The following is a 57671-nucleotide window of genomic DNA, read 5'->3' on the forward strand; positions in this document are numbered from 1 at the left end:
CGAGCGCACAAACGACTCCCCCGATTGAGCCCTCCACTGTCTTGTTCGGACTGATTTCAGGCCAGAGCTTTCTCTTGCCCATCGCTTTGCCGATAAAATAGGCGCCTGAATCGGTAGCCCACATAATGAACAATGAATAGAAAACCCAAACGAGTCCGCCGAGATCCCTTGTTTCCATAAAAAAATAAAAACCCGCCCCTACATAGATAACCGCCATCGCCATAAATGACGCATCATCAAATGTAAAGCGGTTTTTGGACGCAACAGTATAAGCCAGGATCAGGAGGACACCCAAAATAGCAATTTCCTGTTTTCCCATGTTCAAAAAGTCCAGAATTTGATCAAACCGGCCCGGCAAAAGCAGAACCCATAAAACGAATAAGGATAGTATCCCCGGAAAGGAAACAAGATTTATTTTTTTCATTTTGGCCAGCTCATATAGCCCGATGCTAGCCAGCAGGTATACCAATATGGTTAACGGCAGACCACCGATAATAACAATTGGCAAGAATAGCCCCGCAGCTATGACTGCTGTTATAATCCTTTGCTTCATGAAATATGCAGGCAGGCGCCACCCCATTCTGGATTATTTACCAAACAGGTGGAGGTACTGCCTTTCCTCCTTTAGAGATAAAATAGGTTTTAATAAAATGTTTTTCTAAAAACAATTCCCGATTATTTCTGACCATTAATTCCGCCGAATCTTCTTTGTCGGCTTTGGAATGCTTCAATAGCATCTAGGAATTGCTCCTCCCCGAAATCTGGCCAAAGGACATCCGTAAACCAAAATTCGGTATAAGCCAACTGCCAAAGCATAAAATTACTTAGCCGGATCTCCCCGCTTGTCCTAATGAGCAAATCTGGATCATCAAAATCCGAGGTCATTAAATAGGAAGAGAAAACCTCTTCGTTTAGACCGTTTTCACTCATTATACCACTCTGACAGTCTTTTATGACCTGCTTGACTGCATCAAGGATCTCAGCCCGGCTTCCATAGTTAAGAGCAAAGTTCAGAATGATGCCAGTATTATCTTTCGTATCGTCTATCGCTTTGTCAATGGCCCTCAAGGTGTGAGAAGGCAAACCCTCTCTAGTTCCTATCATTTTAACACGAACATTATGTTCAATGAGTTCGGGGAGAAATGTACCGAGGAACTCTTCAGGCAGCTGCATGAGGTAATCAACCTCTTTTTTGGGCCTTTTCCAATTTTCAGTAGAAAAAGCATAAAGCGTTAATGCTCCAATATTAAGCTCATTCGCCAATCGGGTTATTTTTCTTACAACCTTCATTCCTTCATGATGCCCTGCAACTCGGGGCATCGCCCTCTTTTTTGCCCAGCGCCCATTCCCATCCATGATGATCGCTACATGGGATGGAACCCCACTTTTTTTTACATGGTCAATCCGGTCTCGGAGAGAGGAAGGCGCATTCGTTGATTTCCAAAGTTTGATTTTATTTAGCATAATTTGCTCCTCCAGTTCAATGGTTCTTCCCTCCGATAAAGGGAACAGCGATTATTTTATCAGATTTCATCTATGTAAGGTATTGCTTAACTGTATTCCAATCGCACTTTATGTAGCAGGATCTTTTTCACATAGAAGGGGGCTAAGCAAGCCTTTAACAGCCTTGGCCAGGAACGAGCAGTTGTATTCCCTTTTATGTATATTTTGAGCATGCTTCTATCATACCAAAAACGCATCAAGATATCCCGTATTAAAAAACAGAAGATATATTCTGTTTTAATAAATTGGTGAACAAAAGCGCTTGCACCTTCGTGACATGCAAAATTCGACTGTCTTTGCGATGGTTATTCTCAGAAGCTCCCCTTGTGCTATCGCTCTTTCTTCGTTCAAAGCCCGAAGCTTTCCTTATGTAGCTCGAAGTAAACATTTTCATAAAAATCTATACATGTCTTGAAAAGTTTATAGTTTCTTATAATGAAAGCGAAAAAACCCCTGTGAGGGGTTTTCCCAGGAAGCTATACTTCCATGATTTCCTTTTCCTTGTCCTTGGTGATTTGATCGATTTTGCTTATATGATCATCTGTCAGTTTTTGAATATCATCTGCATAACCGCGTAATGCATCCTCAGTGATATCGCCATTCTTTTCAAGCTTCTTCAAATCATCGTTGGCGTCACGGCGGATATTTCTGACAGCAACCTTGGCATCTTCAGACTCTTTTTTTACAACCTTAACGAGTTCTTTCCTGCGTTCCTCGGTCAGTTGTGGAATGGCAATCCGGATCAATGAACCATCATTGGTCGGATTTAGGCCGAGATCTGATTTAAGTATTGCTTTCTCAATATCACCTAAAATCGTTTTGTCGTACGGCTGGATTACAAGGAGCCTTGCTTCAGGAGTGCTGATTCCTGCAAGCTGATTTACCGGTGTTGGAGCTCCGTAATAATCAACAGTGATTCTATCCAGCAAAGATGCGCTCGCACGGCCAGCCCTGATACTGGCAAGTTCACGTGTATAAGCCTGGATAGCCTTTGTCATTTTTTCCTTTGCATTGCTAAGAACTTGTTTCGGCATGATTATTTCCCCCTAACGATTGTTCCAATTTTTTCACCCATAACGGCACGCTTGATATTGCCTTTTTCCATAATCGAAAAAACAATTAATGGAATGTTATTATCCATGCATAAAGAAGAGGCTGTTGAGTCCATTACAGCAAGTCCTTCTTTAATTACATCAAGATAAGTCAACTGCTCATACTTTGTTGCATTCTGGTCAACTCTAGGATCAGCTGAATAAACTCCATCAACATTATTCTTCGCCATCAGAATGACATCTGCTTCTATCTCTGCTGCACGAAGGGCCGCAGTAGTATCTGTTGAAAAATATGGATTCCCTGTACCAGCAGCAAAAATGACAACCCGGGTTTTCTCCAAGTGGCGGATCGCACGGCGGCGGATGTAAGGCTCTGCTACCTGGCGCATTTCAATCGATGTTTGGACACGGGTTTCAATGCCCTGCTGCTCAAGGCTATCCTGGAGGGCAAGTGAATTCATGACCGTCGCAAGCATTCCCATATAATCTGCGGTAGCTCGGTCCATACCCATTTCCTCACCGATTTTCCCTCTCCAGATGTTTCCTCCGCCAACTACAACAGCAACCTCCACATCAAGCTCTGCTACCTCTTTAACCTGTTCAGCTATGGATTTAATAACAGCAGGGTTAATTCCAAATCCCGCCTCACCAGCAAGGGCTTCTCCACTCAATTTCAAAACGACACGCTTATATTTGGGATTACTCATAAAAACCTCCTATGTAGGAATGCAGCCAACCAATCTTTTTATACTGGCTCTAACAGGCCATCATTCATGATGGTACATTTTCTCTTCAAAAATAGGGAACACTGTGTGTTCCCTATTTTCCTGAGCAAAATAAATACTCCGTCCAATCCGCAGTTTCGCCGGCTGGGCTCGTATCAAGGTTGCTTATTTTTTATTAACTTGGCTCATGACTTCTTCAGCGAAATTATCCTCACGCTTTTCGATGCCTTCGCCTACTTCGTAACGTACGAATTCACGGACAGTGGCACCCTTGGACTCTGCAAATTGGCGAACCTTTTGATCCGGGTTTTTAACAAAAGTCTGATCTAGGAGGCAAACATCCTCGAAGTATTTGCCAAGGCGGCCTTCAACCATCTTTGCAACAATGTTCTCAGGCTTTCCTTCGTTAAGAGCCTGCTGAGTGAGAACTTCACGCTCACGCTGAACTTCCTCTTCGGAAACCTGGTCACGGGAAACATATTTAGGGTTTAGAGCAGCAATGTGCATAGACACGTCTTTTGCAGCAGATTCATCTGTTGTGCCTTCCAATACGGAAAGAACAGAGATGCGTCCACCCATGTGGAGATATGCACCAAAAGCGTCTGCATCAGTTTTTGTAACAATCTGGAAACGGCGAAGGGATAGTTTTTCACCAATTTTCGCAATAGAAGCATTAATGTATTCCTCTACAGATGTACCGTTGTCCATTTTTTGGCCAACAGCCTCTTCAACAGATGCAGGCTTGTTCTTGAGGATATGAGCAGCGAGCTCTTCTACAAGGCCTTGGAATGCTACGTTCTTGGCAACGAAGTCTGTTTCAGAGTTCACTTCAAGAATGACAGCCTCGTTTCCTTCAACCTTAATGGAAGTTAGGCCTTCTGCCGCAATACGGTCGCCTTTCTTCGCGGCTTTAGCAATACCCTTTTCACGAAGATAGTCAATCGCCTTTTCCATGTCACCGCCAGTTTCTGTCAGTGCTTTTTTGCAGTCCATCATGCCTGCACCAGTTTTTTCACGCAATTCTTTAACCATTTGAGCTGTTACTGCCATTGGTTTTTTCCTCCTTTAATCTATGTACACAAAATTTCATTCTAATTCTGCGGTTCATACAGTTTTCTACTGTATTATCATAGCCAGACTGAGACATTGTAAACCTTTTTGGGTTACAATATGTGGATATTTATCCTCCATCAATAACCGGCTACTTGCGCTTTCACCTATCTAGCTCCAGTAGCCAGCGTCTAGTGTCCTTCGGTCCCCTCACTACGATAAGTCAACATTGAATCGCTTCCGCTCTTCGTGTTTCCTTTATCTCATGTCGAGGCCCTCCAGGCCTAATATGCTCCTGCGCCATAGCTTTTCGAAGAAGCGACTGTTCAGCTCGTCGCAAAGCGCATGATGCAAATTCTAAGACGTTTCTCATGCAGATATTTCTCCGTAGTAGCTTCGCCGCTAACCGGCTACTTACGCTTTTACTTTAAAAAAAGGTGATAAAGGGTGTTCCCTCTTATCACCTTTTTATTTAATCATGGATGTTTAAGCTTAAGCTTGCTCTGCAGGAACTGCTGTTTCTTCACCTTGTTTTGCTTCAAGGATTGCATCAGCCATTTTGCCAGTCAAAAGCTTAACAGCACGAATCGCATCGTCGTTCGCAGGGATAACAACATCGATTTCGTCTGGATCACAGTTTGTATCAACAATACCAACGATCGGGATGTTCAATTTGCGAGCTTCCGCAACAGCGATACGCTCTTTGCGAGGGTCGATGATGAACAATGCATCTGGAAGGGTCTTCATGTCCTTGATACCGCCAAGGAACTTTTCAAGACGCTCTTGCTCTTTCTTCAATTGAACGACTTCTTTCTTTGGAAGAACATCGAAAGTGCCGTCTTCAGCCATTCTTTCAATATCTTTAAGGCGCGCAATACGCTTTTGGATTGTTTCGAAGTTTGTAAGAGTTCCACCCAACCAGCGCTGGTTGACAAAGTACATTCCAGAACGGATTGCTTCTTCTCTAACAGAATCTTGAGCTTGTTTCTTTGTACCAACGAACAGCATAGTGCCGCCTTGTCCAGCAAGCTCCTTAACAAAGTTGTAAGCTTCCTCTACCTTCTTAACTGTCTTTTGAAGGTCGATGATGTAGATGCCGTTCCTTTCAGTGAAGATATATTTCTTCATCTTAGGGTTCCAACGGCGAGTCTGGTGACCGAAGTGTACACCAGCTTCAAGCAGTTGTTTCATAGAAATTACTGACATGTGTGTTTCCTCCTAATGGTTTGTTTTCCTCCGCCCATATCATTTTCGCGCGGGAACTGGCTTACCAGCACCATCCGCGTGAATCAACAGGCGTGTGTGATTAACACCATGTATCAATATAGCATAATCATTTTATACAATCAAGAAATAACTTAGAAAAAGAGAAAATGAATAATGATTAATCCTATATAGGTAAAATCCTTTATGATTTCCACTCCAGGCGCTTCGCTTTCCGTGGGCGGTCCGGGAGCCTCCTCGGCGCTTTTAGCGCCTCCGGGGTCTCCCCCTGTCCCTTTCCTCCCACAGGAGTCTTCGCGCCTTCCGCTTCAATCCGACTATTTTTTCTTTTCTACAACTTATTTTTTATTAAATATACAGAATAAAAAACCTGTCCGCCACCCGGCAGACAGGCATAAATTGTTCGATTAGTTAGAGCGAAGTTTATCCAATTCAACAAGGAATTTGTCGTTTAGAACCTTAATGTAAGTTCCTTTCATTCCAAGTGAGCGGGATTCAATAACTCCGGCACTCTCAAGCTTCCTCAATGCGTTAACAATGACAGAGCGTGTGATTCCAACACGGTCAGCAATTTTAGAAGCGACAAGAAGGCCTTCATTACCGTTTAACTCTTCAAAAATATGCTCAATCGCTTCTAGCTCACTGTAGGATAGAGAGCTGATTGCCATCTGGACAACCGCCTTGCTCCGGGCTTCCTCTTCGATTTCTTCTGTTTTTTCACGAAGGATTTCCATACCGACAACGGTAGCACCATACTCTGCGAGGATTAGGTCATCATCATGGAATTTTTCATGAAGCCTTCCAAGGAGCAATGTGCCAAGGCGTTCGCCTCCTCCAATAATTGGGACAATCGTTGTGAGCCCCTCACGGAAAAGATCTTTGTTCTCAACAGGGAAAACTGTGTACTCACTTTCAACATCCAGGTTTGGAGATGTTTCTTTAACATTGAACAGTCCCTGTGTATATTCTTCAGGGAACTGGCGATCCTCAAGCATCTTTTTCATGCGCTCATTCTCGATTTGCTGGTTTATTGCAAAACCAAGGAGCTTGCCGCGGCGGCTGACTACGAAAACGTTCGCTTCAATAATATCGCTCAATGTTTCCGACATTTCCTTAAAATTTACTGGCTTGCCTGCTGCTTTTTGAAGCAGTGCATTAATTTTTCTCGTTTTTCCTAATAAGTTCATTCTTATTCCTCCTATTAACTGCGTCCATTGTAATGAATTAGCTATGATTATTCCTTTAGAATTACTCTACAACTATTGCCTCTAAGGCAAAATGTCTAGAGGATGAATTGGCTTAAATCCTTGTTTCGTGAAATGGCCCCTAACTTTTCTTCAACATACTGAGGCGTTATCACAATCTTTTCCAGATTAATATCCGGCGCTTCGAAGGACAAATCCTCCAACAGCTTTTCCAAGATCGTGTGAAGTCTCCTCGCTCCGATGTTGTCAGTATTTTGATTTACCTCAAAAGCGACTTCAGCAACCTTGCGAATAGCATCGTCAGAAAATTCAATTTCTATACCTTCTGTTTGCAATAATGCATTATATTGTTTAATCAGGGCATTATCGGGCTCAACAAGGATTCTGTAGAAGTCCTCGACTGTCAATTTTGTCAGTTCCACACGAATCGGGAATCGTCCTTGAAGCTCTGGAATCAAATCGGATGGTTTCGCCATGTGAAAAGCGCCTGCAGCTATAAATAGCACATGGTCAGTTTTGACAGGGCCATATTTGGTGACGATTGTTGAGCCTTCGACGATTGGAAGAATATCGCGTTGCACACCCTCACGTGAGACATCGGCTGTTGAACCACCATTGCTCTTGCTCGCAATTTTGTCTATTTCGTCAATAAAGATAATCCCATTTTGCTCAGCGCGTCTTACCGCATCCTGTGTCACATCATCCATATCGATAAGCTTCGCTGCTTCTTCGTTTGTCAGGACTACTCGTGCTTCCCTTACAGTCAGTTTCCGCTTTTTACGCTTCTTTGGCATGAGGTTTGAAAGGGCATCCTGCATGTTCATGCCCATTTGTTCCATTCCCGAACCTTGAAGCATATCAAACATGGAAGGGATTTGCTCTTCTACTTCGACTGTGACATATTCCTGTTCAAGCTCTCCCTTTGCAAGCTTTTCACGAATCGCTGATCTGCGTTCCTGTAAGGAATAGTCCTCTGAAGAAGCTGTATCTTGTTCCTGTTGGGTATTCGCCCCTCCGAATAACATCTCAAGAGGGTTTTTGTAATTAGCCTGTTTTTTGGCAGACGGTACGAGCAGTTCGACAAGGCGGCGATTTGCGTTTTCCTCGGCTCTCGGCTTGACCTTAAGAATTTTTTCTTCCTTAACAACCCTTACGGCCGTTTCAACCAAATCCCGTACCATTGATTCAACATCGCGGCCCACATAGCCTACTTCTGTGAACTTTGTGGCTTCCACTTTAATGAAAGGCGCTCCGGTAAGTTTGGCGATTCTCCGGGCAATTTCTGTCTTTCCAACCCCGGTAGGGCCGATCATTAATATATTCTTGGGGATAACCTCATCACGGATGTTTTCATCTAGAAGTTCTCTTCGATATCTGTTTCTCAAGGCAACAGCAACAGCCTTTTTAGCATCCTTTTGGCCGATTATGTACTGGTCCAGCCTCTCAACCATTTGTCTGGGCGTTAAACTCGGTGCCTTTGGCATTTTGCATTCTCCTTCCTGTTACAGCTCTTCAACTATGATATTTGTATTGGTATATACACAGATTTCAGCAGCAACATCCAGGGCCGCCTTAGCGATTTCCTTAGCTTCCATATGGTCCCCGGCAAATTTTTTCAGTGAACGCCCTGCAGCGAGCGCGTAATTCCCTCCGGAACCAATTGCGAGGATTCCATCGTCCGGTTCAATCACTTCACCTGTACCGCTAACCAGAAGTAAATGGTCTTCGTTCATGACGATCAGCATTGCTTCCAGCCTCCGAAGGACTTTATCACTTCTCCAAAGCTTAGCCAGTTCGACCGCGGCTCTTTGGAGATTTCCGTTATATTCCTCAAGCTTTCCTTCGAACAGTTCAAAGAGAGTAAACGCATCTGCTACAGATCCTGCAAATCCCGCAATTACTCTACCATTAAATATCCTTCTAACTTTTTTTGCTGTGTGTTTCATCACAACCGCATTTCCGAAAGTAACCTGGCCATCACCGGCCATAGCGGCTTTGCCATTGTGCTTGATTGCAAATATAGTCGTTGCATGGAATTGTGACAAGATGATACCTCCTACATTCCGAGCCTATGCTCTGGGATGGTGTGACATATAAATCTTTTTCAACTTTTCGCTGGTAACATGAGTATAGATCTGGGTTGAAGATAAGAATGAATGGCCCAATAATTCCTGGACTGTTCGCATATCAGCACCATTATTTAAAAGATGTGTCGCGAAAGAATGCCGCAATTTATGGGGGTGGATTTTACCAGTAAGGGACGACTTCTCAATCATGCCATCAAGAATGGTCCGGACACCCCTAGCTGTAAGCGGACCACCTCTGTGGTTGATAAAAAGTACTTCCTGGTTTGGTTTTCCATTCAGAAGTTTCTTTCTTCCATCCTCAAGATAGAGTTTCAGTGCCTCTGAAGCTTTTGAGCCAAAGGGAACATATCTCTCCTTGCTGCCTTTTCCCTTTACCAAAATCGTTGACAGGAAGAAATCAATATCCTTCAAGGTAATACTGCAGCACTCACTTACCCGTATACCCGTCGCATACAAAAGTTCAAGAAGAGCCGCATTTCTTTGCCCAAGAGGAGTGTCAGTTTTGCATTCCTGGAAAAGGATCTCCAGTTCATTTTCATAAAAAAATTCCGGCAGCCTCTTTTCGCCCTTTGGCAATATAACAAGGGTAAACGGATTTTCCTCAACAATCTTTTCCCTTACAAGAAATTTGTAAAAGCTTCTTAGGCAGGAAATTTTCTTTGCAATTGTTTTGCGGGACTGTTTTTTATCGAAAAGTCTTGTCAGGAAAAGCCGGGCATCATGGTAACGGACGTCCGCCACTTCCTTTATTCCCTGCTCGGCCATCATATCAAAAAATTCCATGACTATATCCTGATAATCGCCAATTGTATATTGTGAGTAATTTTTTTCAATTTGTAAATATTCAAGGAATAACTTTAAACAAACATTCACATTTCCCAAAAAAGACCACCTCGCACAGCCTTTTAAATCTTATCATACCGAAATGTCGGTTGCAAGAAACTTTACAAATTTTTCACAAATTTCTGAATTGTTTCCAAATCTTGCATTTTAGGAACCATTTCTGTTTACGTTTTACCCTATTTCTTACGGATTACACGAAATGAAGTTTCCAAGTAGTGGATAAGCATATTGTGCTTAAGTATATGGTCCTGCTACATCGTACCGCATCCGCCCATCTTCAGAAAGACTAAATAATCCAATTAAATCAATAGATTGTGTCTTAAAACTGACAATATTTGCTGCGACAAGAATCACCCAGGAGAAAGTATATGTGCCAGATCGAACCATCGATGTAACTTTTAACAATCCCGTTCTTTCACCATACCTACCAGTATCTCAGGATAAAACAGGGTCTGCATTTATTGATTGGCAGAGTCATTACCTATTTATCCCTTTTTTACAGACTATAATACCTGAATAAGAATAACATTTACACACGCGTAAACTAAAACAATCTGCCTATTACAGAGTACTTCTTAACCCCATAGACATTATAACAATACGTAAAAACAAGTAAAAAGTTTCACATTCTAATATTTCCAGGTAACCTTTGCCTTTATTTCAACAGAATAAAGGAGCGGACATAAGCCCGCTCCTAACTTTGCTGCTCCTCCTTATAATCACAGGAAGAACATTGAACCTGGACACCTTTTTTCAGTTTTTTCTCGATTAGGATACTATCGCATTTAGGGCAATTTCTTGGAAGTGGCTTATCCCATGAAAGGAAATCACATTCAGGGAATCTGTCACAGCCATAAAAGATTCGGCGTTTCTTGCTCTTTCGTTCGATAACATGGCCTTCTTTGCAATTGGGACATGTAACACCAATATCCTTTACGATTGCCTTTGTATTACGGCACTCAGGAAAATTGCTGCAGGCCATAAATTTACCGAAGCGGCCCATTTTAAATACCATTGGGCTGCCGCAATTTTCGCAGTCTTCACCTGCAGGTTCATCCTTGATTTCTACCTCTTGCATTTCCTTTTCTGCAACTTCGAGGCTCTTCTCGAAATCCTTATAGAATTCACTAATGACACTGACCCAAGCCGCTTTACCATCCTCGACATCATCTAAATCTTGTTCCATTTTGGCTGTGAATTCAACATTGAGTATTTCCGGGAAGAATTCAGCCATAAGCTCATGGACAATCTCTCCTAGCTCGGTCGGAACAAACCGCTTGTTATCCAGTGCCACATAACCTCGCTTCTGAATTGTGTCCAATGTAGGAGCGTAAGTGGATGGACGGCCAATCCCAAGTTCCTCCATGGTTCGTACCAGTCTTGCTTCAGTATAGCGAGGCGGAGGCTGTGTGAAGTGCTGCTTCGGCTCGATTTCAGTTTTACTGACTTCGTCTCCCTCTTTAAGGTCAGGAAGGAACCTGTCCGTTTCCTCGGCTTGGTCATCCGTTCCCTCTACATATAGCTTCATAAAGCCCGGGAATTTAATTTTTGAGCCTGTGGCCCGGAAATACACATCTCCGTTTACAAGGTCGACACTCATAGTATCCATGACCGCTGGCGCCATTTGGCTGGCCAGGAAACGATCCCAGATAAGTTTATAAAGCCTTAGCTGGTCTCTTGATAAAAATTCCTTTAAGGATGCCGGGTTCCTGAATGTGCTTGTTGGGCGGACAGCCTCATGTGCATCCTGTGCATTCGATTGTTTTTTCTCTTTATTCGCTCCATCTTTGAGGAACTTTTCTCCATATTCGGAGGTAATATAATTTTTTGCCTCTGTCTGTGCAACCTCGGATATGCGTGTTGAATCAGTCCTCATATACGTAATCAGACCGACCGTTCCTTCCTTGCCAAGGTCAATGCCCTCATAAAGCTGTTGAGCAATCATCATTGTTTTTTTGGCGCGGAAATTCAACTTTCTTGCTGCTTCCTGCTGCAGGGACGATGTTGTAAATGGAGGTGCAGGATTTCGTTTCCTCTCTTTTTTCGTGACTGAAGTAACTTTAAAGGTATCACCGCTGATTCCAGAAATAGCAGCCTTTACTTCCTCCTCAGAGCGAAGTTCCCTCTTTTCGCCATTGATACCGTAGAAAGATGCATCAAATGCTTCCTTTCCTTTCTGGAATTTTCCATCAATCGTCCAATACTCTTCTGGTTCAAACGCTTTGATTTCTTTTTCACGGTCGATAATCAGGCGAACTGCAACGGATTGTACCCTTCCGGCCGACAGCCCTTTTTTTACTTTTTTCCACAGCAGCGGGCTTATGTTATAGCCAACAAGCCGATCAAGAATTCGCCTAGCCTGTTGTGCATCCACAAGGTTCATTTTAATCGGCCTTGGGTGTTTAAAAGATTCCTTGATTGCATCTTTGGTGATTTCGTTAAAAACAACCCGGCAATCTGAATTCACATCAACATCCAGGCTATGTGCTAAATGCCATGCAATTGCTTCCCCTTCTCTGTCGGGGTCAGCTGCCAAATATACTTTCTTTGCCTTTTTGGCGGCTGATTTCAATTCTTTCATTACAGGGCCTTTGCCTCTTATCGTAATATACTTGGGATCAAAGTTATTAGCTATATCAACGCCCATTTGGCTTTTTGGCAAATCACGCACATGGCCCATGGATGCTCTCACTTTGTATTTTTTTCCAAGATAACGCTCTATTGTCTTCGCCTTTGCCGGCGATTCTACGATGACTAGAAAATCTGCCATTCAATCATCCTCCCAGCGAGGTGTTTTTTTCTAACACCTGTTGCAAAATGTATACTAGTTTCCGGAGAATTTCAACCTTTTTAATTAAATTGGCCTTAAAAATTTCCAAATTCCCGTTCTACTACCAATATTTACATCTATTTTTCTTCATATTAACCGAAGTTCTTCTATTATATCCTCAGCTGTTGTAACTAGCTTTGCCCCTTGCTGAATCAATTCATTGGCACCACCTGATAAAGGATTAAATATGCTGCCAGGCAGGGAAAATACCTCTCTTCCTTCATTTACCGCATAATTTGCGGTAATAAGTGAGCCGCTTTTTCTTTTTGCTTCTATTATAATAGTTCCCCTTGAGAGTCCGCTAATAATCCTGTTGCGCATCGGAAACTGCCATCGGGATGGTTTCGTATCAGGTGGATACTCGGATAGGACAAGTTGGCTTTTGAACATTTGATTCGCTAGCTTTCTGTTTTCTTCAGGATATATATGATATAACCCGCCGGCTATTACTGCAATTGTTCTGCCTGCATTCCGTATCGCGCATTCATGGGCACAAGCATCGATTCCCTTTGCAAGGCCGCTAACAATGACTATTCCTCTTTCTAGTAAACCCGGAAACAAAAGCCTGATAGCGTTTTTACCATATTGCGTAGCTTCACGGGATCCAACTACTGCAAGTTTGGGCTCATTCGCCAAAATGGATACATCACCTTTTGCAAAAAGTGCCCATGGTGGCTGATAAATTTGTTTTAATATCTCTGGGTACTCAGGATCTAGGATGGTTATAATGGAAATTTTATTAACTTTATACTCGTGAAGGCGTTCAGAAAGGATGTCTTTTTGGAGAGAATGGGAAATTGGGTTTTTATCTGCTTGTCCTTTTGAAAATAGAGGGAAGTCCGCCAACCGGGGAATCGTCTCAATCAAATCTGAAGGCAGTTCATTTTTTATTAAACGCCCTATTTGTAACCAGCTGGTTTCCGGGTAATGAAGCAATCCAATTAACTTCTTCCTTACCTCATTCATTAAAATCCTCCTTTACTATATGTTTGGAAAAAGCCCTTCATTTCTGAAGGGCTAGTATTCCAGGATAATAGATTAATGTGTCTTGCATTTTTCGTAAAGCCCTTTTTCTTTCAGGACTTCGATGAGTGTTTCGCCCATGACGGCAGGAGTGTCTGCAACCTTGATTCCGCATTCGTTCATAACCCGGATTTTTTCATCGGCTGTTCCTTTGCCGCCAGAAATAATTGCCCCGGCGTGCCCCATCCTTTTACCAGGAGGTGCAGTACGCCCGCCGATAAAGCCAACAACAGGCTTCGTCATATTCGCCTTCACCCACTCTGCAGCTTCTTCTTCTGCAGTACCGCCAATTTCACCAATCATGATGACAGCGTATGTTTCAGGATCTTCGTTAAATGCTTTTAAACAATCAATAAAGTTTGTACCGTTGACAGGGTCTCCGCCAATGCCGACTGCTGTTGTCTGTCCGATTCCAGCCTGGGTCAGCTGATGTACAGCTTCATAGGTAAGAGTTCCAGAACGGGACACAACGCCAACGTGGCCTTTTTTATGGATGTAACCAGGCATAATGCCAATCTTGCACTCATCAGCTGTGATGACACCCGGGCAGTTAGGACCAACAAGGCGTGTCTTCTTGCCTTCCATATAGCGTTTTACCTTAACCATATCCAATACTGGGATATGCTCAGTAATACAAATTGCGAGGTCAAGGTCTGCATCGACCGCTTCAATTATGGCATCGGCAGCAAATGGGGCAGGCACATAAATGACAGATGCATTCGCACCGGTTGCCTCAACTGCTTCACGGACTGTATTGAAAACAGGAACTCCTTCGACTTCCTGACCGCCTTTGCCAGGGGAAGTCCCGCCGACAATTTTTGTACCGTATTCAAGCATTTGTTTTGTATGGAAAAGCGCAGTCGAGCCAGTAATTCCCTGGACGATCACTTTTGTATCTTTATTAATAAATACACTCACAACAGCTACCCCCTTCTATTTCACCAATGAGACGATTTTCTGGGCCCCATCCGCCATTGATTCGGCAGCAACGATATTAAGGCCAGAATCCCTCAGGATTTGTTTGCCAATTTCTACATTTGTACCCTCCAGCCGGACAACAAGTGGAACTTCAAGCCCGATTTGCTTGGCTGCCTCGACAACGCCTGTAGCGATGACATCACACTTCATGATGCCTCCGAAAATATTGACAAAAATCCCTTTCACTTTAGGGTCGGACAGGATAATCTTGAATGCTTCGGTAACTTTTTCAGCAGTCGCACCGCCGCCAACATCAAGGAAGTTGGCAGGCTCGCCGCCATAATGCTTGACGATGTCCATTGTAGCCATTGCAAGGCCAGCTCCATTAACCATGCAGCCGATATTTCCATCAAGCGCGATATAGCTTAGGTCATATTTGGATGCTTCAATTTCCTTTGGATCCTCTTCTTCGAGGTCCCGCATTTCCAGGACATCCTTCTGGCGGTAAAGGGCATTTGAATCAAAGTTAAGCTTTGCATCAAGTGCCATTACTTTCCCGTCTCCCGTAACAACGAGCGGATTGATTTCGGCAATTGAACAATCCTTTTCGATATAAGCCTGGTAAAGGCTTGTCATGAACTTAACAGCCTGGTTTACTGATTCCTTAGGGATATTGATATTGAAAGCAATACGGCGCGCCTGGAACGGCTGCAGACCAATCACCGGGTCAATTTCCTCTTTGAAAATCTTTTCTGGTGTTTTTTCGGCGACTTCCTCAATTTCAGTTCCGCCTTCCTCGGAAGCCATCAGGACAACCCGGGAAGTGGCGCGGTCAAGGACAAGGCCGACATAATATTCTTTTTTGATGTCGCAGCCTTCTTCAATGAAAAGACGCTTTACTTCTTTTCCTTCAGGTCCTGTCTGGTGCGTGACGAGTGTTTTTCCCAGAATTTCAGATGCATATGTACGAACTTCTTCCAGATTTTTGGCCACTTTGACACCGCCGGCTTTTCCCCTTCCACCAGCGTGGATTTGTGCTTTAACAACACAAACCTGTGAACCAAGCTCACGCGCTGCTTCAACAGCTTCTTCAACCGTGAACGCCACTTTTCCATTAGGGACAGCTACCCCATATTCCCTGAGGATCTCTTTCCCTTGATACTCGTGGATATTCATTTCCCATCCTCCTAACAACCTATCGAAAATTGCACTGCGCTTTCATTTTATATTAAGAATTCAAGTATTGTCCACACTTAAGCCTAAAGATTGTTATTGCTCTAAAAGTTCCGAAAACTTTATTTTGCTATGCAAAAATAGCCCAGCCTTTTATAATGGCCGGGCGAAAAACACAAACTAGAACTTAGTTGATTTTGGAAAATAATTATTTCTCGCCTAAAGATGAGAAGATGAATAGTCTAAAATAGTCCTAATACTCTCCCTCCCACTCAGCGAATGAAGACGAAGGATTACTTCTTTATTGGCGCAAATGTCTTTCTATGGACTGGTGTAACTCCATACATTTCAATTGCTGCCATATGCTCTTTTGTCGCATATCCGGCATTTCGGTCAAACCCATAAACCGGATACTTCTTCGCCAATTCTTCCATGAATCTGTCGCGGGCGTTTTTGGCGAGGATGGACGCAGCTGCAATGGTTACACTTTTCGAATCGCCTTTAATCACTGCTTCAGAGGGATATGGCATCTCTAGCTTGACTGCATCAATAAGCAAATAATCAGGCTGAGGGCTTAGCGCCGCTGCAGCATGTTTCATTGCCTTAATCGAAGCCTGGAGGATGTTGATTTCATCAATTTCCTGGGCACTTATAAAACAGATATTGTAGGATATTGCTTCCCGTTTAATTATTTCTTCGTACTCTTCACGTTTTTTTCGGGTTAACTTTTTCGAATCATCCAGGCCAGGAAGGAAAAAATCTTCAGGAAGGATAACTGCCGCTGCAGTTACAGGGCCTGCAAGAGGACCGCGCCCTACCTCATCCGTACCCGCAACAAGCCTAAATCCCTCTTTGCGTGCTTTCCGTTCATAGGCTGTCATTTCGAAAAACTTGTCCTTTAGACTAAGCTCCTCTGCTTTAGCCTTTTTCCATTTTCGAATCAGTTCCTGCACCCCTTTTCGAGTATCCCTGGCTGCTTCCAGGAATAAAGGATCCTGTTCATCTTTTGCCTCGGCAAGAATTGCCCCAATTTCTCGGATTGTTCGTTTCTCCATTTGTCTAACCTCTTCTGTATGTAGTCAAAAACCCGGTTTATAGCGAATTATTCCTTTTGGGTTCCAAGTCTTTATCAATGATATTTCGATATCTTTTCAGCCCAATCTGCTTTATGAATGATAATTCGGCTTACTCCAAATCCTGCTTTGTCATTCTTCCATTTTATGGACGACATTTGGCAGTCGCTGCGGCACGGTTTATTCATTGTAAAAACCCTGGGCATTAGAAAGGCTGACCACTTTTAGGTCAGCCTTTCTACGCCTGTTCAGAATCCGATTTTTCAAAAAGCTCCTCAGGCCTTTCAAAGGTTAATGGCCCGAATTTTTCCATGCGTATATCTCTGACAACCATCTCGGCAACTTTATCATAATCGACAATTCCGCCCCCGCCGAGTGCGCCCCTGAGCTTTCCGATATGGTCAAAAAGCTCCACGGCACCTTCTGGTACAGTTTCAAACTGATATCGCTCTTCAAGACGGCCTGGATAACGCTTCTCAAGAAACCTAATGCCGTAGAGCGCCAGATCTTGAAGGTTAAGAATGGTGTCTTTAATTGCTCCGGTTAGCGCAAGCTTCTTGCCTACTTCCTGGTCTTCAAACTTCGGCCAGAGTATTCCTGGTGTGTCAAGAAGCTCAAGCTCTTTGCCGACCTTGATCCATTGCTGTGCTTTGGTCACACCAGGTGTGTTTCCGGTTTTTGCAATATTCTTCTTGGCAAGCCTATTAATAAGCGTTGACTTTCCCGCATTTGGAATGCCCACTATCATCGCTCTTATCGCCCGTGGTTTGACACCTTTTGCCTTTAGGCGATCGAACTTCTCCTTTAAAATTTCATTGGATGCAGCGACAATTTCCTTCATTCCTTGTCCAGCCTGGGCATTGATTGCAAGAGCCTTGATTCCCCTGTCAGCAAAATAGCGTATCCACTCCCTGGTCGCTTCCTTATCGGCCATATCTGCCTTGTTCAGCAGGACTAGGCGGGGTTTATGCTGGATGATTTCATCAATCATAGGGTTCCGTGATGAATAGGGGATCCTGGCATCAATAAGCTCAAAAATAATATCAACTAGCTTTAATTTTTCCGTTACTTCTCTGCGTGCTTTTGCCATGTGGCCAGGAAACCATTGAATGGTCAAAGCGGCCACCTCCTAAGTCATATTCAGTCTGTGTGTCCTTTTTTATCAGCCGTTATTCCTCGTCAGGTTTAACGATACGCATATCTTCTACTGGCCAATAGACGACGCTGGTCTTGCCTAGCACCTTTTCCATTGGGATTGTACCAATATGGCGGCTATCCTTTGAATACCTGCGGTTATCGCCCATAACAAACAGCTCCCCTTCAGGAACCGTCTTTCGGCCAATCTTTTCCTCAAGAGTAAATGGATCGGTGAGAGGGCCATCAACGACCATTTTCTTATATTCTTCCAAGTACGGTTCTTCATATGCTTTTCCATTCACATAAAGAGTATCATCCTTATACTCAATAGTGTCCCCTGGAAGCCCAATCACTCTTTTAATATAATCCTTGTTTTCGGGAGCATGGAAGACGATAATGTCGAAGCGCTCTGGTTCTCCTATTTGGTAGCTGAATTTATTGACAATCATTCGGTCTGCGTGTTTCAATGTCGGCATCATCGATTGCCCGTCAACAACAATCGGAGCAAACAAGAAGTAGCGGATGACTGCAGCCAATGCCACTGCCACAAGGAGCGCCTTTGTCCATTCCCAAACCTCATTTTTCTTTTTGGCCATAGTTTCCCACCCATTTCTAAATAGGAAATACATATCCGCAATGTGAATGTATTTCCTGTAACATGTAATATTAGTTCCTCATACATCTATTTTACATAACTAAGCATGCCTAAACACAAGTAAATTTTGAAATATGTGGTTACAGCCCAATCTATGAAAAGTTTTGCCAATTCTTAATATGGAAAAGGGGACTTGTATTCCAAGCCCCCAAATACAAAAAGCGCCATTCCCGGCACCAGCCGTAAGTGGCAATGGAACCTGGCAATGGCGCTTCCTTGTGTTCTTGTCCAGCTCAAGCGCAGAGCACTTTTGCTTTTTATTAGCGAATTTCTTTGATACGGGCTTTTTTGCCACGTAGCTTGCGCAGGTAGTAAAGCTTCGCACGGCGGACTTTACCGCGGCGGAGTACTTCCAATTTCGCAATTTTTGGTGTGTGGACAGGGAAAGTACGCTCAACGCCTACTCCATAAGAAATTTTACGAACTGTAAAAGTTTCGCTGATTCCACCACCACGACGCTTGATCACAACACCTTCAAACAACTGAATACGCTCACGAGTACCCTCGACAACCTTTACGTGTACACGTACAGTGTCACCAGGACGGAACGCAGGAAGATCAGTGCGAAGCTGTTCTTTTGTGATATCATTAATTAATTGTTGCATCGTATTCAACTCCTCCCACAGATGCTCTTGCAATCCATTATCCTGTGCAGCGGAACATCGTTTTAAGACCGCGCCGGTTTTCGGCTCAAGTCACAAGTAGTATCTTATCATAAACAGCGCCTGTACGCAATGACTATCGGGTTTCTTTTTTTATTTCTTCCAGCCATTTTTGGTGTTTCGGCTCGAGTTCAATTTGTTCAAAAAGGTCTGGCCTCCGCTCCCATGTCCTTCTAAGCGATTCCTTGATTCGCCACTCCTCGATATGCTTGTGATTGCCTGACATAAGGACTTCCGGAACCTTTAAACCTCGGAAATCTGCTGGCCTTGTATAATGCGGGTGTTCGAGCAAGCCGGTACTGAATGAATCCTGTAAATGCGATTCTTCTCTTCCCAGCACCTCCGGGAGAAGGCGGACGACACTATCAATGACAACCATTGCGCCAAGCTCCCCGCCTGTTAATATAAAATCGCCAATCGAGATTTCATCGGTGACAATTTCCCTGATTCGTTCATCATAACCTTCATAATGCCCGCAAATGAAAATCAAATGCTCCTCTTTTGAGAGCTGTTCTGCTTTCTTTTGTGAATGGCGCTCTCCCTGTGGGCAAAGAAGAATCACCTTTGGCTTTTTTGGCGAATCCTGACCTAGCGCTTCGACTGCGTCAAAAATCGGCTGTGGTTTCAGGACCATACCCGCCCCACCGCCATATGGATAATCATCTACGGTCTTATGCTTGTTATCCGAGTATTCCCGGAAGTTTACGATGTTGTAATTGACCGCTCCTTTTTCCGCAGCCCGTTTGAGGATCGAACTTCCAAACACACCCTCAAACATTTCGGGAAATAGAGTCAGCACATCTATTTTCATCATGATAGCAAACCTTCAAGCGGATCGATAACGACCGTTTTTTCCTTCGTGTCTACCTTCAGAACTACATGCTCAATATAAGGAATGTAATATTCCTTGCCTTTGCTGCCTTTTACAACCCATACATCATTGGCTCCAGGTGTAAGGATTTCAGTAATGCTGCCGACCTCTTCCCCCTCCACAGTGAAAACGGTACAGCCGATGATTTCGTGGAAATAATATTCGTTCTCCTCAAGTTCGTCCAGCTGGGATTCCCTAACTTTAAGAATCCCGTCCCTAAGCTTCTCTACCTGGTTAATATCCTCATATCCTTCGAATGTCAGGAGGTCAAAATTTTTATGCTGCCGATGGGCTTTCACTACAAGTTCGAGCGGCTCTTTTTCTTTTGGAAGGAACAAATGAAGTGTGCTGCCTTTTTTATATCGTTTTTCAGGGAAGTCCGTCCTCGAAATGACTCTTACCTCGCCTTTTATGCCATGGGTATTAACGATTTTGCCCACGTTGAACCATTTTTCCATTCGTATCACCTCTATCGTATTTCATCTATAATTCCGTCGCGTATAATTATTTCATGCTTATGCAGCCCGTCTCCCCACGTATCACCTGGCTGAATTTCAACAACAGCCTGAACTTCCGTTTCCTTTAATTCACTTCCTAATGGTAGCATATCCAGCTGCTCAAGTTGAAACACGAGCTCATTGATTTTGTCTTCGCGCTGCCTGATTTCTTTTTCAAATTGGTTTTTGACAACAGAGGGCGGATACTTCCCGGTTTTCTCCAACTTTTTCTTTTCGAATTGCAGGTGGGCACATTCTTTTTCAAGCTGGAGCTTCTTTTGAAGGGACTGTTCCCGAAGTTTTCTACGGCTTGTTTCTGTCAGGATTTGTTTAACCGTAACCGTTTGGAGAATTTTCATAAGAACCTCCTTGTATGTATGCTAAATGGGTCGTTACTTTTGAGGATGATTACTATAGTAAAGGAACTTAATTAATGACTGTCGATTTTTTCGTGGCACACAGAGAACTTCATTGAAAAATCATTGCAGGGACATAAAGGAAAGCTCCTCGGATTCGCGGGGCGCCTTTGGCCTGTCACGAAACACTTCGCTTGTGGGGCGGGCGGTGAGCCTGTCCGACTGCAAAAAATTTATCGCTTGGTTTTACAACTTTATCCCGCATTAAGGTTCAGTAAGCCTCTTTCAGAGGCAACTGTCCCTAAATGCCCGATTGGTTCAACTAACCATCAGCAGAAGTATACTGCTGATGGAAGTTTCACTTTATCGCCCTGAACGAACTTTTTTTATCCCATAATCAAAATTATATCACCCTTAACGAACCATATATCGCCCTTATTCACAATTTAGATACAAATGACTGCACTTTAACACTACCATGGACTTGCAATCAACATTCCTGCAATTGAACAGCAAAAAAGGAGGGATTGCTCCCTCCTTCCTGCTCCAGAAATACCCTAAAGGGATACTTCTTATGTCTAGCTGCTGCGGCCAGGGGCTCGAGGTCGCTTCACGCCTTCAGGTGAAGTCAAAGAGCGACTTCATCTTCAGGCCCTCCAGCGCTTGTCGCCCCTATGCAGGCCGCCTCCGCTTTTCGTTTTGTCTAGCTGCGGCGGCCAGGGGCTCGAGGTCGCTTCACGCCTTCAGGTGAAGTCAAAGAGCGACTTCATCTTCAGGCCCTCCAGCGCTTGTCGCCCCTATTCAGGCCGCCTCCGCTTTTCTTATTCGCCAATCTCTAAAAACAGTTTCTTGTGTTCCGATGCACCGGCTGCATAGACAACGGTGCGGATCGCTTTCGCAACGCGCCCTTGCTTTCCAATTACTTTTCCCATGTCGCTCTTGTTGACGGAAAGATGATAGGTTACGCGCTGATCCTCTTCGACCACATTCACACGAACATCGTCTGGGTAATCAACAAGGGGCTTTACAATCGTTTCAATCAACTGTTTCATAAAGGTCCGCCTTATTACTTGCCAAGCTTGGCATTGTGGAATTTCTCCATGATGCCTTGCTCAGAGAATAGGTTACGGACAGTATCGGATGGCTTCGCGCCATCTTTCAGCCACTTAAGAGCCAATTCTTCATTGATGTCAACAATTGCAGGCGCTACAACTGGGTTGTATGTGCCTACTGTTTCAATGAAACGTCCATCACGTGGTGAACGAGAATCTGCTACAACGATACGATAGAAAGGAGATTTTTTAGCTCCCATACGCTTTAAACGAATTTTTACTGCCATTTTAACTTGCACCTCCGAATAGTTTCACACAAGAAATTATATTACCAATTCTTAAATGGTTTGTAAAGTCTTTTTTCTTAACACCTAAAATAAGGAAAAATCATTAGAAAGGCTTGAACGGAAGCTTGAAGCCGCCTTTTTTCTTGCCCTTCTGCTGCATGCCTGTCATCTGCTTCATCATTTTCTTCATATCCTCGAACTGCTTCAGAAGCCTGTTCACTTCCGGAACGGTCCTTCCACTGCCCTTGGCTATCCGCCGTTTGCGGCTGGAATTGATGATTTCAGGATGTTCCTTTTCCTTGGTTGTCATCGACTGGATAATCGCCTCGACATGGCCGATTTGTTTTTCATCTATCGAGAGGTTATCCAAGCCTTTGATTTTGTTCGCACCCGGAAGCATCTTCAGAATATCCTCAAGAGGCCCCATTTTCCTGACTTGTCCAAGCTGGTCGAGGAAATCATCAAGGGTGAATGTAGCCGTGCGCATTTTCTGCTCCAGCTCTTTCGCTTTTTCCTCATCGACATTCGCCTGAGCCTTTTCAATCAGCGTCATGACGTCGCCCATTCCGAGAATCCTGGAAGCCATCCTTTCAGGGTGGAACGCTTCAAGTGCATCCATCTTCTCGCCCAGACCAATAAATTTAATCGGCGTATTGGTTACCGACCTGATCGAAAGCGCCGCACCGCCTCTTGTATCGCCATCGAGCTTTGTCAAAACAACTCCAGTCAGACCGAGCTGCTCATTGAAGCTTTGGGCCACATTGACGGCATCCTGCCCTGTCATTGCATCAACAACAAGGAAAATTTCATTCGGCTTGGCGAGCTCCTTTATGTCCTTCAGTTCATCCATCAGCGCTTCATCAACATGGAGGCGCCCAGCTGTATCGATCAGGACATAGTCATTGTGGTCTTCTTTCGCCTTTGCAAGCGCCTGTTTCGCAATCTCGACAGGACTGACCTGGTCACCCAGGGAAAAGACCGGCATATCAAGCTGTTTGCCTAGCGTCTGAAGCTGTTTGATGGCTGCTGGACGGTAAATATCTGCAGCTACAAGCAAAGGTTTCCGGTTGTACTTTTTGCGGAGCAGGAGAGCAAGCTTTCCGGTGGTTGTCGTTTTACCAGCACCTTGCAGGCCGACCATCATGATGACGGTTGGAGGCCTGTTTGACACAGCGATTTTACTTTGTTCGCCGCCCATCAGGTCGGTTAATTCCTCTTTAACGACCTTGATGACCTGCTGGCCAGGAGTCAGGCTCTTCATGACTTCCTGGCCGACAGCCCGTTCGCTTACTTTTTTTACAAACTCCTTGACTACCTTAAAGTTAACGTCCGCTTCAAGCAAGGCCAGACGGACTTCCCTCATCATTTCCTTTACATCCGCTTCATTGACCTTGCCTTTGCCGCGGATTCTTTGCATTGTATTCTGCAGTCGGTCGGCCAATCCTTCAAATGCCATAGTGCCGCCTCCTAATCAAGTTTCTCGATTTCTGCGATTTTCCCAAGCAATTCCTGTTTCGGAACCTGGCCGGAATTGAGCAGATCTTTCATTTGCCCCAGCAGGGCGGTTCTTTCCTGGAATTTCTGCAATAGCAGTAGCTTTTCTTCATATTCTTCGAGCATTGCTTCCGTGCGTTTAATATTATCATAAACTGCCTGGCGGCTGACATCATACTCTTCCGCAATTTCCCCGAGCGAATAATCATCCAGGTAATAGAGAGACATATAGCTTTGCTGTTTTTCAGTTAACAACGATTGGTAAAAATCATACAGATAATTGATTCTCGTTGTTTTCTCAAGCATGCCAATCCCTCCTTGTTAAGTGAAAAACCTTTACATCGTTAGTTTACAAGCAGGGCTCCATGGTGTCAAGATGGGCCGGCTTTTTAACTATAAGAAAATGCCTGCCACCCATGATTTTCGAACAAGTTCCCCGGGTTGGGCAGGCATTTGCCTATTTGCTTCTTTTCTTGGCTTCAAGCAGCCGGTTCATTCGTTCCTGTTTCTGTTCCGGCGATAGTTCTTGTTTGGTATTCGCTGGCTTGGCTTGTGATTTTGGTTTCACTTGCGTTTGCTGCTCACCATGTGGTTGAACTTCCTTTAAAGGCTTTTCAGGCTTGCCAGGTGCAGGAACAATTGCCTTGGCTGGCCTTTTGCGCGAAGCTTTTTCCTTCGCGCCTGTAAGCCTGCCAATAACCGCCCCACCTGCAACATCTGAATCCTCTAACTTTACTCGTTTCGGTATCAGTTTTGAGAATACCCGGACACCGAACCTTCTGATGAAAATTTCCAGCACAAGCAGCAAGAACGCGGCCAGAAGCAAGTATTCACTGATTGGCTGCCTTTCTTTCGGAGAGTTAGCCAGAGCTCTGAATGCATCCTTCGGTACGGTCAGTTCCTTTCCGCCGCTAATTAAAGCCAGTTCCTTTAATAAACCCCTATTTGTTCCTTCAAGCAGAAATTCATCCGAGTAAGGAACAGAAAATCCAGTTCGGTATAGCTGAGCCTCTCCATTTTTCCCAGTCTGTTGAAGTGACAGGTAATACATTCCTGGTTTCGACGGGAAAACAAGCTCGTATTCCCCAGGCCGAACAAGCTTCATGTTAGCATCGACTTTTTGCCCATTTTCCGCTAAAAGTGATGCCTCGACAGGAAGAGGTTCCTTGCTTGCGCTTTTCAATGCCGCGATCGTATCACCGCCCTCTTTCCCGACTGAAACTGAGAACGGCTCACTATTATATTGCGGCAGCGAAGCAGATACTAGCTGGTTCAGGAACCCAGGCCAGCCATCCCAGCGCGCCCAATCACCGGACCACTTCCCGCTTACATCGGATGTAAAGGCCAGCGCCTTGCCAAGACCATATTGCCATTCTGCAAGGACCGGGTCTTCCTTTTCACTCAAGATTGGGACTGTTGCCCTTGTTTTTGGTGTAGTGGCAATATATGCATTCATTTGCGGAACCCCAGCCGAAAAACGGACTGCCCACTCAGGGTACGATTCAATCAATGGATAAAAGGGATTGTCCTCGATATACGTCCTGGTAGTCATAACCGTTTCACGGGAGAGGACGCTAGGAATTACAGAGGCGTCTGAGACATCATAAAAACGGCCGCTTCCCATTTCTGCCAAATCCTCAAGCAGCAGCCTGTCTGCATCGGCACCCAGCGCTACTGTCGACAAGGTAATGTTTTTGTCCTTTCCTTCTCCAATAAGGGCTGCATAATCGCCGCCTGCCGCCGACTGTCCGTCAGTCAGCAAAATAATATGCTTTCGTTGAAGTTTTAGATCCCGAAGTTCCTCATATGCTTTTGCGAGGGCAGGATAAATATTTGTACCTCCACCGACAGGAATGGACCTGATTTTATTAACTGCCTTCTTTTTATCCTTTAAAGGGGCAGTTTCAACAATCGTCCATGGTTGGTCATCGAAGGCGATGAAGCCGAGCGTATCTTCTTCGCGCAGCAATTCAACGGACCGGGCTGCTGCCTCTTTTGCAAGCGACAGCTTATTCCCGCTCATACTGCCAGACCGGTCTATCACAATCACCAGACCCAGTGACGGCATTTCCTTTTTTCCCTTAATATCCATATCAACAGGCAGCACTTTTTCTATCGGTGTTTTAAAATAGCCGCCAAGGCCAAAGCTTCCTTCACCGCCTGTCATTACAAAGCCGGTTCCGAATTCCCTGACTGCTTTTTCAATCAAATCCATCTGGTTTTGAGTCACCCGGTGGCCGGGGACATTTTCAAAAATGATTGATTGATAATGCAGGTAACCGCCAAGTGCCGTCGGCAATTTTTCAGGGACTGTTTTTTCAACTAAAAGGTCAGAGCTTTCGAGAATGGCAGGAAGGGGTCCACCGGGTTTTCCCTCAACAACGAGTACCCTCGGTGTTCCTCTTACAGTGGAGACCGCATGAAGGGAATTGTTTTCAATATAAGCATCCTGCTTATTAACAAGCTCGGCCTTATAGACGGCAAGACCCGGTTCTTCAGCCTTATGCGTAAACGTATATGCGTTTTCCCCTTCTTTGATCTGGACATTCTGCTGAAGGATTGCCTTGTTATTCACAGATAGCCGAATTGCGGCCGTTGTCGCTATATTGCTTGTCAATGTTACAGTAACCGTCGTTTCTTCCCCTTCGAAAAGCGAAGGGGGAACATCAAGTCCCGAAACCGCTGTATCTAGTTTGGCATCTTGCTCGAGGACAACATAATCGAGTTCAATGCCCTTGTTTTTTAGGAGGCGGGCAGCTTCTCCTGCTTTTCCTACCGTATCATTGCCGTCAGTCAGCAGGACAATTCTTCCCCCTTCCGTGCTAGGCAGCAGTGAGGAAGCGAACTGGAGTCCTGAGCTTATATGGGTTTCACCTTTATCAAGCTCTGCATGAAACGCTTCCGGGACTGTTGTCCCCCCGGACATTGTCGCTTCAGACTGTGCACCATTCGCAAATGAAGCAATTGCAAATTGCTTGCCTTCACCCTTTGAGGAAACTGCTTTATCAATCCAGTCAAGTACTTTCCCTTCCTTTGAAGCAACACTGCTTGAGCGGTCGGCAAGAAAGACAATCGACTCAGTTTTCGCAGGGAGAATAACTTCAGGTACTGCGAGGGCAAAAATGAGCAAAAACAGGACAATGCTCCTGAGAACTCCAACAACCTTTCGATCAAGTGATACTGCCTGCCTGAAAAACAGGAACATCAAGAAAAACGCCGGTAATGAAAATAAGAGCATAAACGGATAATTCATTTCAAAGCCCACGCCTGAACACCTCCCATTCAACAAGCAGAATCAAGAGGGCTAATGACCCCAGCCATAGCCATGCTGTACCATTTTCTTGTGTCTCTGCTTTTCTCAGCTTGGAATCGCCGGACTCGTTCAATGAAAATGAATTCTCGTAAACTGGCTTTTTTTCACGGTCATCAAGCAGGACCGAAAAATACTGGACCCTCTCCCCGGCAACTGCCTGGTAAATTCCTGGTTCATAAGGGGCTTTAAAGTTTTCGTTTTGCAAATTGAAACTTCCTAGGTTCCGGCCTTTCTCGTCAAATAATTCCAGCGGTCCTTCTGCTGTATCGATACTCAGCCATCTTTCCTCACCAGGCTGGAAGTTTCCAAGAAATCCATTTTGGCTCGAGAGCCACTGATAGCTGTTATAAAGGAATATTGGAAATCCCGGCTGAAGCGGCCAGTCGCTTTGTTCAATTGCAAAATTCACGATAATCGCAGGCTGTCCTTTCATCCGCCCTGATTGAATCAACGGATGGCCACCGCTTTCAGCAATCGTATCAAATTGGCCTTGCAGGACTTGGGAAGCCTTTTGGATATACGTTTTTTCAAAAGCAGCATATTCCAGGAGCGGTGAATCCGAAACCTTTGGCTGCTCCTTCATTTCAATCCGGTCTTCCTTGTTATTATTGATTAGCAAAATGGGCCCTTCAGGAAGGGTTGCCGGCATCTCGCCTTCTACTAGGAATATCGCACCATCCTCAACAGTTCCAAGGCTTTTTTCATCAAGCTGTACGCTTGTAATTCCAATTGAATTCAGGCCCTTCAGCAGAAACGGGTTCACATCCCCAATCGCATAAACTGGTGGATTTACTGGGGAAAGGACTGTCGCTGCACTGTTATCTGCAAGATACTTGTCTGATGCCGCTATTTCGGCGCGATAATAGTGGCTGTCAGGAAGGTTTGGGATATCGATGATTTCCTGGCTATTTGCTTTCAGTTCAACTCTTTTTTCAAATACAGTCTCTTCATTGCCAACTATCCGAAAATCCGCACTGATGTCCTTGTTTCCCTGGTTTTCAGCCACTGCAACCGCCGTGACCGTTTCACCGGAACGTGCCGCACCAAAGGATAGGAGAGCGAGATTGTCGAGTTCCTCGCCAACGTTATGTACAATAATATGCTGATTCCCTGCAATTGGCTGTATCAATTCTTTTGTTACACCATCCGAAAAAATATGGACTGCCCCGCTTGACCCGGATGACAGTGATGCCGCAAGCCGGACAGAATCGCTTATATTTTCGTGCTCATATGTCAGCTGAAGCGAATCGATTGCAGCCTTAATTGCTGCGTTTTTTCCTTCCCTGTTTATAATAATCTCAGGCTCCTCTCCGGCGAGGATAATGGTTACCTGCTGGCGGTCAAGCCTTTGGGCAATATCAAGCATTTCGTTTTTTGCCCTTGTGAATCGTGACTCTCCACCAGATTCTGCCGACATGGATGAGGATGGGTCCACAACGAAAACAAGATGCTCACCTGCCAACCCGGAACCTCCCAAAACTGGTTTGACAAGGGCAATCATTAACAGGGCAAGTGCCGCAAGCTGCAGCCAGAATAATAGATTGTGCTGCAGCTTTTTCAGCCACGGCGAAGCCTGCCATTCATTCATTGCCTCAATCCATAAAAGATTCGAAGGATTGATAACAGAATGATATTGTTTACGGAAAAAATAGAGCAGGATGACGCCCGCTATCAGGATTCCCAGAAGAAAATAGAATGGATTGGCAAAGTGCATTATTTTTCACCTCATTCCAGCACTTTTTTTGCTGTGCATTTATGGAACAGGAAGTCCTGAAGATCATGTATGTCTGAAACAGGGACATATGTAAAACCATATTTCCGGCATAGGCCTTCAAGAGTATCGTTATGGTTTGTAAGCCGGTTCTGATACAGCCTGATAACATTTTCCTGCATAGTCACATTCACGAAAGTGCCTGTTTCACTATCAACCAACTTTACATCTCCGGAAAGCTTCGGTTCTAATTCGTCATGTGAAAGGACTTGAATGAATTTTACTTCAACCTTGGCTGCGGCAAACTTCCGGAACATCGCTTCAAATTCGACAGGTGATTCAAGCCCGTCTGAAATTAGGATGGCTGCCTGCAAAGTTTTTAGACTCTCTTTGGTAATTAGTTCAGTAAAGCCGCCGGTACGTGCGGACCCATTCATTGCGAGGACACTTGAATACATGTTTCTTGCATAAACGGTCCCCTTCCTGGCAATTTTCCCGAAAGATTCGGCAGCCACCGGGAAGAAAGTCAGCCTGTCTTCACCGTTCAAAATAATAAAACTCATAGCTGCAGCAATTTCGCGGGCACGCTGCCACTTCGTTTCGATAGCCTGCATGGAAGGAGTTGCATCCAGGAAAACAGCTGCATGGATTTCCTGTTCATCAAGGAATCTTTTAATATAGTGCTTGCCTGTCCGCCCGTAAATATTCCAATCAATCATCCGGATATCATCACCAGGCTGATAGGAACGGAAATCCGAGAATTCTAGAGAAGTTCCGGCCTTTCCAGCCCTTCTTGCCCCTTTATGGACACTTCGCCTTCTCGTTTTGACAAAAAGGCGTTTTTGCTGGAGCCGCCCCAGTACTGCTTTGCCCGATCCGCTCATTTGGCCGGAATACCTTTCACTGCAGAATCGACGATATCCGCTATAATGGTATCCGCTTCCAAACCGCTCGCTTCCCCTTCAAAATTCATAAACAGCCGGTGGCGCAATGCAGGGGCAGCGACCTGCTTCAGATCACCTGTGGAAACATGATATCGCCCGCCCATTAGTGCCCGAGCTTTTGCGAGCTGGATGATACTCTGCAATCCGCGGGGGCCGCTTCCATATTGAATGTACTTTTCTACGGATTCAGGTGCCCCCTCCTTGCCTGGATGGGTCATGGAAACAATTGAAACCGCTAAATCCAGCATCTCATCTGAGATAAGGATTTCCCTTGCAAGCCGCTGCACGAGGACAACATCTCCCGTTCCAAGTAATTTCTGAAGAGAAGGTGTTTCAGTACCGGTCGTCCGCCGGGCAATTTCCTTTAATTCCTCTCTTGAGGGATAAGTGACATTTATTTTGCAGATAAAACGGTCCATTTGTGCTTCAGGAAGAGGATACGTACCTTCCATATCGATCGGGTTTTGGGTTGCCAGAACAAAAAACGGCATTTCCATTTGCTTCGTCTCGCCCATCACCGTTACCGTTTTCTCACCCATTGCTTCGAGAAGGGCACTTTGTGTTTTGGGTGTTGCCCTGTTTATTTCATCAGCAAGAACGATATTCGAAAATAAAGGCCCTTTATAAAAAGTAAATTCCTGTCTCCCCCCTTCACCCGGCTGCAGCAGCATTGTCCCCGTAATATCGGAAGGCATTAGATCCGGTGTGAACTGAACCCGGGAAAAGGATAAATCCATGCATTCCGCTATCGTCCGAATCAGCATGGTCTTGCCAAGACCAGGCAAGCCTTCGAGAAGCGAATGCCCGCCAGAAAGAATGCTCCAAAGAACCTGGTCAATAACTTCGTCCTGCCCTACGATGAACTTTTTAATTTCCTCTCTGGCTCCCTTTAGTTTTTCGCCGGCATTGATGAATTGCGTTTCTTTATCTTTTAGTGCTGATTCCATGGGCTTTCACTCCTTGTTCGGATCTAAATCAGAAAAATAATTTTTAACAATTGTCTCGAGCCCACCAGGCAAATTCATGCGATCCATACTCGTTCGGTAAGAATCTGCATAACTTCCATATACCTCCTCGTATGGCCGGATTGTTCCACGGAGAATCGGGCCATCACTTTCATACTGGCTGGCCGGTGACCCGGACCCTAAGTTGCCAGAATCGGTCTCAACATTTGTTTTTCCGCCAATATGCTCCGGTACGGTCAAGAAATCCCTTGAACCTTGGCCTAGGCCAGCCCCTGATCCGGTCCCATTTCCTCCGTTGCCGCCATTTCCACTGCCAGTGCCTGTGCCGGTTCCAGTGCCAGTCCCGTTCCCGTTCCCGTTTCCAGTTCCCGAACCATTCCCATGGCCACTGCCATTACCGTTCCCCTGGCTATTTCCCTGTCCAGGAGAAGTGCCATTGCCTGGCTGCTGCGCGCCATTCTGCCCGCTGCTTCCATTTTTTTGTCCGGAAGGCGTTTGCCCCTGGCTGGTACCGGTTGTCGGGTTCATTGCAATTTGCCCTGGCGGAATGCCGTTATCTTTCATCAACTTCTGCACGGTTTGGCCTTGCTGGCTTAGAGCTGCCCGTGCCGAAGCAAGCTGGTTCAGCGCATTTTCGGAGTTCAGGGCGTCCTTTAGTTTCTCAGCCAGTTGAGCCAGTTCCTGTTCGGTCATTTGCCCTTCCTTGCCTGTAAGCTGTGTTAACGCCTGTTTCTGTTCTTTATTCAATTGGCCGGCAGCTTGATTTAACTTACTTAGTTCCTGGACAGCCTTTTCAATATCCTTTTCCTTGAGCGCAGAGGCTAGTTTTGTTAAACCGGCCTTCTCAAGCTGTTCCTGGTTCCGGGCAATTTGATTTCCCTTTTCTTCCTCCTTCATTTCCTTCAAGGCAAGTTCTTTTTTCTTGCTTTCAAGAGCTTTCAGCGCATCTTCGGGGGTTTTGGCTTTCACTAGCTCCTTCTTCAGCTCCTCAAGCACTTTTTTTGCCTGGGGGTCTTTTTCCTTGGCAATTTGTTTATCCAGCTCTTTCTCAGCTTTTTCCAGTATCTTCTTTTCCGTTTCCTGCATGGCTGCCTGCTCCATTTTCTTGCTGGGGAGCTCGTTGGCGGCATAAGCGAGACTTCCAAATAGGATACCTGCTATGATCCACTTGCTTACCTGATATTTCTTTTTCCTTCCTAAGACCTGGTCACTTACTCTTCTCATCCAGCGCACGGCTTCCGCCAGCTGCAGCCTGTGCAGCATTCCATCTTCCTTATAGAACGAAAACGCTGACAGGACTCTGTCTTCTGCTACATAGGAGTTATATACTTTCACGGCATCCTTCCAGCCTGGCCAGCCTCGCCAAACCCAAATAGCCGAAACAAGGAAACCAAGCCCAGTGATCCAAATGGCAAACTGGTGGTAAAAAGGCAGAACAACAATCCGAGCCAAAAAGTAAATCAGCATGGTTACTCCTGCTCCGGCAATAAATCCATATTGCAGCCCAAGCAAAGCCCGCCGTATGCGAAGCTGGCGCCTTACCGGAGTTAATAGTTTCAGGAATTGCTGTTTATCCTCCATGTTTACCAGTCCCTTGCATTATTTTTTCTTCCTCATTACCGGCCTTAGCTTGTTAATACTAATCATCAATGCAACCGCTCCGAGTAATGTGTATGAAATAAGGAGCGACGCCCATAATGGGAAATCAATCCCCGACTGGCGGTTTATATCCTTTATGAATTCCGGCTCAAATATGCCGAGCATGGTAATGAAAGGATTCAGCATCGCAAAAAAATACGGCACAGGAGTTGTTCCTCCTGACATAGAATTATACTGTATTGATATTAGAAATAAGAAGGCCGTCCCCGCTGCCATGAACAACGTAACACCGTACGTTGAAATCATTGAAACAATCGTTTTTCGTATAAGGGTGGAAAACAGCACTCCTATGCTGCCGAAAACAAGAATCAAGAAAATATAGTATCCGAGCACTAATAAAACCTGAAGCGGGGAGATTCCCCCAAATAGAAAGACGATGCTGTAAATCGGCATACTTCCAATTATCATCAGGAGCAGGAATGACACGGACGAGATAAGCTTTCCGATAATAATCCCTGTAGAGGTTTGTGTGGTCGTCAACAAGATATTCAGCGTCTGTTTTTCCCTTTCCCCACTTATGACCCCCGCTGTAAGTCCAGGCGTAATGAAAAGTATCAATCCAAGCTGGATGAATGAAAGAACCATAAACATAATCCGGCTTTGGTCAGGGCGAAATAAATTTGATCCAAATGCCTGTGATTGTATAAAAATATATCCAATAGTGACAAGGCATAGTGCCAATAGGTAAAACATCAGCCCGAGGAAGCTTTTAAAGGAGCGGAATCTCAGCTTAAACTCCTTGTTCATGACAGGGTTGAGCAGGAATTGCCTCACGATAGCTCCACCCCCTTTGTGATCTCCATAAATACATCCTCCAGGTTCGATTCAGTTTCAGAGAAGCTGGTCAACAGGATCTCTGAGGCCAGTGCCTTTTTAAGAAGGTTGAATTGTTCTTCCTCGCTTCCGCCGAAGATAAATTGAAATGAATCACCATCTTCCCTTCTTTCAACCCGGCTCACAAGATATTGGTCCTCGAAAAATGCCACTGCACGTTCAAGATCATCCATTACTTTCGCGATAATCATTCTTTCACCCTTCAAGCGCTGCTGGATATCTGAAACAGAGCCCTGGGCAACCAGGCGCCCGCGGTCGATAATCCCGATTGAATCGCACATTTCAGATAGTTCCGGGAGGATATGGGACGAAATCAGGATCGTTTTGCCCATATTCTTTAATTCTTTTAATATCTCCCTCATTTCAACTCTGGCCCGGGGATCCAAACCCGATGCTGGCTCATCGAGAATCAGCACTTCAGGATCATGGATAAGTGAGCGGGCAAGGCAAAGCCTTTGCTTCATCCCGCGGGACAGGACATCGACATATGAATCGGCTTTATGGGTAAGGTTGACAAGTTCAAGCAGCTGGGGAATCAATTTTTTTCTCTCGGCTGCCGGAATGCCATAGCTTGATCCATAGAAATCCAGATATTCGACCGCCTTCAACTGGTCATAGACACCAAAGAAGTCAGGCATATAGCCGAGCTGCTTTCGGACCGCTGCAGGTTCAGACGCAATATTATATCCATTAATATAAGCTGTGCCTGATGTCGGTGCCAGAAGTGTAGCCAAAATTGAAAAGGTAGTTGATTTCCCAGCTCCATTTGCGCCAACGAAGCCGAAAACTGTTCCTTTTTCAATCGTTAGGTTTAAGGAATCGAGAGCAGTGAATCTTCCATATCTTTTTGTCAAATCAATAATTTCGATCATTTGCCCGCTTCTCCTTTCACCGTTATTGATGGCATTCTTACCATTGGGTCCTGCTGGCCGTTTTTTTCAAGCCTGAGGATTATTTCACCCTTATCGGAAATATACTTTGAAGGGTTGTCTGTTAGCCTTGTTGTCATATCCTTTAGTACCTCAAATTCATTCTTCGTACGGTCGAATATCGACCATGTTAAAGAATTTGGATACCAGGTAATCGATAGTTCTTTCAAACTGATTGTCTTCGTGGCAAGCTGTTTCGGGAGAGTGAGAGAGTAATCATAGGTTCCGTCAGCAACGACAATTTCCTTTGCCCCTGGCATCTCTTCATGAATTTCTCCTTTAATAGGAACAAGCCGCTTTGTTAATACGTCTTCCTTCAAGGTGAATGGCCCGTTTATTTTTCCCTCTATGTCCACTAGTTGATAGATTAGGGTCATATGATTGAACGTTTCACTTTTTCCAGCTATGTCCACTTTCCTGACAGGCTGCTTCGTCAAACCGTATATAATCGGCAGATTTTTGGTCTGGCCTTGATTGTACAAGTATTCAATTGCCCCGTATTCAAGCTTCTCTTTCTTCATTTTTTCGATATCTGTGTTGGATTGCGGATTATAATATCCACTATTTGCAGGAGTCAGCGGGCCTGACATGAAGCCCTGGGCAATCTCCTTATCAACCTCAAGTGTATCGCCTTTCTTAAGCGGCCCAAGTTCCATTCGTTTTGAACCCGACCACACGTACATATGGTCGAAATCATGCGGGAAGTTATTCACGATGGTCCCTTCCACTTTTTTGCCATCGTATTGCAAATTCGCAGCGAAATGCCCATCCTCTTCCTTCGTGACAGTACCGTAAACTGTCCTTGTCGACCAATACTCTACATTCGGAAACGTATAGGAATCTTTATTTCGCCCTTCCTCCAATACTGCGTAGCGCTGTGGTACGGACTGCTGCATTGAGAAAGAGCCGGGTATGGCATTGAATTCACCGCTCGGAAATTCCAGTTTATAATCCCCACTCGTATTTGAAAGCAACGTTACTGCTTCAACCCCTTGAAGGACACCGCCCTCAGCTTTTAGAACCGCCATTTGGTTCACTTGCGATTTGGCAATTCGATCTTTTGCCCCTATCCCAAAGATAACGGCAGAAATAAAGAGCGCAAATGCCGGTACAATCCACCATGCATGCTCCCGCTTATCATATCTTTTCAGTAACAAATACAATATTGGGGCTGCCAGCAAAACATAGATTAGCAGCATGAGAGTGATCTGGCCAATTGTAAAATGGACTGAGGGGAAATATTCATTTGTTTCCGCAAATTCGTTATAGTACTGATCATGTGGGTTCGTATAGCCCTTGTAACTAGTAAAGCCGAAAGGTGTACTATGTTTCAGAATCGTCGTGCTAAACCATTCGCCATAGCCTTTCCATGCAGCAACTGGATTATCACCCAATGAGAATGCTGTTTGCCAGATTTCGCCTGAGCCAAATTCCTTGTTTACAACAAGGGGAATACTGCCACTTTTTATGACAACGTCGGCTTCTTCTGCCAGTGCTCCATGGAAGGCAGGGACTTCTGCAAAATTGCCGTCTGGTTTAACTGCTGATTCAAGCTTGGTCAAATCGGCTTTCGTTTCGTCCAGGGCCTGCATCGGAAGCTCATTGAATAGGCTTCCATATGCCTGCTGTGCATCTGCCGCCCCTCCAACAATAAGCACACCGCCATCCTTTGCCCAACTTAGTATCGCTTGCTGCTGCGCTTCAGTCAGACTTGAAAGCGGAAACCCATCTATAGCCAGAACATCCAGGTTATCAAGCCCTGTTTTATCTTCCGGCAGGAAATCAGGTTCAATGACAAGTGAATTTGTATTAGCAGCCCCAGGCAGGGATTTAAGCTCCTTTAGCCTATCAGGATCCTTGCTCAATAGGCCAAGAGTCTTCCAGGATGGGTCAACATACTTTAAAGAAAGTTTTTTCGCACCACGGAAGGACGTTTCTTTGCCGTCTTTCCATCCTCCTTCATAAAGAAAAATCGCCTGCATATTTGGAGCATTGTACATCCCGTCATCTGAAATACCAGGAAGAGAGACGTTGTACGTTTTTTTGCCGCCTTTTGGAACATCAACATGGATTACTTTTGAACCAGAAGAGCTGTAGGTAGGGTAAAAATTAAGTAATAGGTCCCCTTTGAAATCATCCCCGTTGTTTTCAACCGTCACTTTTACCGGGAAACCGCGGCCATTTTTAACTTTTCCATCGAATCCCGCCTCGGTCCGTATGGTAATGCCGCTGTCTGCAGCTTGTGCTGGAGGTACAATAACAGCCAGCAGCAAAAGCAGCAATAAAAGCAATCCCCATTTCCTTAAGTGTAGAACCAAAACAATTCCTCCTATTTTTTCTTTTCATTTAATTAGACGTTCGTTAAGTTCTTTTCACTGCATTTTATATGTAAAAAAGAAATAATTTCCTTTGGTGTAATTTTACACTATAACGATATAAAAAAACAGTACCGTTTGCCAAAACGATACTGTTTTTTAAAATTTCAGGAAACTATAGATTTCATCATTGTGGAAACTCTTATATGAAGTTTGTCTGCGTCTGGCTGCACAAGGAAAGCTTCTGAGAATAATCATCGCAGAGACAGGCGCCTTTTGCATGTCGCGAGGCGTTTTTTGTCTGTCACAAGGGCGCATGCGCTTTTTTTTCTTTACTAAACGCTTTTGTCCACTTGGTCTGCAAATAATCCATAAACATATTTCTCAGCGTCAAATTCCTGTAGATCATCCATTTTTTCGCCGAGGCCGACAAACTTAACAGGTATTTTCAACTCATTTCGGATTGCCAGGACAATTCCGCCCTTTGCAGTACCATCCAGTTTGGAGAGGACAATACCTGACACATCAGTTGCTTCCTTAAAAGTCTTTGCCTGAATAAGTGCATTTTGCCCGGTAGTAGCATCAAGGACGAGCAGAACCTCATGTGGGGCGTCCGGAATTTCCCTCTCAATTACCCGCTTAACCTTTTCCAGCTCCTTCATGAGATTGACCTTATTCTGAAGGCGGCCAGCTGTGTCACATAGGAGAATATCGGCTTTCCTTGATTTCGCTGCCTGGATGGCGTCATACATGACAGCTGCAGGATCCGAGCCCTCTGCCTGTTTAATGACAGGTGCACCAACTCGTTCCCCCCAAACTTCAAGCTGGTCGATTGCTCCTGCACGGAAAGTATCTCCCGCTGCAAGGAGCACCGATTTCCCTTCACTTATAAATTTGTGGGCAAGCTTTCCGATTGTCGTCGTTTTTCCAACGCCGTTGACACCGACGAACAATATGACAGTCAGGGCACCATCCTGGATATTCAGGCCGGAAGACTGATTTTGACCCCCGTTGTAGATATCAACCAGCTTTTCAGAAATTACATTCTGTACTTCCGCAGGGTCCTGGATATTGCGCCTTTTTACTTCATACTTAAGCTGATCAATCAGTTCCATGACGGTATCAAAACCAACATCCGCCTGAATCAGGATTTCTTCAAGCTCTTCAAAGAAATCCTCATCAACTTTCCTGTACCGTGCGACAAGATCATTCACTTTTCCAGAAAAATTGTTCCTAGTTTTCGACAGGCCATCCCTGAATTTTTCTGTTACACTATCTGTCTGTTTCGTAATTGTTTCTTTCAGTTTCTTAAAAAAACTCATATCAGCACCCCGTTTTTAAGTTTCAACAAGCTCTTTTGTATCCTCGAGCCTGACGGACACCATTTTCGATACGCCGGATTCCTGCATTGTCACGCCATAAAGGACATCTGCTTCCTCCATCGTTCCCTTCCGATGGGTAATGACGATAAATTGGGTCCCTGCACTGTACCGTTTCAAATATTGGCTAAACCTGTACACATTTGCTTCATCAAGCGCAGCTTCAACCTCATCCAATATACAGAATGGAACTGGCCGGACTTTCAGTATTGAAAATAGAAGGGCAATCGCTGTAAGTGCGCGCTCCCCACCTGAAAGAAGGCCGAGATTCTGAAGCTTTTTGCCAGGAGGCTGAGCCACGATTTCCACCCCTGTGTTCAAAAGGTCATCAGGATTGGTCAGGCGGAGATCAGCCCGGCCGCCGCCAAACAATGCACGGAAAACCGGTTCAAAATTCGAACGGATTGCCGTAAATGTTTCTTCAAATCTCCGAATCATTTCTTCATCCATTTCAGAGATGACCTGTACAAGGGTATCCTTCGCAACCTGGAGGTCTTCTTTTTGAACGAGCAGGAATTCATATCGTTCAGATACCCGGTCATATTCCTCAATTGCCCCGAGATTGACATTTCCAAGTTCATCAATCGCTCGCTTAATCAGTTTTACCTTCCTTCGGGCATCATCATCCGGAATGGTCAGTGGATATTGCTGCTTTGCCCCATCAAAGGTAAGCAAATATTCCTCACGCAGGTGATTGAGCTTTGTTTCGAGCTCAACATCCAGCCTATTCAGCTTTACCTCTTCATCCTTCAAGGCTTCGGACATTCCTTTATGCCGGCGCCGCAATTCTTTCGCTTCAGCTTCGGACTGCTCCAATGCGGAACTCATCTGAAGCCGTTCTTCCCTCCGCTCTGAAATAAGCTTGAGAGCATTTTCCTTATCCCGCAGTTTTTCAGCCGCCGCCGCATTCAACTGTTCCTCGCCCGATGAACTGCCTTCCATTTCAGAAACAAGCAAATTGAGATCTTCCTGGTAGGATTCCAGTTTCCCTGAAACTTCACCAAGCTCTGCTATGATTCGATCAGCACGTTCCCTGGCATGGGCATATTGCTCTTTTTTAGATGCAGCGTCCACTTTAAGGTTATTAATTTCCTCTGCCAGAGCATCCCGTGAAGTGCGCGCAAGAGCCTTCTTCTCTGTCAGGCCTGCAATTTCAGCATCCAATGAGTTAATTTTTTCTTTAGCGGTGAGAAGAAACTCTTCAAGTTCCTGTTTTCTTTTTTGCAGGCTTTGTTTTTCCTCTTCCAGCAAGCTTTTTTCCATATCATATATAGATAAGCGCTCATTAATATTTTTCAGCTGAAGTTCTGCCTCCCTGAGTTCTCCCTTTAAGCGCTGTTCGGCAAGGCGGTTCTCCTCCCCCGCCTTTCTGGCCTCTTCCTGGGCAGCTTGCTTGTGCTGAACATCCAGCTTCAGCTTTTTAACATTCTCCTCCAGCTTTACTGTTTTTTCTTCCATGTCATCAATTTTGGACTTGAGTTCATCCAATTCCGTTTTCCTGCTTAACAGGCTAGCAGAGTTCTGCTTTAATGCACCGCCTGACATTGAACCCCCGGCATTAACAACATCCCCTTCGAGCGTTACAATCCGGTACCGGTATTGAAGGGAGCGGGCAATTTCATTGGCACCTTTCAAGTCTCGTGCAATTATGACAGTTCCAAGCAAATTTTCTATGATTTGTCTGTATTTTTCTTCAAAGTTCACCAGGCTTGCCGCAGTACCGATAAAAGAAGGCTGCTGTCGGGCATAGTCGAGCTGGGCAGTTGAAATGGTTTTACCCTTAATGACACTTAACGGCAGGAACGTTGCCCTCCCAAAGGAATTTCTTTTAAGGAAGGCAATTGCTTCACGGGCACTTTGCTCAGTATCGACAATGATATTTTGAAGCGCACCGCCCAATGCGGTCTCAATGGCAGCCTGGTATTCCTTTGGCACATTGACGACTTCCGCTACTGCACCTTCAATACCATTGAGCCTTCCATCACGGGCCTTCAAAATTTCCTTTACGCCTTGGAAGAACCCAGCGTAACCATCTTCCATTTCCTCCAGCATATCCTTCCGAGATTTTGCCTGCTGCAGAAATTGGTATGCCTGATAAAGCATTTTCTCCTGTTTTTGATAGGCAGAAGCAGCACTTTCCAGGTCACGGTTGCCATCCATAAAGGTCTTCACCTGATTTTGCAGCTGTTCAGATACCTGGTTAAGCTCCGCCTGTATCCGGTCAACCCAGCTTACAGCATTTTCCCTTTCCTCAATAAACCTTTTATTATCTTCGTCCAGCCTTGAGCTCTTTCTTACTATTTGCTCAAGTTGTGTGTGAACAATGTTGATTTCATTTCTGGCACCGGCCTGTGCATTCAGTTCTTCAATGTATTCACTTTTAAGTGACTCGATTTTATCATCTGTATTTTCACTAAAAAGAGCCATTTCCTCTTGTTTTGCCTTCAGCTTTTTTTGAAGGGCCGAGGCTTCTTTTCCTAACTGCTCCGCAATACCCGAAAGTCTGACCTGTTCATGGCCAAGCATCTCCTTTTTAGCGGAATACTCTTTAATATTTTCTTCGAGCTGTTTTCTGTTCTGTGAAGCATTTTTCTTCCGCTCTTTCAGAACCTCTTTTTTTCCCTCGAGCTTTTCGAGTTCTTCGCTTGCCAGGAGAAGGACATTTTGCAGGTCGCTGACAGATTCATCAACCGCAGCAACCCGATCACGGATTTGTTCAATTTCTGATTCCTTTTTTTGCAGCTGGGCAGAAAGCTTGATTTCATCCTGCTTATGCTGCTCAAGCAATTCGGATAACTGTTGCCATTTCTTATGAAGTTCCTCTATATCAAAAACGGTCAGAGCGACTTCAATCTTTTCGAGCTCTTCCCGTTTTTCCAAGTAATCACGGGCAATGGATGCCTGGATTTTAAGCGGTTCAACCTGGCTTTCTAACTCGTGCAGGATATCCTGTACTCTATTCAGGTTTTCCTGGGTTTCACCAAGCTTTAATTCTGCCTTCTTTTTACGGGTTTTATACTTAAGGACACCCGCGGCTTCCTCAAAAATCGTTCTTCGTTCTTCAGCTTTGCTATTAAGGATCTCATCCACTTTCCCCTGGCTGATGATGGAGAAAGCCTCGCGTCCAAGCCCGGAATCCATGAATAAATCAATGATATCCTTTAATCTGCAAGGCTGCTTGTTTATAAGGTATTCGCTCTCTCCGGATCGGTATACCCTTCGAGTAACACTAACTTCGTTATAGTCAATTGACAGCTTCTGGTCCTCATTATCAAGCGTCAATGTAACCTCTGCAAAATTAAGCGGTCTCCTCGAATCGCTTCCCGAGAAAATAATATCCTCCATTTTTGTACCGCGCAGCGATTTTGCCGATTGCTCACCAAGCACCCAGCGGATGGCATCAATTACATTACTTTTTCCGCTTCCGTTCGGCCCGACTACTGCCGTGACGCCAGGTACAAAATCAACGCCAATTCTCTCTGCAAAGGATTTGAATCCTACTACATCAAGCCGTTTTAAATACATAATTGTCTCTCCCCCAGGTTGCGACGGCTCACTTTGCCTCTCCATCTTTCTCTGTCTTCAGTTTACCCAATGCCATTTGCGCAGCTAACTGCTCTGCCTCTTTCTTTGAGCGGCCTGTACCCTCTCCCATTTCCTCACCATTCAAAGTGACACGCGAAACAAACTCACGGTTGTGGGCAGGCCCCTTCTCATGCAGGACCTTGTATTCGATTGTACCAATTCCATCTCTTTGGACAAGTTCCTGAAGCTGGCTTTTAAAATCCATCACATGCGAAAAAGCACCGGCATTCACTTTTGGGAAGACCACATTTTCAAGGAATTGAATAACAGTGTCAATTCCTTTGTCTAGATACAGCGCACCAATGAATGCCTCGAACACATCGGCTAGTAACGCCGGACGCTCTCGGCCCCCGGTCATTTCTTCACCCTTGCCCAGCAAAATCAATTTGCCGAAAGAAAGTTCATTTGCAAAAGATACCAAAGACGGTTCGCATACAATGGCTGCACGGAGCTTTGTCAGCTCTCCTTCACTCATCATCGGGTATTTTTTAAAAAGGAACTTTGAAACGGTTAATTCGAGGACGGCATCTCCCAAAAATTCCAGCCGTTCATTGTCTTCAAATGGCTTCCTGCGATGCTCATTCACATAGGATGAATGGGTAAAGGCCTGCTTAAGCAGCCTTTCATCCGAAAACTGAATTCCAATCTCTTCCTGGAATTCTTTAAATAGATTTTCTTTTGCGCGGTTCGCGTTTGGCTCTTTTTCCTTATTGTGTTTGCGCATAAGTCTCCACCTTGTCTTTATGTTGCCCATATATTTATGCAATGGGTTCAATAGTTCTATAATACAGAAGAAAGCTCCGTTTGAAAACGGAGCCTTGGAGAGAAACCTGCGATTATTTTTTGCTATTTATGTAGTTAACAGCATCACCAACTGTGCTGATTTTTTCAGCATCATCGTCAGAAATCTCCATGTCGAACTCATCTTCCAATTCCATTACTAGTTCTACAACATCAAGGGAATCAGCACCAAGATCATCTTTGAAGGAAGCTTCAAGAGTGACCTGGGATTCGTCAACACCTAAGCGATCCACGATAATCTTTGTTACGCGTTCTAATACTTCTGCCATGCTTGTCACCTCCCCTCAAGCTATTATAGTGTATTTCCCGGCAGTAGGAAAGCGAAACCGGGATGAATTTCTTAAGTAAAAAGAGTTGCCCTTATTCTAATAGTAACCAAAATTGGTTTCTCTGGCTGTATCGGTCGTTGATACTGCCTTATCAACTAACTTTTTGCAGTTCCCGAGCTGTTTTGGGCGTTGATACTACCTTATCAACGACCTTTTTGCAGTTCCCGAGCTGTTTTGGGTGTTGATACTACCTTATCAACGACCTTTTTGCAGTTCCCGGGCTGTTTCGGTCGTTGATACTACCTTATCAACGACCTTTTTGCAGTTCCCGAGCTGTTTTGGGCGTTGATAGACTTCAGGCCCTCCAGCGCTTGTCGCCGATAAACGCCGCTTTCCGCTTTTCTTTTTCCAGCTGCAGCACACAGCGCCTTGTGTCCTTCGGTCCCCTCACTACGATAAGTCAACATCGATTTACTCCGTTCATCGTGTTTCCTTTATCTCATGTCGAGGCCCTCCAGGCCATACGGCGCTAAACGTGTACTTCCGCTTTTCTATCTGTCCAGCTTCAAGCTGGCATCGGCTCGAGGTCGCTTCGGTCCCTCAGTAGAAGTCAAAGGGCGACTTCCACTTCAGGCCCTCCAGCGCTTGTCGCCGATAAACGCCGCTTTCCGCTTTTCTATCTACATCACCATGCCGCCATCTATATGAAGGGTTTGGCCTGTGATATAGGAGGCGTCGTCTGAAGCGAGGAATACGACTGCTTTGGCGATATCAGCTGGTTCCCCAAAGCGTGCGAGCGGGATGAGCTTAAGCATTTCCGCCTTTATTTCCTCTGTTAGCTTATCGGTCATATCGGTTGAAATAAACCCGGGAGCGATTGCGTTTACGGTAATATTCCGTGAAGAAAGCTCCTTGGCTGTTGTCTTGGTCAGGCCAATAACACCCGCTTTGGCGGCAACATAATTAGCTTGCCCAGGATTTCCGCTGACTCCTACAACAGATGCCAAATTTATTATTCTGCCGCTGCGCTGCTTCATCATTTGCCTTGTGACCGCTTTTGTACAGAGGAAGACACCCTTTAGGTTAATGTTAATAACATCGTCCCATTCAGATTCTTTCATCCTCATCAGCAGATTGTCACGGGTTATTCCGGCATTGTTCACAAGAATATCCAGGCTGCCAAACCTTCCGACTGTTTCTTTGACGAGCGTTGCCACTGCATCTGGGTCGGAAACATCACCCTGGATCGCGAATGCTTCCCTGCCCATAGCGCGAATTTCTTCTGCCACTTCATTGGCTTTTGCTTCACTTCCGGCAAAATTGATCGCTACATTTGCTCCCTGCCTAGCCAATTCAAGGGCAATCTCCCTGCCGATCCCACGTGATGCACCGGTTACGAGAGCGGATTTTCCTTCAAGTTTCATTTTGTTTCCTCCTTCAAGGCCGCAATTGCCGCATAACAGCTCTGTTCGTCTGAAACAGACAAGACTGTCACACTGCGGTCAATTTTCTTTACTAGTCCAGCAAGTACTTTGCCTGGACCAAATTCAATAAACGTATCGACCCCAAGTTCAATCATTTTTCTGACTGAATCCTCCCATAAAACTGGAGAATAAAGCTGCTTTACAAGATTTTCTTTAATTGCAGCCGCGTCAGACATTGGCTCTGCATTGACATTGGCTATTACCGGGATCTGGGCATTTTTGATATCTGCTTTATCCAGGACTTCGCTGAGCTTTCCAGCTGCCGGCTCCATCAAACTCGAGTGGAACGGGCCGCTCACTTCGAGTGGAATAACTCGTTTTGCACCAGCCGATTTCGCTCTTTCACCCGCAAGCTTTACCCCCTCAACAGAGCCGGAAATAACAATTTGTCCCGGGCTATTAATATTGGCAAGCTGTACAGGGTTGCCTTCTGCAGTAATCTCGGACGTTACCTCTTCCAATGGGCCGCGTTCCAGCCCAAGGACAGCAGCCATCGTCCCCAGCCCTGCCGGTACAGCTTCCTCCATGAACTCTCCCCTTTTCCTTACAGTAAAAACACCGTCTTCAAAGGGAATGGCACCTGCAGCAACTAAAGCAGAATATTCACCAAGGCTGTGGCCTGCTGCATAGTCGGCTTCAATCCCCGACTCACGGAATAATTCAACCAGAGCGGTGCTAACTGTTAACAAGGCAGGCTGAGCGTTGACTGTTTTTGTCAACACTTCCTGTGGTCCTTCAAACATAATGCTGCTTAAGCTCTCTCCGAGCAGTTGGTCCGCTTTTTCAAATAAAGATTTGCTCGTTCCATTGGCTTCAGCAAGCTCCTTGCCCATTCCAACGGCCTGGGAACCCTGGCCTGGAAAGATAAATGCGATTTTTCCCATCTTGCACCTCGTTCTATTTTTTGAATCAATTTAAATAGTAGTAGTCTACTCAACTGATTTCCTGATGAGTCCTGTAACATCGTTGGAAACCATTTCCCTTGTTTGCCTTACAGCACTGAAAATAGATTGTGCATTCGAGGACCCATGGGCTTTTATAACTGGCGCTTTTAAGCCAAATAATGCCGCGCCACCATATTCAGAGTAATCCATTTTGTTTTTCAGACCACTCAGGCTTGGCTTTAGGACTGCCGCTGCGAGCTTACTTTTCAGGTCTGCTGTAAGCGCACCTTTCAGCATTTTAAAAACGGACATTGCCGTTCCTTCTACTGTTTTCAGTACCATATTTCCTGTAAAGCCGTCAGTGACGACAACATCGGCAACACCATTAAGAAGATCCCTCGCCTCAACATTGCCTACGAAATTCAAACCGGACTCCTTCAACAAAGTGAAGGCTTGCTTGGTTAGCTCAGTGCCTTTCTTTTCTTCAGTGCCGATATTCAATAGTCCGATTCGGGGATTCGCAATCCCGCGAACCTTCTCGCTGTAAACTGAACCCATAATTGCGTATTGAAATAGGTGTTCAGCTTTTGCATCGACATTTGCGCCAACATCAAGAAGAAGAAATCCTTCCCCCCCGATAGTCGGGAGTGTTGGTGCAAGCGCCGGCCTGTCAATTCCTTCAATACGGCCAACTACGAAAAGTCCAGCTGCCATTAGTGCTCCTGTGTTGCCAGCTGAGATACAGGCGTCAGCCTTTCCATCCGCCACGAGCTGGGCAGCAAGGACCATTGATGCGGTTTTCTTGCGCCTTACAGCACGAACAGGCTCGTCCGTCCCGAGAATGACTTCTTCTGTATGTAAAATTGATATCCTCTCATGGCCGTTGAAGTTTTCACGTATCTTTCTCTCATCACCGACAAGTACAATCTCGATATCTTTATATGTATCAGCGGCCTTTACAGCACCAAGGACGATTTCCTTGGGAGCATGATCCCCGCCCATTGCATCAATTGCTAATTTCATCTAGATGTCACCTCTAGTTCTTTTTTGACCGGTACATTTCAAATTCTCCTGTAAAAACGAGTTCATTGTTAGCAAAGCTCTTTACTTCCACAAAGGTTCTGCCGTTTGCCTCGTCAATTTTGGTAACCCTTGCTTTTGCGATTACCCGCTCACCTTCCCTGACGGATCGTTTGAACTGAAGGGAAGACTTCGCAGTCAAAGCTAATTGGTCATCTATCACTGCAACCGCCAGCGAATTCGCCTGAGCAAACAAGTGATGCCCTCTTGCAATGCTATTCCGTTTAAAAACATGCTCTCGCTTTATATCAAGGATAGATATGGCGCTTTGATCAAGATCTATATCAATGATCTCTCCGATTACCTCTTCAAGCGGCAGCGAGCGGACTTCATCTTCAAACCTTTTCTCTGCAACATTCTTGATGCGCTCCCGAAGTTCGGGTATGGAAAGCTCAAGACGGTCCAGCCTGATTGTCTGGACACTTACAGAGAATCGTTCTGCCAGTTCCTCGTCTGTAATAAAAGGATTTTCTTTAATCGTATTCACCAACAGTTGTTGGCGCTCTTTTTTGTTTCTCCTCATTTTTACACCGCCAAGCTCTTATGACTAGGTACTAATAGTAGTATAAAATTAAGAACCCCAGATTGCAACAATTAATTGTTTTACATCAATCTCATTGAATGGTGAGGTATCTAAAAGACGATCCGGAACCGTCCCCCTTTCAGATCGAAAGCCCGACTGGTTTAGTCGAGCTTTTCGCCTGTCAGGACACCGGTTTCCATTAGCTCCCGCCTTAATCCTGCATACTCGGGAGACTCCCAAAACGCCTTGGACTGGACCAATTTTGCAGCATCGTCCCGTGCTGTTTCGAGGGCGCGATAATCGTGGACCATGTCAGCAACCTTGAATTCCGGAATCCCGCTTTGTTTTTTTCCAAAGAAATCACCGGGGCCACGTAATTCAAGGTCCTTTTCACTTACAACAAAACCGTCGTTCGTTTCTGTCATAATCTTCATGCGCTCTTTGCCAACTTCTGATTTCGGCTCCGCCAGCAAAATGCAATAAGACTGGTCGCTTCCCCGGCCGACCCGGCCTCTGAGCTGATGAAGCTGTGCAAGCCCGAACCGTTCAGCATCATAAATCAGCATGACGGTAGCATTCGGAACGTTTACGCCCACTTCAACAACTGTAGTTGAAACGAGCACCTGGGTTTCATTTGCAGCGAATGCATGCATGACTTCCTCTTTTTCGGCGGAAGGAAGCCGGCCATGCATAAGCCCGACTTTAAACCTATCCTGAAAATAGAATGTAAGAGTGCTATGGACATCAATTGCATTCTGGACATCAAGCTTATCCGACTCTTCGATTAAGGGACAGATGACGTACGCCTGGCGCCCTTTCCTCAATTCTTTCTCCATGAAACCCAGAACTCTTTCCAGCATGTCCTGGCGAGCCCAATATGTTTCAATTGTCTTTCTTCCGGCGGGCATCTCATCGATGACGGAAACATCCATTTCACCAAATACAGTAATCGCTAGAGTTCTCGGAATTGGCGTCGCAGTCATGAACAGAACATCGGGATTTTCACCTTTTTCACGAAGCACCCTCCGCTGTTCGACTCCGAACCTGTGCTGTTCGTCAGTGATTACAAAACCGAGGCTTTTAAAACCAACCTCATCCTGAATCAGTGCGTGTGTTCCGACAAGAATATGAATTTTTCCTTCTGCCAAATCAGCAAGCAGCTCCCGCCTCGTTTTCCCTTTAATCCCACTTGTCAATAATTCAACCCGGACGCCAATTGGGTTGAACAACTCCTTTAATGATGCGGCATGTTGTTCAGCGAGGATTTCAGTAGGTACCATTAGCGCACCCTGCCGGCCGGTTGTCACGGATGCATAGAGGCAAATTGCTGCAACGACGGTCTTTCCGCTTCCGACATCCCCCTGAAGAAGCCGGTTCATTCTATATGGAGATTTCATATCGGCCAGAATTTCATTGACAACCCGCTTTTGGGCATTAGTAAGTGGAAACGGAAGGCTATTGATAAAGTCCATTAGTTTCGGGAGGTCGTATTTATGGACAATTCCGGGGGACTGTTCGCGTTCCACCTTTCTAAGTGCCTGCATTTTTAGCTGAAAGGCAAGGAATTCCTCATATACAAACCGTCTTCTCGCCTTTTTTACATCTTCGGGATCATCAGGGAAATGCATGATTTTAAGTGCTTCACTCCGGTTCGGCAGCCGGTATTTTTTCACGAGGCTCTCTGGCAAGGTTTCTTCTATTTCGTGGCCGTATTGTGAAAAAGCCTGGGCGATGTATTTACGCATACTATTCATTGTAAGGTTGCCGCGCAGTGCATAAACCGGCTCAAACATTTTCCCGGAGCGGTTTTCACCAATATGCACTTCAGATACAGTAACCGCCATCCGGTGCTGGTCCCATTTTCCTGTAACAGTGATGGTTTCCCCAATCTTTATTTTGCTCCTCAAGTATGGCTGGTTGAATATGATTGCCTGGACAAGATAACGTCCGACAAGAAGGCGGACAGTCATCCGCGATTTCTTTTTGCCAAAACGTGCAAGGGAAGGCTCACTATGAACCTTCCCTTCTACCGTAATCCTCTCATCATGCTTTACATCAGCCAAATCGCGCAGCCTGTAGTCTTCATAGCGGTACGGAAAATGTTCAAGGAGATCCCTAATTGTGACAATATTCAAGCCGGCAAGCAGTTCAGCCGTTTCATCGCCAACCCCTTTAAGGACTTTTACTGATTGCATGAGATTTATAGTCACTGTTTTGTCAGCGGGATCCCAAAAATTTTAGCTTCCAGCTCCCTACCGGTTGGGGTCGCCGCCAAACCTCCCTGTGCAGTCTCTTTTAATGCAGTCGGCATCTGCTGGCCGATTTTGAACATCGCGTCAATAACCTCATCACAAGGAATGCGGCTCTTGATTCCGGCAAGCGCCATATCTGCAGCAACCATCGCATTAGCCGCTCCCATTGCATTCCGTTTCACGCATGGTACCTCGACAAGGCCCGCAACTGGATCACAGACAAGGCCCAGCATGTTTTTTAGTGTTATTGCCATCGCTTCCGCACACTGCTCCGGTGTACCTCCTGCTAGCTCCACAAGCGCGGCAGCCGCCATGCCTGCAGCAGAGCCAACCTCCGCCTGACAGCCCCCTGCAGCCCCAGAAATCGATGCATTATTTGCAACAACAAAACCAAACGCACCTGACGTGAATAAAAACGATACCATCTGTTCCCTGGTCGGATTAAGTTTGTTTTTCACCGCGAAAAGCGTTCCAGGAACAACGCCTGCCGAACCAGCAGTTGGTGTTGCACAAATTGTGCCCATCGCTGCATTCACTTCATTCGTCGCAACCGCTTTACTAACCGCATCAAGCAAAGTCTCTCCCGATAAAAAGTTGCCTTTCTGAATATATTGCTGCATTAGAACGGCGTCTCCACCGGTCAGTCCGGAATGGGAATGGACTCCTTGTATTCCTCTTTCAACAGCCTGCTCCATGACTTCAAGATTTCGTTCCATCATCTTAAAGATTTCTTCTCTAGAGCGGCCAGTTACTTTTACTTCCTGCTCTATCATGATTTCCGATATTTTTGTATTCCTGCTCGTTGCCAATTCAACAAGCTCTGCTACATTCCTGAACAGCATCAGCGCTACCCCCTTAGTATATTAATCAACGATCTTGGTGACTTTCAGGATATTGGGGAGCTTTTCAAGTTCATCCAGCAGTTCCTGATCGATATTTTGGTCAACTTCAATCGTCATGAGCGCCATTTTCCCAACATCTTTACGAGATACTTCCATATGGCCAATGTTGATTTTATTTTTTGCGAGCACATTTGCAACATCTGCAATGGCACCAAACCGGTCATTATGGACAACAAGAATCGCCGGATGATGGCCTGACAGCTTCAGTTCAAAACCATTCAGCTCGGTGATTTCGATTTTGCCGCCGCCTATTGAGATTCCAACCAGCTCCAGCTCGCCCATATCATCGCCTATCATGACACGTGCAGTGTTTGGATGGTCGGTTATCGCATCTTCCTCAATAAACGTGACTTTTATCCCTTTCGCATTCGCAATATCAATCGCTTCTATAATGCGCTGATCATCGGTTTCAAAATCAAGCAGCCCGCCGATTAAAGCAACATCCGTGCCATGGCCTCGATACGTCTTTGCAAAAGAGCCATATAGAGAAATATTTGCCCATTTAGGCTCCCTGCCAAACAAGCTTCTGGCAACCCGGCCAATCCTTGCAGCGCCCGCGGTATGTGAACTGGAAGGACCGATCATCACCGGGCCAATTATATCAAATACACTTTTATATTTCATATCTATCCCCTGGTCGTTCCGGAATATCCGGTATTTTTTTGCCTTATTCTAAAAACACAGGCCTTATCTTATTCTAACGAACTAGTATTCATTTTGACAAATTCTTTCTACTGGTAAAGACGTGCTCGTACCTTCCGCTACAATCATTGGATACCAAACCTCCATCTTTTCTTTTTGCAGCGAAGTTTTCTAAAACAGCCTTTAAAAAGAATAGGCATCCTCCATGACTCGGAAGGATGCCTTATGATACTGCTATTCGATTGCGAAAATGAAGCTATAGAGCGGCTGCTGGCCATTATGGATCTCTATTTCAACATCAGGGAAGTTCTCTTCCACAAAAGTGGAGATTGCTTCAGCTTCTTCCTCAGAAACGTCCTCACCTAAAAGGATGGTCAGGATTTCGGAGTCCTCGTCAAGCATCTTCGCGAGTAATTCCCTGGCACATGCTGTTTTTTCCTTGCTCTTTACAATAATTTTGCCTTCATTAATTCCCATGTAATCATCTTTCTCGATTTCAAGGCCATCTATCGAAGTATCACGTACGGCAAAGGTGATTTGGCCGGTTTTTACATGGTTCATAGCTTCTGCCATTGCGGCCTGGTTGGCATCAATACCAGTGCCAGGGTTAAAGGCGAGAAGCGCTGACAGTCCCTGTGGAACAGTTTTTGATTCAATGACGACTGCCTCCGTACCTGAGACCTCTGCAGCCTGCTTGGCAGCCATAATGATGTTTTTATTGTTTGGCAGAATAAAAACTTTTTCGGCGTTTACTTCTTCAATTGCATTGACAATGTCCTCCGTACTTGGGTTCATTGTCTGGCCGCCTTCAATAACGGAGTGTGCGCCGATGCTGCGGAACAATTCTGCAATCCCGGAGCCCATCGATACGGCAATGATCCCGTACTCCTTCTTGTCCTTCTTAGGGTTCGGAGCTACAAGAGGCGTATGGGTTTCACCGACGATAGTTGAATGCTGAAGGCGCATATTCTCTATTTTAATATTAATTAGATTACCATATTTTTGTCCATAGCTGAGGCAGGTTCCTGGCTGTTCGGAATGAATATGGACTTTTACAACGTCCTCATCGGCAATAACGAGCAGGGAGTCGCCATATTGGCTAAGATCCTGACGGAATGTTTCTTCCCTGAAGGAGTTTCTCGCGAGCTTCTCCTCTTCGAAACGGACCATAAATTCAGTACAATAGCCGAATTCAATGTCTTCTGTATTGATATGCGACTGAACACTTTTGTGGTGTTCAGCGCTGACCAGGTCATTCATCGAAGGCAGCGCTTCCGGAGTATCAGGCAGCTGCTCCCCTTTTAGCTCAGCAAGGAATCCTTCATATACAAACACAAGGCCCTGGCCGCCAGAATCGACGACGCCGACTTCTTTTAAAACAGGCAGCAGGTCAGGGGTGCGCTTTAGCGATGCTTTTGATTCTACAACAACCGCTTCCAGGATCTCTATTATGTCATCTGTGGATTTTGAAACCTGGACACCTTTTCTGGCGGCATCCTTGGCCACTGTCAAAATTGTCCCTTCAACAGGCTTCATAACAGCTTTATAAGCGGTTTCAACACCAGCTTCTAAAGCAGCCGCAAACTCTTTGCCTCCAATAGCAGGCTTGCTTTCAATATTCTTTGCAAAACCGCGGAACAGCTGGGAAAGGATTACACCGGAGTTGCCGCGGGCACCCATCAAGAGGCCTTTTGATAGTGCAGTTCCCACCTTGCCGATATGTTCCTGGACGTTCGCTTTGACTTCCTTTGCACCGGACGTCATAGAAAGATTCATGTTTGTTCCGGTATCGCCATCCGGCACCGGGAATACATTCAGCGAGTCAACATACTTGGCATTGGCTGAAAGATGGTTGGCACCCTGGATGACCATTTCTGCAAAACGTGTACCATTTAATTGCTTCATTAACAAAGTTACTCCCTTCTCACTACGGGTTCGTTACACGAACTCCCTGAACATAAATATTGACTGAGTCGACTTTCAGGCCGACCATTTTTTCGAGGGTATATTTCACTTTCGATTGCACGTTATGGGCAACCTCCGAAATTTTCGTCCCGTAGCTGACAATGATGTACATGTCGATATGTACCTGGTCTTCTTCCTGCCGAACAATGACACCTCTTGTGAAGTTTTCCTTGCGGAGAATCTCAGTGAGCCCGTCCTTAATTTGGTTTTTGGAAGCCATCCCAACAATACCATAACAGTCTATGGCAGCCCCGCCTGATATGGTCGCGATTACTTCGTTTGAGATATCGATTTGCCCGTACTTCGTTTTCATTTCGATGGACATGAACGTTCCCCCTTCTGTTTTAAATCAAGAACTCTATAAGTTGAACTAAATAGTTCACATATGATTTCCGCTTTAGGCGCTTCAATCAATTACTAAATTCCTTAGTTCAACTTATAAATAAAGTCTTTGCCTAACCCCGTTTTCAAACTGATCAGGGCGGACCAAGGCTCATATGCATTTTTCATTTGCTTATTTGCTAAAGCCATTTTACTATAGTCACATCATTTTTAAAAGTTATAGTTGCCCTGCTTATTATACAGCAATACATACTGTTCGATGTCAAGGTTTTTTTCTTGAAACCTACTACATAAGCTATTGCATTCATTTTCGTTGTGTGATAAATTATTAAAGTATCTTTAAGCAATGGGGGATTAGTATGCCCCGATTCCGGGAAGAACCGGATTTTTACGAATAGAAGCGTAAGATGTGACAGCTTTTGGAAGTTAAGGAGGGAAAAAATATGCCACGCAAATGTGTTATTACAGGTAAGAAAACAACAACCGGCAACAACCGTTCTCATGCTATGAACGCTAACAAGCGTACTTGGGGTGCAAACCTGCAAAAAGTTCGCATTCTTGTTGACGGAAAGCCAAAGCGTGTATGGGTTTCTGCTCGCGCGCTTAAGTCTGGTAAAGTAGAACGCGTATAATATTTACAAAACAGGAGAGGCATCCCACGGGGTGCCTTTTCTTTTTGCCTAAAGAGATTCATAGACCAGTTCAAAATAAAAACACCCTTTCACAAGGGTGTTCTATTTTCAGTAGTTAAGAAAATTTTCGTTTTCGCGACTATGGAAAACTTTTAACCAAGTCAGTCTACGTCTAGCTCCACAAGGAAAGCTTCGGCGCATAATCATCGCACGAAGAAAAAGCGTTAGCTTTTTCGAGGAGCGCCTATCGCCTAGCAAACTTCAGGTCTCCTCCCTACGATAAGTCATCATCGAATCGCTTTCGCTCTTCGTAATTCCTTTATCTCAGTCGAAGCCCCTCCAGTTTGTACGGCGATAAACAAGGCGCTTCCGCTTTTGTTTTTCATTCACTCTTTTTGAACATCCCTAGCAGTCCTCGGACAATTCCACCTAAAAATCTCGGCAGTTTGATCGTATAGAATTTCATATCGCCCCTCCTCACCTATTCACGCCGCTCTCCATTCAAGCTGCACTCATAATTAAGGTATTCCGAAAAGTATGAATAAGTACATTAAATGACGAAGCGTATTCAGTCATTGCTTCTTATGATTATTAATATGCCTTCGGAAAATGAAAAAGTACCGCTATCCTCAAGAAGTTCGTTACTAATGCATAGAGTGGAGCCCTTCTCTACATACTGGTCCACAAGGGGATACTTGAATCCCTTTAACGTCAGCCCTTTTACTGTCTCAGTGCTGGGCAAAAAGGAAATATATTTTTTCGTTGAATCTTTATGAACTTGATATGTACCCGGCCCCTTGATCCAAACAGCATTCCGGTTATCCAAAATATAGATAGCTGATTGAGGGGCGAGGACCGCATACTTTTCAACGAGCTGGATATTGGCCAGGGAATGGTCTATCCGTCCACCGCTTGCACCAAACAGCCTTATACAGTCTGGTTCCTGCTCAAGTGCCCATATTAAGGCTAGTTCCATATCTGTTTCGTCTTTTTCTGGTTTATATTTTGCCAAATTGGGGATTTCAGCTTTTACGCCAGCCAATTCCTCTATAGAAACAGAATCAAAATCACCGAAAGCTGCAATCGGCTTTATTCCTCTTTTTAAAAGTTCAACCGTCCCCCTGTCGACGCCAACCCATTCCTCTTCCATAAATTTTTCAATTGGCGGAACCAGGCTTGGAGGCCCTCCGCCCATAATATTAATAATTTTCATAATCAATTCCTCCTGACGCCATACTTTTGCCAAAGGAAAAAGCCAGCTGCATAGCTGGCAACTGGCATTTCTTATTCCGTTCCTCTGATTGCAGCAATAGCTTTGGCCCGGTCATTTTCATTATAGATTGCGGACCCGGCAACAAGTACTGTCGCTCCAGCTTCCACACAAAGCCTCGCTGTTTCAGCATTTACCCCGCCGTCAATTTCAATTTCCACATTTTTTCCAAATGAAAAGGCGAGTTCTTTCACTTCACGGATTTTCGGCAAAACACCATGGATGAACTTTTGGCCTCCGAAGCCTGGATTAACTGACATTAACAAAACCATGTCAATATCTTCAATAACATGTTTAATTGAATCTACCGGAGTCGCCGGATTCAAAACTACTCCTGCTTTTACATCAAAACTTTTAATTAAATGAATTGTCCTGTGCAGATGCCTTGAAGCCTCGACGTGGACAGTAATATAGTCCGCGCCTGCTTTGGCGAACGCTTCAATATACTGGTCCGGATTTTCAATCATCAAATGGACATCCAATGGCAGCTCTGTCACTGGACGGACAGCCTCGACGATCAGCGGACCTATTGTAATATTAGGAACAAAATGGCCGTCCATTACATCAATATGGATATAATCTGCCCCGCCGCGTTCAACATCTTTAATTTCCTCCCCCAAGCGGGAGAAATCAGCAGACAGGATTGATGGTGCAATTTTGACCATTACTAGTACCTCGGCTTTCTGTCTTTTATTTCTTGTAAAAAGTCCAAATAATTGTTGTACCGGTAACGCGGGATCGTCCCCGTTTCAACAGCTTCCTTAACTGCACATTTCGGTTCCTTCACATGAAGGCAGCCCCTGAATTTGCAGTTCTCGCTCTGCTTTTGGATTTCAGGAAAACAGCCGGTCAATTCCTCAGCCTCAATTTCAAGAAATTCAAGTGAGCTGAAACCCGGTGTGTCAGCGACAAGCCCATCCCCAATTTCAATGAGCTCGACATGCCTGGTCGTGTGCTTTCCTCTTCCAAGATGCGAGGAAATAACATTCGTTTTCAGCTCAAGATCAGGACGGAGAACATTCAAGAGCGAGGACTTCCCGACGCCGGATTGACCGGCGAAGACCGAAATTTTTCCTTCAAGGTGAGGAAAAAGCTGTTCGATCCCTGCTTCCGTTTCCGAAGAAACAAGCAGCACCTCATAGCCGGCAGCCCGGTAATCCCGGGCATAGCCCTCAATCCGTTCGATTTCCTGTTCACTTGCCAAATCGGTTTTCGTAATGCAAATGATTGGTTCAATTGAATTGTATTCAACAAGGACAAGGAACCGGTCAAGCAGGCCTGGACTGAAGGCTGGTTCAACAGCAGAAAAGACAAGGATCGCCCTGTCTACATTGGCAATTGGCGGCCTAATCAGTTCGTTTTTTCGTTCCTTGACCTCCATGATATACCCTTCCTGCTCATTCTCCGCTTGAAACACAACATCATCACCGACGAGAGGGGTAATTTTGTTTTTCCGGAACACTCCCCTCCCTCTGCATTGTGTCACAGTACCTTCATTGACGACGTAATAAAATCCGCTTAATGCTTTAATTATTTTCCCTTCGGGCATAGCTACACTCCTTGCTTCTTCAATTTCCAAGGCTTGGCATTATTAGCCCTCCCGGCTTAATAACCGCCTATTCTGCCTCATCATAGGAAATGGTTACATCTTCAACAACGGTATTATCAACAAATACTTTATACCCGGCTTTACCGCCGTGCGGGATTTCCAATTCGATGATGAACGTACTTGTTTCAGTCAGTACTCCAGTTTTATAAGGCTCTGTCATACTCTGGTCAAAATCTTCTATAAAAATCGTGTATTCCTGAGGCTGCCCTGGCACCGATGGATTGTATTCAACCGTAATTTCGACTGTTTTCTTCTTTGGAGGGATTTCTTCCTTCCCTTTAGAAATGACCACAGTCACTGTATCGCCTTTAACCAATTGCTCTCCTGCCTTTGGTGTTTGGGAAATGACCAAACCGGCCTGGACATCGTTGCTGAATTCCTCACTGCCAACCTCAATTCGCAAGCCTGTTAAATCAGCATAATCAGCCAAGCTTTTTTCGTTATATCCTCTAAGGTCTCGGAGAGTAATTTTTTCGGGCCCCTGGCTGACTTTAAATTCGAGCTCAGCCTCATCGGGTACAACTTCCCTACCTGCTGGTATATTCTGCTCTATAATCGTTCCCGGTTCGCGCTCGTTAAAAACAGGAGTTTCTTTAATATTTTTGAATCCTTCCTTTTCGAGCATGGCTACCGTATCATTAAAGTCGCTCCCGACATAATCGGAAAGCTCAAATTTTTTCTTGCCTGAACTTACAAACAGGTCGATTGAGGATCCTTCCTTGATTGTGTCACCCTGAGGTGGATCGGTTTTTACGACAAATCCTTCTGGAATTTCATTGTCCTCGATTTCCTTTGTATTCCTGATTACCAAACCAAGATCAACCAATTCTTTAATTGCATCTTCCATTAATTCCCCAGAAACATCCGGTACCTGAACATCCTTTGTAGCAAAAAGCCCGGGGAATACAGTAATGGTCAAGATTCCGAGTGTTGCTAGCAGAATAAACGTTGTGATAAGGATGATCGGCCATTTTTTCTTCTTTTGCTTTTCTTTTGCCTTTTTATCCTTTTTATTGTCTTTCCCTGCTACAGCAACATTCCCTTTATCCTGGGAATGAACGATGGTTTCATCAAAACTTTTCGATGGTTTGTCGGCTGTTATGACCGGAATGGCCTTTGTTGCCTCGTTATCCGCCGGGATCACAAATTTGGGTTCGTTCATTCGTTCTGGGTAAAGTGACGTTCTTAAATCCTCTTCCATCTCCTCCACGCTGTCGTATCGGAGGAAAGGATCTTTTGCAGTCGCTTTTAAAACAATATTTTCAACGCTTTGTGGAATCTGGGGATTCCAGCGCCTGATTGATGGGGTTTCAGTCTGGAGATGCTTCAGGGCAATTGACACGGCAGACTCTCCGAAGAAAGGAAGCCTTCCTGTAAGCAGTTCAAACATGACGATGCCAAGCGAGTATATGTCAGATTTCCTATTCGCCATCCCGCCACGAGCCTGCTCGGGTGACAAATAATGGACAGAGCCAAGGACGGAATTCGTTTGGGTTATGCTTGTTGCGCTTAAAGCCATTGCTATGCCGAAATCGGTTATTTTTACATTACCATTGTTATCAACAAGTATGTTTTGCGGCTTAATGTCTCTGTGAATAATATGGTTTTGATGAGCATGGGCGATTGCCGATGTTAGCTGTTTCATAATATCAATCGTGTCTTCAA

At 45.0% G+C, this 57671-nt stretch carries 53 protein-coding genes (2 of these 53 cut by a window edge); 1 reads left to right on the forward strand and 52 read right to left on the reverse strand.

Annotated features, from left to right (window positions below):
• The 47 genes from A8F94_RS12435 to A8F94_RS12665 form a co-directional block, all read right to left on the reverse strand.
• Window positions 1-553, reverse strand: partial view of a phosphatidate cytidylyltransferase gene (locus tag A8F94_RS12435; protein ID WP_066202390.1) — the 5' portion only. The gene continues 242 nt to the left of window position 1, outside the view; 553 of the gene's 795 nt are visible here — the first part of the coding sequence; its start codon is at window positions 551-553; its stop codon lies beyond the left edge, outside the window.
• 122 nt (window positions 554-675) lie between these two features.
• Window positions 676-1464, reverse strand: a complete 789-nt coding sequence (locus tag A8F94_RS12440) for an isoprenyl transferase (protein ID WP_066200690.1) — start codon at window positions 1462-1464, stop codon at window positions 676-678.
• A 515-nt stretch (window positions 1465-1979) separates the two neighbouring features.
• The gene (gene frr / locus A8F94_RS12445; RefSeq protein ID WP_066200693.1) at window positions 1980-2537 is read right to left on the reverse strand and encodes a ribosome recycling factor; all 558 of its coding nucleotides are present in this window, start codon (window positions 2535-2537) and stop codon (window positions 1980-1982) included.
• A gap of 2 nt (window positions 2538-2539) precedes the next feature.
• Complete coding sequence (gene pyrH, locus A8F94_RS12450; RefSeq protein ID WP_066200696.1) at window positions 2540-3262, reverse strand: UMP kinase; 723 nt, start codon at window positions 3260-3262, stop codon at window positions 2540-2542.
• Window positions 3263-3445: 183 nt separating this feature from the next.
• Window positions 3446-4330: a translation elongation factor Ts gene (tsf, locus tag A8F94_RS12455; protein ID WP_066200698.1), complete on the reverse strand. Its 885-nt coding sequence runs from the start codon at window positions 4328-4330 to the stop codon at window positions 3446-3448.
• Window positions 4331-4822: 492 nt separating this feature from the next.
• The gene (rpsB, locus tag A8F94_RS12460) at window positions 4823-5536 is read right to left on the reverse strand and encodes a 30S ribosomal protein S2 (RefSeq protein WP_066200700.1); all 714 of its coding nucleotides are present in this window, start codon (window positions 5534-5536) and stop codon (window positions 4823-4825) included.
• A gap of 425 nt (window positions 5537-5961) precedes the next feature.
• The gene (codY, locus tag A8F94_RS12470) at window positions 5962-6741 is read right to left on the reverse strand and encodes a GTP-sensing pleiotropic transcriptional regulator CodY (RefSeq protein WP_066200705.1); all 780 of its coding nucleotides are present in this window, start codon (window positions 6739-6741) and stop codon (window positions 5962-5964) included.
• 95 nt (window positions 6742-6836) lie between these two features.
• Window positions 6837-8243 (reverse strand): HslU--HslV peptidase ATPase subunit, encoded by a 1407-nt coding sequence (gene hslU, locus A8F94_RS12475; protein WP_066200708.1) that lies wholly within the window; start codon window positions 8241-8243, stop codon window positions 6837-6839.
• Window positions 8244-8261: 18 nt separating this feature from the next.
• Window positions 8262-8804 carry an ATP-dependent protease subunit HslV gene (hslV, locus tag A8F94_RS12480; RefSeq protein ID WP_066200711.1) on the reverse strand — a complete coding sequence of 181 codons (543 nt, stop codon included), beginning with the start codon at window positions 8802-8804 and terminating at the stop codon, window positions 8262-8264.
• Between the two features lie 24 nt (window positions 8805-8828).
• On the reverse strand, window positions 8829-9728 hold the full coding sequence (xerC, locus tag A8F94_RS12485) for a tyrosine recombinase XerC (RefSeq protein WP_066200713.1): 900 nt from the start codon (window positions 9726-9728) through the stop codon (window positions 8829-8831).
• A 195-nt stretch (window positions 9729-9923) separates the two neighbouring features.
• Window positions 9924-10094 (reverse strand): hypothetical protein, encoded by a 171-nt coding sequence (locus A8F94_RS25740; protein ID WP_175384412.1) that lies wholly within the window; start codon window positions 10092-10094, stop codon window positions 9924-9926.
• Window positions 10095-10383: 289 nt separating this feature from the next.
• Window positions 10384-12459 carry a type I DNA topoisomerase gene (gene topA / locus A8F94_RS12490; RefSeq protein WP_066200716.1) on the reverse strand — a complete coding sequence of 692 codons (2076 nt, stop codon included), beginning with the start codon at window positions 12457-12459 and terminating at the stop codon, window positions 10384-10386.
• 147 nt (window positions 12460-12606) lie between these two features.
• Window positions 12607-13485, reverse strand: a complete 879-nt coding sequence (dprA, locus tag A8F94_RS12495) for a DNA-processing protein DprA (RefSeq protein WP_066200719.1) — start codon at window positions 13483-13485, stop codon at window positions 12607-12609.
• A 72-nt stretch (window positions 13486-13557) separates the two neighbouring features.
• Window positions 13558-14460, reverse strand: coding sequence for a succinate--CoA ligase subunit alpha (gene sucD, locus A8F94_RS12500; protein WP_066200722.1), 903 nt, complete (start codon window positions 14458-14460; stop codon window positions 13558-13560).
• Window positions 14461-14475: 15 nt separating this feature from the next.
• A complete protein-coding gene (gene sucC, locus A8F94_RS12505; RefSeq protein WP_066200725.1) occupies window positions 14476-15636 on the reverse strand; it encodes an ADP-forming succinate--CoA ligase subunit beta in 1161 nt (386 codons plus the stop codon).
• A gap of 290 nt (window positions 15637-15926) precedes the next feature.
• Window positions 15927-16688: a ribonuclease HII gene (locus A8F94_RS12510; RefSeq protein WP_066200728.1), complete on the reverse strand. Its 762-nt coding sequence runs from the start codon at window positions 16686-16688 to the stop codon at window positions 15927-15929.
• 256 nt (window positions 16689-16944) lie between these two features.
• On the reverse strand, window positions 16945-17823 hold the full coding sequence (ylqF, locus tag A8F94_RS12515; RefSeq protein ID WP_066200731.1) for a ribosome biogenesis GTPase YlqF: 879 nt from the start codon (window positions 17821-17823) through the stop codon (window positions 16945-16947).
• A 52-nt stretch (window positions 17824-17875) separates the two neighbouring features.
• Complete coding sequence (gene lepB / locus A8F94_RS12520) at window positions 17876-18439, reverse strand: signal peptidase I (RefSeq protein WP_066200734.1); 564 nt, start codon at window positions 18437-18439, stop codon at window positions 17876-17878.
• 319 nt (window positions 18440-18758) lie between these two features.
• Window positions 18759-19103, reverse strand: coding sequence for a 50S ribosomal protein L19 (gene rplS, locus A8F94_RS12525; RefSeq protein ID WP_066200737.1), 345 nt, complete (start codon window positions 19101-19103; stop codon window positions 18759-18761).
• A 133-nt stretch (window positions 19104-19236) separates the two neighbouring features.
• On the reverse strand, window positions 19237-19971 hold the full coding sequence (trmD, locus tag A8F94_RS12530; RefSeq protein ID WP_175384440.1) for a tRNA (guanosine(37)-N1)-methyltransferase TrmD: 735 nt from the start codon (window positions 19969-19971) through the stop codon (window positions 19237-19239).
• Window positions 19971-20489, reverse strand: a complete 519-nt coding sequence (rimM, locus tag A8F94_RS12535; RefSeq protein WP_066200743.1) for a ribosome maturation factor RimM — start codon at window positions 20487-20489, stop codon at window positions 19971-19973. Before rimM ends, trmD begins: the two co-directional genes overlap by 1 nt.
• A gap of 11 nt (window positions 20490-20500) precedes the next feature.
• A complete protein-coding gene (locus A8F94_RS12540) occupies window positions 20501-20887 on the reverse strand; it encodes a YlqD family protein (RefSeq protein WP_066200746.1) in 387 nt (128 codons plus the stop codon).
• An 818-nt stretch (window positions 20888-21705) separates the two neighbouring features.
• Window positions 21706-21936, reverse strand: a complete 231-nt coding sequence (locus tag A8F94_RS12545; protein WP_066200749.1) for a KH domain-containing protein — start codon at window positions 21934-21936, stop codon at window positions 21706-21708.
• Between the two features lie 14 nt (window positions 21937-21950).
• The gene (gene rpsP, locus A8F94_RS12550; protein WP_066200752.1) at window positions 21951-22223 is read right to left on the reverse strand and encodes a 30S ribosomal protein S16; all 273 of its coding nucleotides are present in this window, start codon (window positions 22221-22223) and stop codon (window positions 21951-21953) included.
• A gap of 103 nt (window positions 22224-22326) precedes the next feature.
• A complete protein-coding gene (ffh, locus tag A8F94_RS12555; RefSeq protein ID WP_066200754.1) occupies window positions 22327-23679 on the reverse strand; it encodes a signal recognition particle protein in 1353 nt (450 codons plus the stop codon).
• 11 nt (window positions 23680-23690) lie between these two features.
• On the reverse strand, window positions 23691-24023 hold the full coding sequence (locus tag A8F94_RS12560; RefSeq protein ID WP_066200757.1) for a putative DNA-binding protein: 333 nt from the start codon (window positions 24021-24023) through the stop codon (window positions 23691-23693).
• Between the two features lie 151 nt (window positions 24024-24174).
• Entirely contained in the window at window positions 24175-26982 is a 2808-nt protein-coding gene (locus tag A8F94_RS12565) for a VWA domain-containing protein (RefSeq protein WP_066200760.1), read from the reverse strand.
• Window positions 26972-28744, reverse strand: coding sequence for a vWA domain-containing protein (locus tag A8F94_RS12570; protein ID WP_066200763.1), 1773 nt, complete (start codon window positions 28742-28744; stop codon window positions 26972-26974). Before A8F94_RS12570 ends, A8F94_RS12565 begins: the two co-directional genes overlap by 11 nt.
• An 11-nt stretch (window positions 28745-28755) precedes the next feature.
• Window positions 28756-29625, reverse strand: a complete 870-nt coding sequence (locus tag A8F94_RS12575; RefSeq protein WP_066200765.1) for a DUF58 domain-containing protein — start codon at window positions 29623-29625, stop codon at window positions 28756-28758.
• Entirely contained in the window at window positions 29622-30632 is a 1011-nt protein-coding gene (locus A8F94_RS12580) for an AAA family ATPase (protein WP_066200768.1), read from the reverse strand. The genes A8F94_RS12575 and A8F94_RS12580 overlap by 4 nt, the downstream gene beginning before the upstream one ends.
• Before the next feature lie 6 nt (window positions 30633-30638).
• Window positions 30639-32231: a coiled-coil domain-containing protein gene (locus A8F94_RS12585; protein ID WP_066200771.1), complete on the reverse strand. Its 1593-nt coding sequence runs from the start codon at window positions 32229-32231 to the stop codon at window positions 30639-30641.
• Between the two features lie 18 nt (window positions 32232-32249).
• Entirely contained in the window at window positions 32250-33083 is an 834-nt protein-coding gene (locus A8F94_RS12590; protein ID WP_066200774.1) for an ABC transporter permease, read from the reverse strand.
• Window positions 33080-34015 carry an ABC transporter ATP-binding protein gene (locus A8F94_RS12595; protein ID WP_066200776.1) on the reverse strand — a complete coding sequence of 312 codons (936 nt, stop codon included), beginning with the start codon at window positions 34013-34015 and terminating at the stop codon, window positions 33080-33082. The genes A8F94_RS12590 and A8F94_RS12595 overlap by 4 nt, the downstream gene beginning before the upstream one ends.
• Window positions 34012-36390, reverse strand: coding sequence for a hypothetical protein (locus tag A8F94_RS12600; RefSeq protein WP_066200778.1), 2379 nt, complete (start codon window positions 36388-36390; stop codon window positions 34012-34014). Before A8F94_RS12600 ends, A8F94_RS12595 begins: the two co-directional genes overlap by 4 nt.
• Window positions 36391-36722: 332 nt before the next feature.
• Window positions 36723-37709: a signal recognition particle-docking protein FtsY gene (gene ftsY, locus A8F94_RS12605; RefSeq protein WP_066200780.1), complete on the reverse strand. Its 987-nt coding sequence runs from the start codon at window positions 37707-37709 to the stop codon at window positions 36723-36725.
• Between the two features lie 15 nt (window positions 37710-37724).
• A complete protein-coding gene (smc, locus tag A8F94_RS12610; protein ID WP_066200783.1) occupies window positions 37725-41291 on the reverse strand; it encodes a chromosome segregation protein SMC in 3567 nt (1188 codons plus the stop codon).
• Window positions 41292-41319: 28 nt separating this feature from the next.
• Complete coding sequence (rnc, locus tag A8F94_RS12615; RefSeq protein ID WP_066200787.1) at window positions 41320-42075, reverse strand: ribonuclease III; 756 nt, start codon at window positions 42073-42075, stop codon at window positions 41320-41322.
• 112 nt (window positions 42076-42187) lie between these two features.
• Window positions 42188-42421, reverse strand: coding sequence for an acyl carrier protein (locus A8F94_RS12620; protein ID WP_066200792.1), 234 nt, complete (start codon window positions 42419-42421; stop codon window positions 42188-42190).
• A gap of 680 nt (window positions 42422-43101) precedes the next feature.
• Window positions 43102-43845, reverse strand: a complete 744-nt coding sequence (fabG, locus tag A8F94_RS12625) for a 3-oxoacyl-[acyl-carrier-protein] reductase (RefSeq protein WP_066200795.1) — start codon at window positions 43843-43845, stop codon at window positions 43102-43104.
• Window positions 43842-44789: an ACP S-malonyltransferase gene (fabD, locus tag A8F94_RS12630; protein WP_066200797.1), complete on the reverse strand. Its 948-nt coding sequence runs from the start codon at window positions 44787-44789 to the stop codon at window positions 43842-43844. The genes fabG and fabD overlap by 4 nt, the downstream gene beginning before the upstream one ends.
• 45 nt (window positions 44790-44834) lie before the next feature.
• Complete coding sequence (plsX, locus tag A8F94_RS12635) at window positions 44835-45812, reverse strand: phosphate acyltransferase PlsX (protein WP_066200800.1); 978 nt, start codon at window positions 45810-45812, stop codon at window positions 44835-44837.
• 13 nt (window positions 45813-45825) lie between these two features.
• Window positions 45826-46392: a transcription factor FapR gene (fapR, locus tag A8F94_RS12640; protein WP_066200806.1), complete on the reverse strand. Its 567-nt coding sequence runs from the start codon at window positions 46390-46392 to the stop codon at window positions 45826-45828.
• 161 nt (window positions 46393-46553) lie between these two features.
• Window positions 46554-48587 (reverse strand): ATP-dependent DNA helicase RecG, encoded by a 2034-nt coding sequence (gene recG, locus A8F94_RS12645; protein WP_066202392.1) that lies wholly within the window; start codon window positions 48585-48587, stop codon window positions 46554-46556.
• An 11-nt stretch (window positions 48588-48598) separates the two neighbouring features.
• Entirely contained in the window at window positions 48599-49483 is an 885-nt protein-coding gene (sdaAA, locus tag A8F94_RS12650; protein ID WP_066202394.1) for an L-serine ammonia-lyase, iron-sulfur-dependent, subunit alpha, read from the reverse strand.
• Between the two features lie 24 nt (window positions 49484-49507).
• A complete protein-coding gene (gene sdaAB, locus A8F94_RS12655) occupies window positions 49508-50170 on the reverse strand; it encodes an L-serine ammonia-lyase, iron-sulfur-dependent subunit beta (protein WP_066200809.1) in 663 nt (220 codons plus the stop codon).
• 252 nt (window positions 50171-50422) lie between these two features.
• The gene (locus A8F94_RS12660) at window positions 50423-52099 is read right to left on the reverse strand and encodes a DAK2 domain-containing protein (RefSeq protein WP_066200812.1); all 1677 of its coding nucleotides are present in this window, start codon (window positions 52097-52099) and stop codon (window positions 50423-50425) included.
• A gap of 16 nt (window positions 52100-52115) precedes the next feature.
• The gene (locus A8F94_RS12665) at window positions 52116-52478 is read right to left on the reverse strand and encodes an Asp23/Gls24 family envelope stress response protein (protein ID WP_066200815.1); all 363 of its coding nucleotides are present in this window, start codon (window positions 52476-52478) and stop codon (window positions 52116-52118) included.
• A gap of 460 nt (window positions 52479-52938) precedes the next feature.
• On the opposite strand from A8F94_RS12665, the gene rpmB reads away from it, so the two are divergent.
• The gene (rpmB, locus tag A8F94_RS12670; protein WP_043933372.1) at window positions 52939-53127 is read left to right on the forward strand and encodes a 50S ribosomal protein L28; all 189 of its coding nucleotides are present in this window, start codon (window positions 52939-52941) and stop codon (window positions 53125-53127) included.
• Between the two features lie 382 nt (window positions 53128-53509).
• Here rpmB and spoVM read toward each other — a convergent pair whose 3' ends face one another.
• From spoVM to pknB, 5 genes are all read right to left on the reverse strand, one after another.
• A complete protein-coding gene (gene spoVM / locus A8F94_RS12675) occupies window positions 53510-53593 on the reverse strand; it encodes a stage V sporulation protein SpoVM (RefSeq protein ID WP_043933373.1) in 84 nt (27 codons plus the stop codon).
• A 102-nt stretch (window positions 53594-53695) separates the two neighbouring features.
• On the reverse strand, window positions 53696-54340 hold the full coding sequence (locus tag A8F94_RS12680) for a thiamine diphosphokinase (RefSeq protein WP_066200817.1): 645 nt from the start codon (window positions 54338-54340) through the stop codon (window positions 53696-53698).
• Window positions 54341-54411: 71 nt separating this feature from the next.
• A complete protein-coding gene (rpe, locus tag A8F94_RS12685) occupies window positions 54412-55062 on the reverse strand; it encodes a ribulose-phosphate 3-epimerase (RefSeq protein ID WP_066200819.1) in 651 nt (216 codons plus the stop codon).
• Window positions 55063-55064: 2 nt separating this feature from the next.
• Entirely contained in the window at window positions 55065-55946 is an 882-nt protein-coding gene (rsgA, locus tag A8F94_RS12690) for a ribosome small subunit-dependent GTPase A (RefSeq protein ID WP_066200822.1), read from the reverse strand.
• A gap of 67 nt (window positions 55947-56013) precedes the next feature.
• Window positions 56014-57671, reverse strand: the 3' portion of a protein-coding gene (gene pknB / locus A8F94_RS12695) for a Stk1 family PASTA domain-containing Ser/Thr kinase (protein ID WP_066200825.1). 322 nt of this gene lie beyond the right edge of the window; only the last 1658 of its 1980 coding nucleotides appear in the window; the start codon falls outside the window, past its right edge; the stop codon is at window positions 56014-56016.

This window comes from Bacillus sp. FJAT-27225 (assembly GCF_001685025.1).
In the GTDB taxonomy this organism is placed as follows: domain Bacteria; phylum Bacillota; class Bacilli; order Bacillales; family Cytobacillaceae; genus Bacillus_D.

Excerpts from the sequence above, each read along its gene's own strand:
- rimM (WP_066200743.1), bottom strand. The coding sequence starts at position 20,489 with ATGGAAAAATGGTTCAACGTGGGCAAAATCGTTAATACCCATGGCATA.
- ftsY (WP_066200780.1), bottom strand. The coding sequence starts at position 37,709 with ATGAGTTTTTTTAAGAAACTGAAAGAAACAATTACGAAACAGACAGAT.
- ffh (WP_066200754.1), bottom strand. The coding sequence starts at position 23,679 with ATGGCATTTGAAGGATTGGCCGACCGACTGCAGAATACAATGCAAAGA.
- tsf (WP_066200698.1), bottom strand. The coding sequence starts at position 4,330 with ATGGCAGTAACAGCTCAAATGGTTAAAGAATTGCGTGAAAAAACTGGT.
- A8F94_RS12680 (WP_066200817.1), bottom strand. The coding sequence starts at position 54,340 with ATGAAAATTATTAATATTATGGGCGGAGGGCCTCCAAGCCTGGTTCCG.
- fabD (WP_066200797.1), bottom strand. The coding sequence starts at position 44,789 with ATGGGAAAAATCGCATTTATCTTTCCAGGCCAGGGTTCCCAGGCCGTT.
- recG (WP_066202392.1), bottom strand. The coding sequence starts at position 48,587 with ATGCAATCAGTAAAAGTCCTTAAAGGGGTTGGCGATGAAACGGCTGAA.
- A8F94_RS12545 (WP_066200749.1), bottom strand. The coding sequence starts at position 21,936 with ATGAAACAGTTGATTGAAACGATTGTAAAGCCCCTTGTTGATTACCCA.
- A8F94_RS12575 (WP_066200765.1), bottom strand. The coding sequence starts at position 29,625 with ATGAGCGGATCGGGCAAAGCAGTACTGGGGCGGCTCCAGCAAAAACGC.
- A8F94_RS12595 (WP_066200776.1), bottom strand. The coding sequence starts at position 34,015 with ATGATCGAAATTATTGATTTGACAAAAAGATATGGAAGATTCACTGCT.
- rpe (WP_066200819.1), bottom strand. The coding sequence starts at position 55,062 with ATGGTCAAAATTGCACCATCAATCCTGTCTGCTGATTTCTCCCGCTTG.
- A8F94_RS12620 (WP_066200792.1), bottom strand. The coding sequence starts at position 42,421 with ATGGCAGAAGTATTAGAACGCGTAACAAAGATTATCGTGGATCGCTTA.
- A8F94_RS12540 (WP_066200746.1), bottom strand. The coding sequence starts at position 20,887 with ATGAAAATTCTCCAAACGGTTACGGTTAAACAAATCCTGACAGAAACA.
- A8F94_RS12580 (WP_066200768.1), bottom strand. The coding sequence starts at position 30,632 with ATGGAATCAGCACTAAAAGATAAAGAAACGCAATTCATCAATGCCGGC.
- rpsB (WP_066200700.1), bottom strand. The coding sequence starts at position 5,536 with ATGTCAGTAATTTCTATGAAACAACTGCTTGAAGCTGGTGTACACTTC.
- hslU (WP_066200708.1), bottom strand. The coding sequence starts at position 8,243 with ATGCCAAAGGCACCGAGTTTAACGCCCAGACAAATGGTTGAGAGGCTG.
- sdaAB (WP_066200809.1), bottom strand. The coding sequence starts at position 50,170 with ATGAAATATAAAAGTGTATTTGATATAATTGGCCCGGTGATGATCGGT.
- codY (WP_066200705.1), bottom strand. The coding sequence starts at position 6,741 with ATGAACTTATTAGGAAAAACGAGAAAAATTAATGCACTGCTTCAAAAA.
- A8F94_RS12665 (WP_066200815.1), bottom strand. The coding sequence starts at position 52,478 with ATGTCCATCGAAATGAAAACGAAGTACGGGCAAATCGATATCTCAAAC.
- A8F94_RS12560 (WP_066200757.1), bottom strand. The coding sequence starts at position 24,023 with ATGCTTGAGAAAACAACGAGAATCAATTATCTGTATGATTTTTACCAA.
- rplS (WP_066200737.1), bottom strand. The coding sequence starts at position 19,103 with ATGCAACAATTAATTAATGATATCACAAAAGAACAGCTTCGCACTGAT.
- A8F94_RS12570 (WP_066200763.1), bottom strand. The coding sequence starts at position 28,744 with ATGCACTTTGCCAATCCATTCTATTTTCTTCTGGGAATCCTGATAGCG.
- A8F94_RS12585 (WP_066200771.1), bottom strand. The coding sequence starts at position 32,231 with ATGGAGGATAAACAGCAATTCCTGAAACTATTAACTCCGGTAAGGCGC.
- trmD (WP_175384440.1), bottom strand. The coding sequence starts at position 19,971 with ATGAAAATAGATGTGCTGACTCTATTTCCCGAAATGTTTGAGGGTGTG.
- rnc (WP_066200787.1), bottom strand. The coding sequence starts at position 42,075 with ATGCGCAAACACAATAAGGAAAAAGAGCCAAACGCGAACCGCGCAAAA.
- spoVM (WP_043933373.1), bottom strand. The coding sequence starts at position 53,593 with ATGAAATTCTATACGATCAAACTGCCGAGATTTTTAGGTGGAATTGTC.
- dprA (WP_066200719.1), bottom strand. The coding sequence starts at position 13,485 with ATGAATGAGGTAAGGAAGAAGTTAATTGGATTGCTTCATTACCCGGAA.
- rpsP (WP_066200752.1), bottom strand. The coding sequence starts at position 22,223 with ATGGCAGTAAAAATTCGTTTAAAGCGTATGGGAGCTAAAAAATCTCCT.
- fabG (WP_066200795.1), bottom strand. The coding sequence starts at position 43,845 with ATGAAACTTGAAGGAAAATCCGCTCTCGTAACCGGTGCATCACGTGGG.
- topA (WP_066200716.1), bottom strand. The coding sequence starts at position 12,459 with ATGGCAGATTTTCTAGTCATCGTAGAATCGCCGGCAAAGGCGAAGACA.
- pyrH (WP_066200696.1), bottom strand. The coding sequence starts at position 3,262 with ATGAGTAATCCCAAATATAAGCGTGTCGTTTTGAAATTGAGTGGAGAA.
- rsgA (WP_066200822.1), bottom strand. The coding sequence starts at position 55,946 with ATGCCCGAAGGGAAAATAATTAAAGCATTAAGCGGATTTTATTACGTC.
- frr (WP_066200693.1), bottom strand. The coding sequence starts at position 2,537 with ATGCCGAAACAAGTTCTTAGCAATGCAAAGGAAAAAATGACAAAGGCT.
- smc (WP_066200783.1), bottom strand. The coding sequence starts at position 41,291 with ATGTATTTAAAACGGCTTGATGTAGTAGGATTCAAATCCTTTGCAGAG.
- rpmB (WP_043933372.1), top strand. The coding sequence starts at position 52,939 with ATGCCACGCAAATGTGTTATTACAGGTAAGAAAACAACAACCGGCAAC.
- plsX (WP_066200800.1), bottom strand. The coding sequence starts at position 45,812 with ATGAAATTAGCAATTGATGCAATGGGCGGGGATCATGCTCCCAAGGAA.
- sucC (WP_066200725.1), bottom strand. The coding sequence starts at position 15,636 with ATGAATATCCACGAGTATCAAGGGAAAGAGATCCTCAGGGAATATGGG.
- A8F94_RS12440 (WP_066200690.1), bottom strand. The coding sequence starts at position 1,464 with ATGCTAAATAAAATCAAACTTTGGAAATCAACGAATGCGCCTTCCTCT.
- A8F94_RS12510 (WP_066200728.1), bottom strand. The coding sequence starts at position 16,688 with ATGGAGAAACGAACAATCCGAGAAATTGGGGCAATTCTTGCCGAGGCA.
- lepB (WP_066200734.1), bottom strand. The coding sequence starts at position 18,439 with ATGGCCAAAAAGAAAAATGAGGTTTGGGAATGGACAAAGGCGCTCCTT.
- fapR (WP_066200806.1), bottom strand. The coding sequence starts at position 46,392 with ATGAGGAGAAACAAAAAAGAGCGCCAACAACTGTTGGTGAATACGATT.